The sequence below is a fragment of the Tissierella pigra genome (assembly GCF_018917845.1).
Lineage (GTDB): Bacteria > Bacillota > Clostridia > Tissierellales > Tissierellaceae > Tissierella > Tissierella pigra.
In genome coordinates this window covers 1-47770 of record NZ_JAHLPJ010000002.1, presented here as the reverse complement: position 1 = coordinate 47770, position 47770 = coordinate 1, and the positions used below count along the sequence as shown (strand labels likewise).

Annotated in this window: 50 protein-coding genes; 19 read left to right on the top strand and 31 right to left on the bottom strand. The window is 27.7% G+C overall.

All coding sequences use genetic code 11. The annotated features are described in order from the left end of the window. The 3 genes from KQI41_RS18805 to KQI41_RS18795 all read left to right on the top strand — a co-directional run. Positions 1–524: hypothetical protein (locus KQI41_RS18805; protein WP_216586046.1), on the top strand; the 524-nt coding region annotated here is incomplete at its 5' end. Positions 525–647: 123 nt separating this feature from the next. Then, a complete protein-coding gene (locus KQI41_RS18800) occupies positions 648–1220 on the top strand; it encodes a hypothetical protein (RefSeq protein ID WP_154440815.1) in 573 nt (190 codons plus the stop codon). A 78-nt stretch (positions 1221–1298) separates the two neighbouring features. Next, a complete protein-coding gene (locus KQI41_RS18795) occupies positions 1299–1517 on the top strand; it encodes a transposon-transfer assisting family protein (RefSeq protein WP_154440816.1) in 219 nt (72 codons plus the stop codon). 108 nt (positions 1518–1625) lie between these two features. Here KQI41_RS18795 and KQI41_RS18790 read toward each other — a convergent pair whose 3' ends face one another. The 5 genes from KQI41_RS18790 to KQI41_RS18770 form a co-directional block, all read right to left on the bottom strand. Next, positions 1626–2546, bottom strand: coding sequence for a hypothetical protein (locus tag KQI41_RS18790; protein ID WP_216586045.1), 921 nt, complete (start codon positions 2544–2546; stop codon positions 1626–1628). A gap of 404 nt (positions 2547–2950) precedes the next feature. After that, positions 2951–3844, bottom strand: a complete 894-nt coding sequence (locus KQI41_RS18785; RefSeq protein ID WP_154440761.1) for a nucleotidyl transferase AbiEii/AbiGii toxin family protein — start codon at positions 3842–3844, stop codon at positions 2951–2953. Next, positions 3844–4452 carry a type IV toxin-antitoxin system AbiEi family antitoxin domain-containing protein gene (locus tag KQI41_RS18780; RefSeq protein WP_154440762.1) on the bottom strand — a complete coding sequence of 203 codons (609 nt, stop codon included), beginning with the start codon at positions 4450–4452 and terminating at the stop codon, positions 3844–3846. Before KQI41_RS18780 ends, KQI41_RS18785 begins: the two co-directional genes overlap by 1 nt. A 245-nt stretch (positions 4453–4697) precedes the next feature. Further along, positions 4698–5453 carry a YecA family protein gene (locus tag KQI41_RS19015; protein ID WP_154440763.1) on the bottom strand — a complete coding sequence of 252 codons (756 nt, stop codon included), beginning with the start codon at positions 5451–5453 and terminating at the stop codon, positions 4698–4700. Between the two features lie 148 nt (positions 5454–5601). Then, positions 5602–6195 (bottom strand): type IV toxin-antitoxin system AbiEi family antitoxin domain-containing protein, encoded by a 594-nt coding sequence (locus KQI41_RS18770; RefSeq protein ID WP_216586044.1) that lies wholly within the window; start codon positions 6193–6195, stop codon positions 5602–5604. A gap of 236 nt (positions 6196–6431) precedes the next feature. Here KQI41_RS18770 and KQI41_RS18765 point away from each other — a divergent pair, with 236 nt between their 5' ends. Continuing rightward, a complete protein-coding gene (locus tag KQI41_RS18765; RefSeq protein WP_216586043.1) occupies positions 6432–7052 on the top strand; it encodes a recombinase family protein in 621 nt (206 codons plus the stop codon). A gap of 62 nt (positions 7053–7114) precedes the next feature. On the opposite strand, the gene KQI41_RS18760 is transcribed toward KQI41_RS18765, so the two are convergent. The 9 genes from KQI41_RS18760 to KQI41_RS18720 all read right to left on the bottom strand — a co-directional run bounded on the left by KQI41_RS18760 (position 7115) and on the right by KQI41_RS18720 (position 18435). After that, positions 7115–7762, bottom strand: coding sequence for a DUF2290 domain-containing protein (locus tag KQI41_RS18760; protein WP_216586042.1), 648 nt, complete (start codon positions 7760–7762; stop codon positions 7115–7117). After that, positions 7759–9789: a DEAD/DEAH box helicase gene (locus KQI41_RS18755; protein ID WP_216586041.1), complete on the bottom strand. Its 2031-nt coding sequence runs from the start codon at positions 9787–9789 to the stop codon at positions 7759–7761. The genes KQI41_RS18760 and KQI41_RS18755 overlap by 4 nt, the downstream gene beginning before the upstream one ends. Positions 9790–9970: 181 nt before the next feature. Further along, a complete protein-coding gene (locus tag KQI41_RS18750; protein ID WP_216586040.1) occupies positions 9971–11323 on the bottom strand; it encodes a hypothetical protein in 1353 nt (450 codons plus the stop codon). A gap of 54 nt (positions 11324–11377) precedes the next feature. Continuing rightward, a complete protein-coding gene (locus KQI41_RS18745) occupies positions 11378–12550 on the bottom strand; it encodes a restriction endonuclease subunit S (RefSeq protein WP_216586039.1) in 1173 nt (390 codons plus the stop codon). A gap of 12 nt (positions 12551–12562) precedes the next feature. Then, entirely contained in the window at positions 12563–12745 is a 183-nt protein-coding gene (locus KQI41_RS18740) for a hypothetical protein (RefSeq protein ID WP_216586038.1), read from the bottom strand. 11 nt (positions 12746–12756) lie between these two features. Further along, complete coding sequence (locus KQI41_RS18735; RefSeq protein ID WP_216586037.1) at positions 12757–14310, bottom strand: type I restriction-modification system subunit M; 1554 nt, start codon at positions 14308–14310, stop codon at positions 12757–12759. Further along, positions 14300–14854 carry a restriction endonuclease subunit S gene (locus KQI41_RS18730; protein WP_216586036.1) on the bottom strand — a complete coding sequence of 185 codons (555 nt, stop codon included), beginning with the start codon at positions 14852–14854 and terminating at the stop codon, positions 14300–14302. The genes KQI41_RS18735 and KQI41_RS18730 overlap by 11 nt, the downstream gene beginning before the upstream one ends. Before the next feature lie 98 nt (positions 14855–14952). Further along, a complete protein-coding gene (locus KQI41_RS18725) occupies positions 14953–17703 on the bottom strand; it encodes a type I restriction endonuclease subunit R (RefSeq protein WP_216586035.1) in 2751 nt (916 codons plus the stop codon). A gap of 126 nt (positions 17704–17829) precedes the next feature. Further along, positions 17830–18435, bottom strand: a complete 606-nt coding sequence (locus tag KQI41_RS18720) for a hypothetical protein (RefSeq protein WP_216586034.1) — start codon at positions 18433–18435, stop codon at positions 17830–17832. 150 nt (positions 18436–18585) lie between these two features. On the opposite strand from KQI41_RS18720, the gene KQI41_RS18715 reads away from it, so the two are divergent. Both KQI41_RS18715 and KQI41_RS18710 read left to right on the top strand, forming a co-directional pair. Beyond that, a complete protein-coding gene (locus KQI41_RS18715) occupies positions 18586–18744 on the top strand; it encodes a hypothetical protein (RefSeq protein WP_216586033.1) in 159 nt (52 codons plus the stop codon). Then, entirely contained in the window at positions 18735–19652 is a 918-nt protein-coding gene (locus KQI41_RS18710; protein ID WP_216586032.1) for a PBECR4 domain-containing protein, read from the top strand. Before KQI41_RS18715 ends, KQI41_RS18710 begins: the two co-directional genes overlap by 10 nt. A 97-nt stretch (positions 19653–19749) precedes the next feature. Here KQI41_RS18710 and KQI41_RS18705 read toward each other — a convergent pair whose 3' ends face one another. The 17 genes from KQI41_RS18705 to KQI41_RS18625 form a co-directional block, all read right to left on the bottom strand. Beyond that, positions 19750–21174, bottom strand: a complete 1425-nt coding sequence (locus tag KQI41_RS18705) for a relaxase/mobilization nuclease domain-containing protein (protein ID WP_216586031.1) — start codon at positions 21172–21174, stop codon at positions 19750–19752. Between the two features lie 163 nt (positions 21175–21337). Then, on the bottom strand, positions 21338–21919 hold the full coding sequence (locus tag KQI41_RS18700; RefSeq protein ID WP_216586030.1) for a GNAT family N-acetyltransferase: 582 nt from the start codon (positions 21917–21919) through the stop codon (positions 21338–21340). Between the two features lie 126 nt (positions 21920–22045). Next, positions 22046–22384, bottom strand: coding sequence for a plasmid mobilization protein (locus tag KQI41_RS18695; RefSeq protein ID WP_216586029.1), 339 nt, complete (start codon positions 22382–22384; stop codon positions 22046–22048). Between the two features lie 364 nt (positions 22385–22748). Next, a complete protein-coding gene (locus KQI41_RS18690) occupies positions 22749–24467 on the bottom strand; it encodes an AIPR family protein (RefSeq protein WP_216586028.1) in 1719 nt (572 codons plus the stop codon). Positions 24468–24821: 354 nt separating this feature from the next. Beyond that, entirely contained in the window at positions 24822–25535 is a 714-nt protein-coding gene (locus KQI41_RS18685; protein WP_216586027.1) for a hypothetical protein, read from the bottom strand. A 66-nt stretch (positions 25536–25601) separates the two neighbouring features. Then, complete coding sequence (locus KQI41_RS18680) at positions 25602–26342, bottom strand: JAB domain-containing protein (protein ID WP_216586026.1); 741 nt, start codon at positions 26340–26342, stop codon at positions 25602–25604. Next, on the bottom strand, positions 26335–26577 hold the full coding sequence (locus tag KQI41_RS18675) for a hypothetical protein (protein ID WP_216586025.1): 243 nt from the start codon (positions 26575–26577) through the stop codon (positions 26335–26337). The genes KQI41_RS18680 and KQI41_RS18675 overlap by 8 nt, the downstream gene beginning before the upstream one ends. Positions 26578–26633: 56 nt before the next feature. Further along, on the bottom strand, positions 26634–26873 hold the full coding sequence (locus KQI41_RS18670; protein ID WP_154440796.1) for a hypothetical protein: 240 nt from the start codon (positions 26871–26873) through the stop codon (positions 26634–26636). 15 nt (positions 26874–26888) lie between these two features. Further along, a complete protein-coding gene (locus KQI41_RS18665; protein WP_216586024.1) occupies positions 26889–27671 on the bottom strand; it encodes a ParA family protein in 783 nt (260 codons plus the stop codon). 135 nt (positions 27672–27806) lie between these two features. After that, positions 27807–28232, bottom strand: a complete 426-nt coding sequence (locus tag KQI41_RS18660) for a hypothetical protein (protein WP_216586023.1) — start codon at positions 28230–28232, stop codon at positions 27807–27809. Positions 28233–28364: 132 nt separating this feature from the next. After that, positions 28365–29246, bottom strand: a complete 882-nt coding sequence (locus tag KQI41_RS18655; protein ID WP_216586022.1) for a hypothetical protein — start codon at positions 29244–29246, stop codon at positions 28365–28367. Between the two features lie 105 nt (positions 29247–29351). Continuing rightward, positions 29352–29768 carry a hypothetical protein gene (locus KQI41_RS18650; RefSeq protein ID WP_216586021.1) on the bottom strand — a complete coding sequence of 139 codons (417 nt, stop codon included), beginning with the start codon at positions 29766–29768 and terminating at the stop codon, positions 29352–29354. An 18-nt stretch (positions 29769–29786) separates the two neighbouring features. Further along, positions 29787–30242: a hypothetical protein gene (locus KQI41_RS18645; protein WP_216586020.1), complete on the bottom strand. Its 456-nt coding sequence runs from the start codon at positions 30240–30242 to the stop codon at positions 29787–29789. 97 nt (positions 30243–30339) lie between these two features. Next, positions 30340–30714 carry a hypothetical protein gene (locus KQI41_RS18640; RefSeq protein WP_216586019.1) on the bottom strand — a complete coding sequence of 125 codons (375 nt, stop codon included), beginning with the start codon at positions 30712–30714 and terminating at the stop codon, positions 30340–30342. Between the two features lie 45 nt (positions 30715–30759). Beyond that, positions 30760–31779: an HRDC domain-containing protein gene (locus tag KQI41_RS18635; RefSeq protein ID WP_216586018.1), complete on the bottom strand. Its 1020-nt coding sequence runs from the start codon at positions 31777–31779 to the stop codon at positions 30760–30762. A 334-nt stretch (positions 31780–32113) separates the two neighbouring features. After that, the gene (locus tag KQI41_RS18630) at positions 32114–32488 is read right to left on the bottom strand and encodes a hypothetical protein (RefSeq protein WP_216586017.1); all 375 of its coding nucleotides are present in this window, start codon (positions 32486–32488) and stop codon (positions 32114–32116) included. Positions 32489–32594: 106 nt separating this feature from the next. Further along, positions 32595–34064, bottom strand: a complete 1470-nt coding sequence (locus tag KQI41_RS18625; RefSeq protein WP_216586016.1) for a helix-turn-helix domain-containing protein — start codon at positions 34062–34064, stop codon at positions 32595–32597. Between the two features lie 722 nt (positions 34065–34786). On the opposite strand from KQI41_RS18625, the gene KQI41_RS18620 reads away from it, so the two are divergent. The 13 genes from KQI41_RS18620 (at position 34787) to KQI41_RS18560 (ending at position 47616) form a co-directional block, all read left to right on the top strand. Next, positions 34787–35251 (top strand): PcfB family protein, encoded by a 465-nt coding sequence (locus KQI41_RS18620; protein ID WP_216586015.1) that lies wholly within the window; start codon positions 34787–34789, stop codon positions 35249–35251. 3 nt (positions 35252–35254) lie between these two features. After that, positions 35255–37012, top strand: coding sequence for a VirD4-like conjugal transfer protein, CD1115 family (locus KQI41_RS18615; RefSeq protein WP_216586014.1), 1758 nt, complete (start codon positions 35255–35257; stop codon positions 37010–37012). Positions 37013–37036: 24 nt separating this feature from the next. Beyond that, complete coding sequence (locus tag KQI41_RS18610) at positions 37037–37243, top strand: hypothetical protein (RefSeq protein ID WP_154440804.1); 207 nt, start codon at positions 37037–37039, stop codon at positions 37241–37243. Positions 37244–37269: 26 nt separating this feature from the next. After that, positions 37270–38103, top strand: a complete 834-nt coding sequence (locus KQI41_RS18605; RefSeq protein WP_216586013.1) for a VirB6/TrbL-like conjugal transfer protein, CD1112 family — start codon at positions 37270–37272, stop codon at positions 38101–38103. A gap of 3 nt (positions 38104–38106) precedes the next feature. Further along, positions 38107–38646, top strand: a complete 540-nt coding sequence (locus KQI41_RS18600) for a PrgI family protein (RefSeq protein ID WP_216586012.1) — start codon at positions 38107–38109, stop codon at positions 38644–38646. Further along, positions 38597–40960, top strand: a complete 2364-nt coding sequence (locus KQI41_RS18595) for a VirB4-like conjugal transfer ATPase, CD1110 family (protein ID WP_229768578.1) — start codon at positions 38597–38599, stop codon at positions 40958–40960. Before KQI41_RS18600 ends, KQI41_RS18595 begins: the two co-directional genes overlap by 50 nt. Further along, positions 40944–43445 (top strand): M23 family metallopeptidase, encoded by a 2502-nt coding sequence (locus tag KQI41_RS18590; protein ID WP_216586011.1) that lies wholly within the window; start codon positions 40944–40946, stop codon positions 43443–43445. Before KQI41_RS18595 ends, KQI41_RS18590 begins: the two co-directional genes overlap by 17 nt. 10 nt (positions 43446–43455) lie before the next feature. Then, the gene (locus KQI41_RS18585; protein WP_216586010.1) at positions 43456–43650 is read left to right on the top strand and encodes a hypothetical protein; all 195 of its coding nucleotides are present in this window, start codon (positions 43456–43458) and stop codon (positions 43648–43650) included. Between the two features lie 15 nt (positions 43651–43665). Continuing rightward, a complete protein-coding gene (locus tag KQI41_RS18580) occupies positions 43666–44004 on the top strand; it encodes a hypothetical protein (RefSeq protein WP_216586009.1) in 339 nt (112 codons plus the stop codon). 19 nt (positions 44005–44023) lie between these two features. Beyond that, a complete protein-coding gene (locus KQI41_RS18575; RefSeq protein WP_216586008.1) occupies positions 44024–44584 on the top strand; it encodes a recombinase family protein in 561 nt (186 codons plus the stop codon). Between the two features lie 25 nt (positions 44585–44609). Next, a complete protein-coding gene (locus tag KQI41_RS18570) occupies positions 44610–45662 on the top strand; it encodes an ArdC-like ssDNA-binding domain-containing protein (RefSeq protein WP_216586007.1) in 1053 nt (350 codons plus the stop codon). Positions 45663–45764: 102 nt separating this feature from the next. Then, the gene (locus KQI41_RS19235; RefSeq protein ID WP_154440812.1) at positions 45765–46100 is read left to right on the top strand and encodes an SdpI family protein; all 336 of its coding nucleotides are present in this window, start codon (positions 45765–45767) and stop codon (positions 46098–46100) included. Between the two features lie 94 nt (positions 46101–46194). Continuing rightward, positions 46195–47616, top strand: coding sequence for a hypothetical protein (locus KQI41_RS18560; protein WP_154440813.1), 1422 nt, complete (start codon positions 46195–46197; stop codon positions 47614–47616). Positions 47617–47770: the final 154 nt, after the last annotated feature.

Below are 47770 nucleotides of genomic sequence, written 5' to 3'. Positions count from 1 at the left end.
TTTCAGGGTGTAAATCAATTTTTCATGTTGAATTAGAAGACCATATTAATCCAAATGACAATGAAGTAACAAATAACGGCCTAAATATTGAGAATGTACCTACTGAACAATTTCCTATTGAATTGGACTTAGTTAGTGGAGAATACCGTGCAATTTGGAAGGAAGGTTATAAATATGACACTCCAATATTGCTAAATAACTTAAATGATTTAGAAGAGTTCCTTAGTAATCATCCTGCACAATCAGCAGATCAAGATATATTACAACAGAATTACGATGATGATTTTTTTAAGGAAAGTGTTGTATATGGTTATGTTAAAAGCGAAGGGAGTGGCTCAGTTAAGCTTATTGTGAATAGAGCCGAACTTAAAGAAGATATATTAAAACTCTTCATGGAACGCACAGTTCCTGAAGAGGGTACTGACGATATGGCAACTCGAATATGTCTATTTGGAATTAATAGGGGTGATATTAAAAACGTAAATGCGGTAGAAGGGATAATATTAGATGTGTCATCTAAATAGATGGAAATAGAATACTGCATATTCTTAATAAACTATGCAACTAAATAATACAATAATTTTATAATCTTAATGTTTTGTAATTATAAAATTAAAACTTATTATAATAGGAGGGTGATAAATTCAATGTTTAAGAAATTTAAAGCATCTACTTTATTATTGATAATTTTATTATTCTTATTAACTGCTTGTTCTGGTGGCAATGATAATATTAGTAATGAAAAAGAAGAAGATCAGAGTATTCCTTTATTAAAAGATACAGTCGTAGAAGCAGGTGATTTCTCTTTTAAAGTATTAGAATATTATTTAATCAAATCGGAAAATGATGCTATAAAAGATTCTGTAAATATATATGAAAAAATCAATAATACTACAGTTGACAGTACCCAATTGGGATTCGATATTGGATTTCAGGGATCAAAAGCTGAGGTTAGTAAAAGAGATAGTTATCTATTATTAACACTTGATTATAATCCTGATAAGAATGAAATATTACAGCGTGATTCAGTTATTCCTAAAATGAATATTAAGGCAGTAGATAATGAAGATGATAATGTAATTCTATTACATAACTCCATGGATAATAAATATATTCAGGTAGAAAACCCTATAGGTGTTCTTGTATTTAAAATATTTGGAGATGCAGAAGAAGTCAATTTTAAATTTAATGGTGAAAAATATTTACTTAAATTAAAATAAATTGATTAAATTACATTAATATCAATTATGATAATATCATAATTGATACCCCCTTGAAAATTGAAAGGAAGTGTGATTATGTTTACCGTTGAAGAAATAACTTTATTAGATTCTTATAGAAAAACAAGCCTAAAAGAAACTATTGAAGAAATTAAGTCTAATTATAAGTACCAGGATGATAAGGAAATTATAAATTTAATTGACGGTCTACTTTTAAAACTTAAAAGAATATCTGAAAATGACTATGAGAATATTGACTTTTCACTTTCCTTACTTGATGAGGTTGACTTTGAATAATTCTCAGTTTTTACGGAAAAAATGAGGCTCTATTTTGCCTTTTAACAGACTTTTGAAGGTATGGTAATGCTATTGTATCGGCATTATTTAAAGAAAAAGAAGATGAATTTACTCATCTTCTTTTTTTGCAGTGTTGCTTCTTACTATTTGTAATTCAACTTGTAATGTAGTAAGTTTTTCATTTAATTCTTGAATTTTGGTATTGTATTCATCTTTTATTATATCTATTTCTTTTCTATGTTCATTATTAAGAGAATCTAATTCCTTTTTATACTCATTATTAATAGCCTTTATTTCAAGTGCTTTTTCCTTCTCTTTTTCATTGATTATATCTTGAATCTTAGAATTTAATTCTTTTATTTCAAGTGACTTTTCTGAACTTTCCTTTTCCAATCTATCATTAATGATTTCTCTATGCTTTAATTCGTTTTCTATATTTATCTTCTCATTAATAACTTCGTTGTTCTTGGCTATTAGTTCCTTATTTTCTCTAGCAAGTTCTCTATTCTCTATTCTTATTTCTTCCAGTTCTTTTATTTTATCTTCCAGGCTTTTAATAGTTCTTTCCTTATCTAAAAAGCTATTTTCTATCATTCTGGCTCTTTCGGATATTTCTTCATTCTCTTTTATCAAGTTCTCTTTTTCAATATTAATAATATCTATTTCTGTTTTAAAGCTTTCTGTTTCTACCTTAAGGGTAGTTTTTAATTCTAAGATATTAGCTTCTAGATCCTTTATTTTTTTAGTGGCCATGGCCTGATGATCTTCGGACCTTTTAAATATAGATAGGTAAATATCCTTTAGTCTTTGAGTATGTTGGTCTATAAGTTTAAGTTCTTCCCTTGTAGCTAATTTTATATTGTCCTCTGTAACAAGTACCTTTTCAGCTGCATCTATAACTGTTGCTAAGATGTCTCCCCTTGTTAAGGTGTTATCCGTTTCCCTTATTCTAGCTTCTAATTTATCAAATGCGTTAGATACTTCTTCGTTTGTCTTAAAAGATAGAGTTTTTGCTTGATTTTCAAACATTTTTAGCCCTCCTTTTTTAAGGTTTACTATATTAGTAATAGTTTACTATAGTATATTATAGTTTACATTGATATTACAACGGTTTACTATTGTATACATATATTATAATCTATTATATTAGCATAAGCAATAGAAATTTGAAAAATTTATTGATTTTTCAAGAAGGAATTCTAATAAAATAGTCTTTCTTTCTTTAAAAACGGCAAAAAAATAGCACTAAGGTTTTATCCTTAATGCTATCCCAATGATTTATTTCAGATATAAATATTCTATCCAAATTGTGGTTTTCATTTAAATCCATCGTAAACTACATAGAATACTGTTATTTGAAACAGCAATATATTTCTACGCTTAATAGACACACAATGGTTGCCTATTATCTTTTATTATGCAAATAATAAAATTTAAATGTACCTTAATTCCTTAAAGTCCCAAGTTTTATTATATTGTTCTTTATCTTCTATTGACCTGCAAATTGGAAGTGTAAGCTCAAGTATAATATCTATTACCTTATTAAATTCTATAGATATTTTTATTTCTTTTTCTATAAATCTATTCCACATATTATTTAGATTTTCACGTTCCTTAAACTTATTTACTTCATGGATGTTTTTTATAAAATCTAAGTGTCTTCTGTTTTTAAAAGTATTATGTATGGCTTCTCTTAAGATATTACCATCAAAATTTTTAGAAATAGCCAAATAATATATATCATAATAGTCCTTCATTCTACTTGATGCTTCCATCAAATATAGTATTGCATCTAACTTTTCTGCTACTATTGTTTCCATAGAATAAGCTCTTATTTCTGGTTCTTCAAAACCTTCTATAATAGTTTCTAATTTAATAATTTTTGACCCTGGAATTATTACATCCCCTACACCTAAATCTACAAAAATCGGAGTTTTGGAGCGTCCTATTGACCCAATTAATTTTATTCTTAATCCATGATAATCATTTTGTTCTGTAATCCTTTCCATACCCATAAATTCAAATATAATAGAATTATTATTATCTATTTCTAGAATTTCTTTAATTGTATTTTTGACACTTTCTTCTTCGTTGGATAGATGTTTCATTAAATAATCAGAATCCATTGTAGCTCTTGTATCTCCTGCCCCTAAAGAAAATAATAGAAATCCACCTTTTAATATAAACTTGTCCCTATATTCTGATTTACCAAGTCTCCTGGAAAATTCTTCTTGCAGGAAAAGGGTAATCATTTGTTGACTTGGTATATCTCTTTTTATCGATTCATTTTTTAACTTTGCCAGTATACTTGCTGGATTATTATTCACTAAAACCACACTCCTATATAAGTCTCCACTAACCCTAATACATTTAGTTCCCTAGCATATTTATATAGATTATTAAGATTTTTATCATTATCTTGAATGTATTTTCTTATAGCAGAATTAAATACTTCTTTATCTATTTTATTCCTATGTTTTATAATATCACATATAGTTTTATCTTTATCATATATTTTAGTAATCACCTTATTTTTATGGTTTTCTTCATCTAGATAAGTCTCTATTTCCATAACTCCTATATCTAAAATGCTCTCATCTATAAAATGTGCCTTTATCTTAGGATATTCAAGATTATATTTATTTCTATTCATATTTCTACCAACAGCTATCTTCCATTCATTAGGGATTCTTTCAGTATATTCATGAAGTAACAGTGCACTTTCTAAATATATAATAGCTTCAGGAAAAGATGATGATATTATTTCATAATCATATATATGGATCTCATTATAAATATAATTTCCTCTACTTACCCTGCTTATTTTATTTTCTGAAAGAAGTCTATCAATCATATAATTGGAAATGCCATATTCATTTAATTTAGCAGTTGTCAAAACTACACTATTATTAAATATATCTTTTAATATATCCATGATTCATCATCTCCTTTTTTAATTAACGGTACACACATAGTTGTGTTTGTGTACCATTAATTAAAATTAGTATACCATAATTCTTATTATTTTAATAGCTAATTTTACTATTCTCATTTTTAGAAAGTATATTCATTAATATCTAAATTGGGTAAAAAATAGCACTAAGGTTTTTATCCCTAATGCTATTTAATCACTTATTTTTAGATAAATTTATAAGCGAGCCCTCTTATGATTATAATCAATTATAATTGATTATAGTCTTTCCCTAAACAGCACTTCTTATATTTTTTACCGCTACCACAAGGGCAAGGGTCGTTCCTACCAATTTTCTGCCTGGTATTTATATCTCTAGCATTGCTAGTATTAAAATCAAATGGCTTATCTGGAAGTGGTCTTAAGTGAATTTTCTCAAACCTTTCAAATATTTCATGAGGTGTGAATCCATTATTTTCCCATATCCTAATGTTATTGGAGAGATCTATTATAAGTTGCGTAACTTCATTAACCTGTTCTAAATCACAGAAACTAATACCTCTATCATTGAAGGTTTCTAAAATAGTCTGTATGCCTGCTCCAAATTGACATCTACCCTGAATGTCCTCACATAGCCATTCAGCCTTCTCATCATCATTTCTAAAAAAGTTTTTCTTTACATAATTTAAAAGAGCGGTGTATTCATTAGTTCTTTCAAAATAAGCTTCATCAAGATAATTTAGAAGTTCATTTTTATTTGGAACATAATATGGTTTATCACCTTTTTTAATCAACAACAAATCAAAGTCATCACTTTCTAGAATCGTTTCATGTACAAAATAGTCTTGATGAGGGTAAATAAATGCAGTTTCTAACTCTTCTGGTGGGCTGGTTAAAAGTTCCTCTATATCAGATAGATTAACTTGGACCTTATTCTGGCTATTATAAACTTCTAAAACCTTATCCTTATAGACCATTCCATAAAGGTTTGATAAGGCGATTATATACTGTGTTAATTGGCTCATTTCATCACTCCGTTCATTTATTTCCCTAAACTAAAATATTCCAATGATTTCATTATAAAACTTCTCCTGCATCTCATATAAAATATGTAATGTTTTATTTTTTAAATTTTTCATTCCAAATAATTTATTTTCCTTTTTGTAACTACACTCATAGTAGAACCTCCGTATAAGTCTGAATAATATTTTCGATTTTTAATTCTTTGGCATATTTCATTAGTTTATTCAAATCTTTATCTTTTCTGGAAAAATACCTTTTAAGTGAATCACTTATAATAGTTGTATCTATTTTATTTCTAGCCCTTAGAATATCACAAATTGTTCTTTCCATGTCATAGGTCCTAACTTCATTTCCAAATACAGTTTCTTTAGTAATTATACCTAAGCCAAACCATTCTTTTTTTATACTATAAACCCTAAAACCTTCTTCTTTTAGTTTAGATGAATTATATCCTTGAGGAACTGTAACAACATAATGTAGAGGGTCTCTATCTGTTAAATCATGAAGATATAGGGCTGTTTCATGGGAATAAATCATTTTTTCTCTTTTTAGTTGATTAATATAGAGCATATCTTCCCATGCATCAGGGCTTATATATACACCATGGCTAACTCTTTCTATTTCTCCTGTCTTAACCAGGCTGTTTAGGTATTCACGATGAATACCCTTTTCTTCAACTAAATTTGTAGTTATAATGCCATCATATTTATTTATAATATCTTTTAATTTATTTTTAGGAAACATAATATCACCCCTTGACTTTCATACCTTAATTATACCTTAATATAGTATCAATGTCAAAACAAGATTTTTATTTAGCATATATTATTACTTCTATAATGTCTTTTTTGAGTGTACCCTATTGAGTACACTCATTTTTTATAAAAACATATGGTTTTCTATGCCTTTTTAAGTTATAATCTTATTAAAAGTGTACTCTAAATCTAATCCACCCAAAAAGGACACCAGGAGGTTTTAAGATGATATTTGGATATATAAGAGTTTCTTCCAAGGACCAAAATCCCCAAAGACAAATTGAAGCTTTAAAAGAATATGAAAAGAATTTAAAGGATGAAAATATCTTTATTGATAAGCAGTCTGGGAAAGACTTTAATAGGGATTATTATTTAGACCTTAAAAAAATTCTTCGTGAAGGAGATACTTTAATAATTAAAGAACTTGATCGACTTGGAAGAAATAAGGAAATGATAAAGGATGAACTAACCTGGATGAATGAAAAGGGGGTTAGGACTAAAATTCTAGATATTCCTACTACATTAATAGAACTCCCTGAAGATAATTCCTGGGTTATTAAGATGGTAAATAATATTCTTATTGAGGTCTTAGGATCTATTGCTGAAGAGGAAAGAATTAAAATAAGACAAAGGCAGAAGGAAGGAATAGCCATAGCTAAAAAAGAAGGGAAATACAAGGGAAGGAAACCTTCAGAGCTACCAAAAAACTTCCCCAGTCTTTATAATAGATGGAAGGAAGGATCTATTACAGCAGTGGAATTTACTAAATTATTGGGTTATAAAAGTAGAAATACTACCTATAAGAAGATAAGGCAGTATGAAGAAAATCAAAGCAAGTATCTATAGGTTCTAAACACTTATAGATACTTGCTTTTAATGGAATATTAATTTAATTCTATATATATTAACTAGCTATTAAAGGCTAGACAAAACAATCTTTGTTCATCCTCTTCCAGGAGCAAACGCCTTGTATTATCATGAAATAATTTATCTGTATATACTTTATCTGACTTGGAATGATAAACATACATGCAAATAATATATATAAAGTCAAAGGGATATATAATATGAGAAAGAGGAAATCGAATTTCATTTCTTGGATTATTATCGGAACGATTATTCAATCCAATATGCATATGGTTCTTTACATGAATTATTTTTTTATATCCCAAATCATCAAAATCAATTCTTAAATAATCCATATAACTATCTAATAATAACCCTCTTGTTTCTTCATCAAATTCATAATCATCTATATTTATGTCTATATCCACAGAGGGGATATAAGAAAGATTATATTTTTTAATTTCTCCATAATCATTAAACTCATAATAAAAGCAAATTATTGACTCATCTGCGAATAGGATATTATAATATTTTGAATTAATGATCTCTTTATATCTATCAATATAATTGCTCATAGTAAATTTACTAGTTTTTATTCCAATAATATTATTAGATATTGTTGGATAATTATAATAGTTGATCTCAGGCAAATAATTTGAAATTAAGCAAAAATCATCAAATTGTTTCATTATAACTTCTCTTTCGGTCAATATTTGCCACCCCTTTTTTGGCCTACCTTTTTCAATAATTCCTTTAATACATCATCTGGTAAGGTTTTAAGTAAGTCCGTAGCTATTGATATTGTCTTATCAATTCTTTCTTCATCATCACCTATCTTTTTAATATACTTCCTCTGTTCTTCATTTGGATAATTAAATTTTAACATATAATTATTTTTTTGCACTTGATCTAATTCATGCGAATATTCATCCATGTTTTTGCCATAAAGCCAAACTTGCCACTTTGCCCTAGTCATAGCAGTAAAAATTTTATTTCTAGCATTACTATTTCTAGATGATAGGGATATTGAATTGCAATTAAGAATAAATACTAAATTAGCTTCATTTCCCTTCGCCCTATAAATTGTAGTATATGGAATAGCATTATCGATGCTCACACGAACTGGGTTGTTTTTATCAACTAAATTTATCCTTATATCCTCTTTAATATCATCCCTTTGAAGTAGTTCATTACTAAAAATCGTAAAAAAGTTACTATGGTTTGTAGGTAAATATGATTCATCAAGGTCTATTATCATTATATCTTTAGGTAATATATCCTGATTTTTAATTAAATCCAAAATTCTCTTAGATACTGAAGTATATTGTTCTCTCTCATCTTCAAAAGATTCAGGTGGATTTATCGTAATATTACTTTTAGCTTCATTTCTTTTTAATATAACTTGTTTTCCGTCAATAAATTCTCCAGAAAGATTTTCATACCCTACATCTACCATTGTCTTTTCATCTACTAAATTGACTAATGGGTGATCTAAATCATCCTCTATTTGCCTATAAATTCCTAATCCTATAGCATGTGCAGATGTCAATATTTCAACAGGGGTCCTATAGCATTTCTTTAAGTTAATATCCATACATAAGTTAATATCTGAAAATATTTCTTGTTTAGAAGGAATTTTCGTAGTTTCTTTTAGGGATTGTAATTCATCATATGCATACACTAAAAAGCCTGTATTAATTTTATTTTTTGTTAAATCTGGTTCTTTAAGTAGTTTAAGACATAACTTAAAAAAGTTAATCCCAAAATCTTGTGCTTCATCAATAAAAATAAAATCATAATATCCCTCGTAGTTAATTTCATTTAAATGTGTTATAAGATCTGAACATACATATTCAAAAGGATCCTTTCCATTAGACAAAATAGTTGCTTGGTTATAATTTATAAAATCCCTATCAACTCTTTCACAAATATCAGAGTAAAAACCTCTACGTTGTTTTCCTCCCCAACTATGAAATATATTGACTTTACTCATATCAGGAGCATTGTAACGATCATAATCCTTGTAAAACTGTTTAAACTTTTCAGTTACATCTTGCTTTAATGATGTTGTATAAAACACAAAAGCTAGATTTAAATTTGGATGAGTGTAGTGGAGAAATGCTAATTTCTTTAACATTAAAATAGTCTTTCCACTTCCTGCTAATCCCCTAATCCTCTGATGTTGGTTAATGTTAGAATGAACCATATTAAATTGCGTACTATCATAATTACCAATAAATGTATTTCTTTCTTTTAAAATAGCACCTAGTGAATCTGTTGAATTCAATATTCTTTTATCTTCACTTGTTAGGTTAAACGCTTTTTGGATAGCCCTATTTATTTTTTTGATTTCTGTTTCTGTAAAAGCTTCTTCAAAATTTCGTATCTCCTCAGCTTTTTCTCTATCAAAATCTAATATTTTAATTTGGGAAACGTAATTATTATAATTAGAAAATATTCTAAATAATGAACTATCGCTTGCTAGATGTTCGAGTAATATTGAACCATAAATATTAATTTCTTGTTCATGTTCGTATAATAGTATTATTTTTCCTTTTGTAATGATTATTCCCTTAACATAATCTTTATTTTCCTTTTCATCTATAACAGGATAGCCATAATATATATAAAAATCAATATCTAATTCTTCCAAAACTTCTATTATATCTAATATCTTTTCAGACACAGGTTCACTTAAAAAATCTAAGCTTCCATATTTATTATTCATATTAAACATAAAATCACCCCTTATATTTTTATATACTTTTATATCTATTCCTAATACTTATATCTATGTTATTATTTCACTTTCCTTAAACCATTGCTATTTCTGTACACTGGTCACTACTTTCAGTTAAATGGTAGAATCTTAAAGGAATTATAAATGTTAATTTGCTATAATTTATAAATATAATGCTCTATCCAAAACTAACTCCTTTATCTCTTGTATCTATTATATAATCATAATCTTTCTTCGATATAGGATTCATGCATAAATCTAATACATAATTATAAAATTTATCTCTAGTTGATTCTGTGTTTATAAATAAATCCTGGGTAAACTCCTTAATTAATGAATTAATTTCTAGTTCATAATAAAATTTTGTTTCTTTATTATATACATAAAAACTATCATACTCGTGATAAATACCATCTTCTAGCTTAAACTCTGTATTCCTTATTAAATCAAATAATTCATATAGAGCATTCTCGATTGAATTTTCACCATAAATTTTACTAATATTTATTAACCCTACAAAATCAACACTATCACCTTCATCACCTGTAATAAAGTTATAGTAGTTAAAGCAAAACTCATTATGGTTACAAAATAACTTTATCCTATTTTTCTTCTTGTATGAGTATATATATCCTAGACCCTTATTAAATCCAACTCCATCTACAGAACAATTAAATCCTTTCAATTCCTTATTAATTGCACCTACTAAAGATTTACAGAGTTCCTCATCATTAATTCTAAATAATGTTCTATGCCTAATTAATCCGTCTTCCTCTAGCATTTCAATAAGTTCCCATTCCCTTGATGATTTTAATCTATTAATTAATGCTCTACTTGGAATTAATAAATTCCCCTTATTTTTTTCAATATAATCCTCTATCTTTTTAATTTCTACCTTTTTATTTTTAAGAATTGTGTCTAGGCTTTCAACTATCTTATTACGCCTTTTAACTGAAGTTTTAGTATCCAGATATTCTTCTAGAAGTTTTTTAGCTTTAGCACCCTCAGAAATATATTTCTTTGACACTTCTTTTTTAATAAGGATAGTTTGTTTTTCTAAGAAATAATCCCAGTCATTTATCTCTCTTTCTATTCCTGCATATATATCATTCAATGTTTCAAGTCTTTTAATCCTCTTGCTTTGTTCAAGTAATTTTTCAATCTCTACATCTTTTTTTATTCCAAAGTGCTTAACGCATTCTGTTCCTATCTTTAACTTTTTACCAGTAAAGTTATTTTCTATTATACATATATTTTTAATTGGTCTTTGACTACATAATTCGCATTGCATAGTATTTCCTTCAAAATACTCTACACTATTCATATCAACAGTCCACTCTTCAGTAGCTTGTTTAAGAACTTTTGGATAAATATTTTGAAAAAATAATATAGTTTCATTATCTAATTCATTTAATCTTCTGTCATCCCAATTTGGTGTTTTATCAATAAATTTTTTTAAAACAAGATAGTCTTCAATAATCTTACTTCCAGTCAATATATTCCTATCTCGTTTTGTTATTAATTTAGCCAATATATACACCCCTTATCTTTTATATATTATCACAAATAACTTTAAAGGTACTTCTTATATAAACATCTTCTGCATAAATCCTTTTTTAATTTCCTTCAATTCTTCTAACTTATGCTGATGAAGGGTGATAAGGTTGTCTAAGTTGTTAAAATACTCACCAATTTTAATCTGCTCCTCATTATTTGGAATCAAAATATAAGCTTCTTTGATGTCAGTTGAATTAATTGACTCAAATGTTGAACCTGTACTTAAATTTGTCCAATATCCATTTTCCTTCATTCTAGTTAGTAAATGAAAAATAAATTCATTACCTTTTATTCCAGCAACTCCACGCCCTAAAACTACGTTGTAATCTGTTTTTCCAACATCACCAACTGGTGCTCTGACACTCAAAATCAGGTCGTTTTTTTCAGCTCGTTTTGTAACCTGTGTGGTCCATACACGAGGTAAAACTCGTCCATTTTTCATATCTGCGTTACCTTGGACAAGAATATGATCATTAGGATTATCTGTATAGTTTTCGGATTTCGGAGATTGTCCCATTGTAATTTCTGCTACTTCTCCCAACTTACGCTGTTCCCAAGGGTCAGTGAATCCTTTAAATCTTAACTCAGGAATATTTTCCCCCTTTTTAGGGAAAAGTTTCTGCATCATACCTCTTTTATAATCTTCTATACTAGCTATTTTTTCTTCTTGTTTTTCTATTTTTTTATCTATTAAATTGAAAAAGTTGGCTAACTTTTTCTGCTCTTCTATCGAAGGGATCGAGACTTTGCATGAATAAAATAATTCTATATTTAGATTCCTCCTTACAACACTAGCTCCTTGCTCTGATGATTGTAAATATTGATACATCATATAAGGTGTTTTAATAATATGTTTAATAAAGTATGGATAATAATTTTTCTTTATATCGTATATTTTATATGATGGAGATACTATTCCAATATCAATACTATCATTAAAATTAATATTTCCCATCCATAAATTCTGTGGGCTAAAAACTATCTGTTCTTTTTCTAATATTTTATATCCACTTTTGTCATCACTAGCAATATTCCTATTAAAATAATCTTTTTGATAGTATAACCCATTAGTAGTCGATGAAATTACCTCATAGTCACCATCTTTACATTTTACATTTCTTTCAATTAATACATCCCCCAGGTTCTTATCTTCCCACTCCCCACTAAACTCTGGAAACCTTAATTCTGGTATTTTTTTCATCTATATCCCCCCTCATTCTATCATTCCTATTAAGTGATCGTACTGTGTAGGAGTTATTTCTTCATCTTCATATGCTTCATATATCCTACCTTCTATTTCCTCTATATCAACATTAGTTCCATCTTCTATATATAAATTAATAAGTGAAAGAAGTTCCTTGAACTTTTTATTATCAATACTTTGATATACACTCATTCAAATACCCCCTATATACCTAATTCCTTATAGTACCTCTTAAGTTCTTCATCTATCGCTTCTATTTCTTTATCAATCTCTATAAGTCTACTCTTTACTAATCCTATATCTATTGGCTCCTCTTCTTCAAAGGTATCTACATATCTTGGAATATTTAAGTTGTAGCCATTTTCCTTTATCTCTTCTAATGTTGCATTATGTGAATATTTGTCTATTTCTTCTCTTTTATTATAGGTATCTATTATCTTTTCTACATCTTCATCCCTTAGCCTGTTTTGATTTCTATCTTTTTCAAATTCCTGGGATGCATCTATAAATAACACTGATTCATCTTCTCTTCTACATTTTTTAAATACTAATATACAAGTAGGTATACTTGTACCAAAGAATATATTAGCAGGTAGCCCTATTACTGCATCTAAATAGTTCTTCTCTTCTATTAAATACTTTCTTATAACTTCTTCTGCTGCTCCCCTAAATAATACTCCATGTGGAAGTACTACTGCCATAGTACCACTATCAGAAAGATGATGAATCATATGTTGCACAAAGGCATAATCAGCTTTTGACTTTGGTGCAAGTCTTCCATAGGCACTAAACCTTTCATCTTGTAAGAAACTATTATCCGAACTCCACTGAGCACTATAGGGTGGGTTTGCGACTACTGCATCAAATTCCATACCCATATGTTCTGGCTCTTCTAATGTATCTCCATTTCTAATTTCAAAATTAGTGTAAGGAACATCATGTAATAACATATTCATTCGAGCCAAATTGTAAGTTGTTGCATTAAGTTCTTGTCCATAGAATTTACCTACTTTAGCTTCTTTTGATACTCTTAATAAAAGTGAACCTGAACCACAAGTAGGGTCATATACATTTTTAAGTTCTTTTTTATCTGATGCTACTATTTTAGCAAGTATTGTACTTACTTGTTGTGGTGTATAAAATTCTCCAGCCTTTTTACCTGCTGTTGCTGCAAATTGACCTATTAAATATTCGTAGGCATCTCCTAGTAGATCTATTTCCACATCATCTAGTAGAAAAGGAATTTCACTTACACTTGCTAATATTTTAGCCATAAGCTTTGATCTTGTCTTTACATCTCTACCTAATTTTGATGAAGAAAGGTCCATATCATCAAATAAATGTTCAAATTCCTCTTGGGATTCCTGTCCTAATGTAGATTCTGTTACTTCTTGGATAGCTTTTGTAAGTAATTCTGTATCAAATTTACCATTTTCACCTTTTTTAATTTCCTTTATCATATTTGAAAATAGGTATTCTGGTTTTATTAAATATCCTCTTTGCTTTATAATTTCTTCTTTAAGGGCTTCCTTATACTCTTCATCTTTCCATGCTTCTTCATAGGATATATTATCTTCTTCTAATAAACTTTCTACCCTTTGCTCTACTTTCTCTGATAAATATCTATAAAATATAATTCCAAGAATATAGTTCTTAAATTCATTGGCATCCATCTGACCCCTTAAGGTATTGGCCATATCCCATAATTTTTTATGAAGTTCTTCCTGTTGTATCCTATGTTTCTCGTTATTTGTCATATCTTATTCCCTCCTGGTTTATATATATTAACATATCTTTTAATAACTTTTCCTTTTCTTCAAAAAGGTTTCTGCTCTGTTTAATCATTTTACTTACATTCCCTATCTTTTCTTGTACTTTTATTGGTGGAAGATTTATTTTTATTTCTCTAAATGATTGAATAGGAATAGTTTGGATTATGCTTCCTTGCTTTATAATCTGTAAGTTTTTATAAAAATCCCTATCATCATTTAAATACCATTCTAAATAATATGGGTTTATATATCTTTGTGGTTCCAGTACTATAAATGTTGAAGGAATAACCATACCTTCTTCACCATCTTGTATAATTGATGCCCTATGGGAGGTTAAATTTAAAAGAACAATATCCCCTTTTGTAAAGGGTATTTCTGCTCTTAGATTTTCATCCTTTGGTATATCTATATAATTCTCTTCGCTATCTACAAAAGAATATATCAAACATTTTTCTGTTTCTCCCTTATGGTTTTTAATTCTGGATAGAGTGATTCCTTGATATATATTAGCTATATCTGCTATCTTCATGCTAGACCTCCTTTGCTATTATTTATAATAACAAACTCATTATAGCAAAATAATAACAGGTCGTCAATGGATTTCCTGTTATTATTTATAATAACATATTAAGAGTATTTGTTTGAGTTTTCTAAAATAAAGTTTTCTATTTCTTTCGTTAGCCGTCTTTTTTCCATGAACTTATATCCTTTTAGTGATTCTGAAATCTTTTCAACTTCTACTATTCCACTAAATTCATAGTTCTCTATAAACTCTCTAACTTGTATATCTGAAAGGTTTAAGGTATTTGCAAATTCTTTTATTTCCTCCGCTCTTTCCTTTTGTTCAAATTCGTTGAAAGAATTATCTATTGAATCTTCTGAGGATAATGTTGGTATTACTTTAGCCAAGAACTTTTTAAGTAAATCTACTTTGTATCTTAGCTCTTTATTATCTGCCCTATCTAATTCAACAATTATTTCCTTAATATCCTTTTCTCTTTGATCTTCATTATCTAAATCAATATTTCTAATTAAGTTCATAATATAATCTACATTGATTCTATCTGTATGCATTAATTCTAAGGCAAAGTCTATATCATCTAATATGGATTCTTTTTCTGAGCTGGTCCTATGATTATCACTTATCATAAGGTATTTACTCTTGTAGTCTTGATATTCTTGCTCAGATATACCTAGTATTTCTTTTTCAAACTTAAATTCATCAAAGGTTTCTAGTTTTACAAGGCATTTAGTCATATCTCTAAATATAATTATAAATTTCATCTGAGCTTCTTCGCTATAAAGTCCATCTACATTTTCAGGTTTAGGTGCTATTTCTATTAATTTTTTTACATATGCTTTAAATAAAGCTAAATATTCCTCAAAGGTTCCTGCTAATACAGTATCAACATTATCTGTTTTGGAAAATATTTTTATGGATTCATCTGTGTTATCTTTTAAATTTCTAAAACAAACTATATTACCATATGGTTTAGTAATTTTTTCTACCCTATTGGTTCTTGAATAAGCCTGAAGCAAATCATGATGTTTTAAAAACTTATCTACATATAGGGTGTTAAGTTTTTTAGAGTCAAATCCTGTTAAAAACATTCTTACTACCAGTAGTATGTCTATTTGAGCTGTTCTTACCTTTTTATCTACATCTGACCTAAAGGATTCATATTTATCAGTTGAATAGTTTGTATGGAACATTTCATTATAATCTTTTATAATCCTTTCTAAACTATCCCTTGAATGTTCTCCTTTTTCTTCTAAATCTTCATTGGCTCCATAAGTAAATATTCCTGTAATATTTAAATCGTGGTCTATAGATTTAAAGACATCATAGTATTTTATTAATGCAGGAATACTATCTACTGCAAACAAAGCATTATATCCTTTAGATTTAGATTTTCTATTGTGATTTTCTATTATATGATTAGCTACGAGTCTTAACCTTTCTTCATCATTCCATACTTCATCTGTATCTATTCCTTCCACCTTAGTTAAATCCTCTTCATCTATTCCTACATTAAATGTTTTTATATAATCCACTGAAAACCCCAATACATTTCCATCATGTATGGCATCTTTTATCAAATAATGATGTAAGCATTTTTCAAATATATCTGCTGTAGTTCTTCCATCAGATGATTTATTTTCAATTAATCTTGGTGTTCCTGTAAAACCAAAATATTGAGAATTTTGAAAATGTCTATTTATATCCCTATGCATCTTACCAAATTGAGTTCTATGACATTCATCTATTATAAATATAACTCTTTTATCTTTATATGGTTCCATAGTCTTTTCGTATCTTGGATTCTTTACTGCATTGGCCATCTTTTGTATGGTGGTTACAATTAAGGGCCTATTTAAATCTTTTATTTGCCTAATTAAGCTATTTGTATTATCTGTTGTATCTACTGACCCTGGTTCAAATTTATTAAATTCCTTTTCGGTTTGATTATCTAAATCCCTTCTATCTACTAAGAAAAATACCTTTTCTATTCCAGGTTCATTGGCTAATATCTGACTTGCTTTAAATGATGTTAAAGTCTTTCCTGATCCTGTAGTATGCCATATATAACCATTATTTTTTGTTTCTAAAGCCCTTTTAACTAATTCCTCCACTGCATATACCTGATATGGTCTCATCACCATTAAAGCCTTATCTGTCTCATTTAATACCATGTATCTTGATATCATCTTAGATATATGGCATTTTTCCAGAAAGGTTTTACCAAATTCACAAAGTGTTGTTATTCTATTGTTTTCCTTATCACCCCAGAAAAAAGTATGACTAAACATAATATCTCCATCAGAATTAGCGAAGTATTTTGTATCAACACCATTACTAACTACAAATATTTGTATATATCTATAAAGACTTTTATATGAATGTTTTCTATATCTCTGGATCTGATTGAAGGCTTCTTTAAAGTCTAATCCCCTTCTTTTAAGTTCTATTTGAACTACCGGTAGTCCATTTATAAAAAGAGTTATATCATATCTGTTAGTGTATTTACCTTCCATGGTAGTCTGATTAGAAACTTGAAAGTTATTTTTGCACCATTCTCTAGTATTCATTAATTCTAGGAATACTTTTTTACCATCATCTCTAGTTAATTCTTGTTTCATCCTTAATATTTTAGCAGATTCAAATATACCTTTTCCGTTAATCTGAGTTAAAAATCTTTCAAATTCTAAATCAGTTAATGGATTATTATCTAAGTTTTTCATATTAAACAGATTAAGTTGATCTCTAAAATTATTAATTAAATCATCTTCATCTTTTATGTATATTCTTTTGTATCCACCATCTACTAATAAGTTTATTAACTTGTTTTCTAGTTGTGCTTCTGATTGGTAAGTCATTGCTATTCCCCTTTCGTACAGTAACTATATTAATATAAATTAAGTTTATACTATATGGATATATATTCTTATAATATAATCTTATCAGATGTCTTAGGAAACTCAATGAATATAAAAAATATCCCTTTATTTCAATAAAGAGATCATATCAATTTCGAAATCTCTATAAGTCTTCCATCCTAATAAATCAATAATTTCTTTGGCCAAGTTAATATCATTGATTCTTGAATATCCTAATTTATTAAAACAAGATATTGTGCTACTATTTTTTATTTTTTCTTCATAATGCATAGCTTGATTTCTTCCATGCCATATTATTTCTTTTAAAGCTACTCCATTTTTTATAGTTCTTCCATCTGGACAATTTTCTAACCCTTTGTATACAATGCTAATCCCCTGTTTTGCAATCTGTAGCACTGCACCAGCAATAAAATCAATGGAATGTTTTTTATTATTTAATGAACTTTCAAGAGATGCTGTTTTAACTCTAAGTGGTTCAATTACTTCTTCCTTAAATTTAGCTTGTCTATAGAAAGAGGATATATATTGCCCTTCTGTAAAATTCTCATCTAAATCTAGCTCTTTTCTCATAAAATCATCATAGAATATTTCATATGTTTTCTTTTGCGATTCAAGGTTAACTCTTAGATTTATTATCTGATTTTCTTCCTCTCTAATTAGCCTTATTAATTCTTCTACAGCATATTTTGTATCTATTAGATATTCATTCATTGTTTTCCTCCTTTGAATTTTAAATTTTTATTTTTTAAAAATGTTGTATTTTTCTTTGTATTTGTATATAATAATATTGTAACTAGTAATTAATTTAAAACTGTATTCTTCGGAATTAGTTTTAATCTTTGGCTGTTGAAGCTTATGTGAGTGATACCAAGTATAAGTGGAGGTCTTCGTGTTGGTTTAGATGTTGAACCTACAGTATCTACTTCTTTTGAAGGAAAAACTAAAAATATCTTAGAATATCCTTTTGGTGTAATGCCAAGAGGATATTTTATTATATGGGGGAAATGTAATTGTCATTAAACATCCAATCTATAATAGATGAATATTGTAAAATAATTAATACAAAATATCTTATACCATTGAGTAATGCTGATATAATAGAATTTACCTTTAAGGGCTCAAATTTGCCACATTTATTAGGTTTACAATATTTTGTAGACATACCTATATTTGAAAAATATAGCAATGGCACTGTAAATGCATCACAAATTTTTAAATCCTTAAGGGACAAGACCATTGATATTAATAAAATATATTCAAGTAAGTATTTTGACCAAGTATATCAAGACAAAATCAAACATTTTAATGTTAATAAATTATTATGCCCAATTCAAATTATAGAGTTTAATTCTACATTAATTAAAGATTATGAATCTAAGCTAGAAAAAGTAGAATATATCTTTTGGAATTATATTAGTTCTGACAATGGATATGGTCATTTAGGCATTGGTTTTACTACTGATAATGGCATTAACTTTCCTAACACATTCTTTTTCAGACAAGATAATCAATATATTGTAAATCAAAAAGAAGTATATCCATTATCTCATCTTATTAAAAAACCCAATAAAACAATTGAATTCAAAATTTATTGGAGAAATGTGCGTGAAAGTATGGTTAAGACATCTCACTATAAATATCTGAAGAAATATGAAACAGAGTATAATTATAGAGTAAATGATTTAACAAATGAATCCATCTCAAGAACTGACAATCACGAACTAATAAAACATTATGAATTACTACGATTAGATGAGGTTAAAAAAGTATATGAACCATATTTGGATGAAGCCGCAAAATGGCCAAATAATATAAAACGTTATTTAATATCTATAATTGATAAAAGTTCTGTTGATTTAAAACCAAATGAAATTAAGTCAAAAATAAATGAAATGCCACAAAATTATTTATATTCTCACTGCCATTGATTAATATTTTGTATTCAATGGCTATCAACTATAATATCCATTATATTAGATTCTAAAAAAAGGGAGTATACAAAATTATTTATGCATCCTCTCTTTGCTATCTTTCCATATCTTTATTAATAGTTTTCTCCTTAATTTTATCCCTATTTCCTAGTATATCATCTATCTTCTTCTCTGCCTTTCTTATTTTATTTACTCTATCTTGAAGATTTTTAAAGTCTTTGTTTATATTTTCTATTTCATTATTAAAATCCTTTGAAGTTGATAATACCTTTTCTATATCAGTATTTAAATCTATATTTAATTTTTCTAGCTGAGATTTTGCATGTTCAAAGGAAAGAATTTCTCCTTCATTTTTTCTATAGAAGTTCTTTTTATTAAATACTGTAGCTTCATATTTTTGATATAAATCTTTATATTTATTATAGGTGCTTAGATATTTGGCAATTTCATTAAAGGATCTGGACTTATCTTCTAGTTCCTTTATATCCTTATTAATCTTACTAGCCATAATATTTAATTCTTTAATCCTTAAATCAATATCACTTCTTTTATCTATCTTTTCATTTCTAAGAAGTAGGATTGTTTCAGCTAAATCTTTTACTTCCCTATACTTTTCATTCCTTGCTTTAAAGTATAATTGTTGTTCTAATGTGTAAACTTTCTTATTTATACCTGATAAGTTTCCTTTGATTTTCTGTGGAATTATGCTTGTCCTTCTAAATCTGGATTTGCTTTTATTTCTTTCTTCTATCCTAAGCTTAAGTTGTTCTTCAGTATAATCAGATCCTAAAGTCTTGCCCCTTGTAAATCTTTGTTGGCCTAAGTTTTCTAATTTAAAAGCTATATGTTTTCCTGTCTTTACTTCTATTCCTTTAGATTTAATTATCATTAAAAATTCATCATAATCCTTAGATTTTTCTATTGCTTCATCCAGTATATCTTTTATCTGCTGTTTCCAACTTTTACCCTTTTGATTTTCTTCCCATTCTTTGTAGTGTTGTCCTCTTTCATTTTTAGGTTCTACTACTGATAGATCATTTTCTAAACATAATCTATCGCTTATTTTTCTTACATCCTTTGCAGATCTCCATTCATCTTTAAACTTGCCCTCTGAATTTAAATTAGTAGAATTAAAAATTATATGATTATGTATATGGGCTTTATCTACATGGGTGGCTATTACAAATTGATGGTTATCTTTTGTAAATTCTTTGGCAAGTTTTATTCCTATTTGGTGGGCCAATTCTGGTTCTACTTCACCTGGTTTAAATGCCTGTCTTAAATGATAAGCTAGAACATCCCCATTTCTTTTGATTTCATTTCCTGTTATATTTTCATAAAGATTTTTATTTAAGGCAAATTCTAAATATGCAGTGTCTACTTCACATTCAAAAGCTGAAACAAGTTCTTCATTATTTGTTTTATCCTTATTAATAATATAATCTAGTCTACCTTTTAAAGTATTATTAGTTGAACTTGAAGTGCTTGATTTTATCTTAGATAATCTTGTTACTGCCACTTATCTCAGCTCCTTTCAATGTCAGAAATTATAAATATTGTGTCATAGATAAAAATAATTTTATGCTTATTTTAAACCCGATAAATTGGCATTTGTTTGGTTAAATATACTGCTAATGTTTCCATACAAATATCTAGTCCCATATTTTATCAAAACTATCTATTCATAATATTTTACGCATTATTACTTGTTTATCTTGCCTTTTCACTTCAGTAAATCCTACTTTTTCATATAGTCTGATTGGACCATTATAATCGTAGTACACATGGTCGTTGTACAACTTTGCATATCCCTCAACTGCTGCATATCCTCGTGCTTTTGCATCAATGCAAATACGTTCAAGAAATGCAGTTGCAATACCTTTACCACGATATTCTGGAGCTATTTCGAAACATACAACAGAATATGTTTTTCCGCATTTATTTTGGCGAGCAAAATCTGGTACAAATGCCGAATAGCTGTCCATATCCGCAGCATTGCACCAACCAATAGAAACATCTTCGTCAAAAGCTAGATAGCCATGAATTCTGCCTTCGTTTAACATTTCTACAGCATATCTGCGAATGGTTCCTTTGATATCATTCCCGAACTCACTCACCATTTTTCTTTCAGTCGCCTTATCCATATTTGGTGATGTGCAATAACACGGTCCATTGGGATTGCCGTCAGAAAATGCTCGATTATCAAAAAAATCTAGGTAATCTTTTGTTAATTCCGGACTCAATTCCTTTATGTCGTAAGTCATAATCTATCTCCTTTTCAAAATATTAATTTACTTTACTATACCTTCAATTTATTATGTTTATCCCTGAAAATTCCTATTTATCTGATTGAATTCATGTTACACACAAAACTACATATATTCATCTAATTATATTAACCGTTGAAAATTCATCAATATTTCTCTTTGCATCTTTTTTATTTCTTTAGTCATTTCTTCTATTCTTCTTACATCTTCTGGGGAAATATAATTAAGTCCATTTAGTTGTTTTGTTATCTGGTTTAAGTTGTTTCCAATTTTACTAATTTGACTATTATGATTTTTAATTATTGATAAGTCTACATTTATTATTAGGCCATCACAAAGCATTTTTCTTACATATGCACTCTTGTTTTTTATTCCTGCTTCTTCAATTTTCTTATTTATTATCTCCTGCTCTTCATCTGAAAGATAGACTTTTAATTCATTTTTTCTTGCTCTATTAGCCATAATCTTTCACTCCTTGTCTTTAGATAACTTTAAATAATAGAAAAATTGAGTAACTTTTTTTCTATCTTTAAGGTTATTTTAAAATCATAATAACTTTATCAAATACGGTTTTGATTTGATTGTGATATTGTGTTCCTTAATTTTCTTTAGGGGTTTGGGGAATATCCCCAATCGGGTTTGGGTGAAGCCCAACAAGCTAAATTTTATAAATTACCTTGAGGTGATTTATAAAATTGTATGTGTTGAGGGAACACATACCCTGCTTGCTATTCTGTAATATCTTACTTAAATTATACCCTAGGGGATTAGCTTAAACAATCTTTGTTTTATAAAGATGAAGCCTTTTTGGGAAAAGGCTAACAAATTATTTTTCACTATTAAAGCATTTATTTAACGCTTCTTGTATAGTTGTTGACAATTCTGAACCCTTGGCAACCTTACTATTCCCACCCAATTCCTGGTACATTCTATATACTTCAATTACATTCTCTTGAATTAACTCGTCATTAATTTTTTCTAAATCTATATTACCTAAGTCATTTGGTTTTATTATTGTCTTTCTCACTATACTAGATGTTACACTATAAATCACATAGAATAAAATATCTCCTTTTTCTACCCTAGAATATTCGGCAAGATTTTTAATATACTTTTCAACCTTTTTACCAATAAATGCAGCATTATAAAAAGATTTTAGATTTTCATTTTCTATATATAACTTATTATAAGAATCATCATTAGTTAATAATGTTGATGGTCTAGCTCTAGCATAATCTGGTTTTTGTAATAATATTGACATTAAGCATTGTGATAAAAAAGAGACACTTACTATATCAACTGCCTTTTTCCCATGATTTTTATAATAATTTTTTCTTCTATCGTAATATAGCCCTCTTGTTTTTAAAAAGATTTCAATTTGCCTGTGAATTGGGTCTGTTGCTCTTAAAGATGATTTTGGAATAGTTGTTTGACTATTTGTCGCCAAAATAATTCGATCTCTTGATTCTTCGTTTTCTGGAACAATGACTCTTATTAATACACTCCTATTTTCTATCTCTACTTTTTCTGGTAATTTTGAAAAGTAATTAAATATCTCTGTTGAAGTCTGTAAGCCGTTAACAATTTCAGGATCTGATATAATTAATTCCTTACCAGTAGCCAATATTGCCTCTGATGCTAATACTGTAATACCATTATTTAACCACCAAAAATCTTCAATAGATGTATTTTGTAATGTATCTTGTATTTCAGTATTTACTATCGTATTCCCTTGATAATCTCTGACATTCGATTCAAAAATATGCTTTATTAATTCATTATTTTCATTAGTAATAAATCTAAAGTATTCCCCCAAGTTTACAAGTGCAACATAGTCCTTTCTTGCATCTATTGTAATAGGTGGCTCCATTAGTTTTAAATTAAAACTTCTATTATTTGAAATACTTGTTAACTCCATCAGTCTATCTGCTCCAATAAAATCAACTGATACTGTTACATTTGGATTTGGAAAAAGACTTTTTACTTTATTTTTTAATTCATTTGCTTGTTCTTTTACATTTGGATGAATTTCAGTGCCTTTAGAAATATATGCATAGTTAATAGAAAGTTTTATTTTATTCCGAATAAGTTTTATAAATAAATCTTGAAATAATTGAAATGAATTTAAAACATCTTCATTATATCGTCCCTTATATTCTGAAATATTATTAGACATTTGCAATAAATTATCTGATATAGTTTTCCATTTCATAATAACATCTTCATTAAAAGAAGTTGTATTTTTAGCCTGTATAATAAAAAAATCTAATTTTATATCTTTAGGAAACTTATAATCATCTATTATATCTTCATTAATTAACATACCATTTAAAAATAAATATATTCCATCACAACCTCCATCTAATCCATTACCTTTTATGCCTTGTTCAAGTTCTTCATAACTTAGATCATAATCTTTTAAATATTGTTCTGCTACGAACAACTCAAAAAAATCATCTATTTCTGTATAATTCTTATTCTCATCAAATTCTTGCCTTATTAATTCATTTAATAGTATTTGATTATTTGTTAAGTTTTTAGACATAACTTATCCCCTTTCGTCATAATCATATACGTCTTAATACTTGATAATTGACTTTATTTGTATTTATATCTTCTATTCTTTTAAATAACTTTAGAAAATACTCTTTCTATTTTCTAAGGCTATTTTTTCTTTGTATAAATAGCTCTATCAAATGGTTTTTATTTGATTGTGCTATTTATATGCCTTTGCATTAAGGATTGTAGTGAAAATCCTTTTTAATAGTGCCTTTCTATTAAAAAGATTGAAACGGAAAGCCTGACCCCTATTTTTTTACGGGGAATGCCATAATAATTATTTAACAAGTTTAACTATATATTATTATCATGACCTCGCTTCTATTAGTTTGAAATTTGCTTATTTTAAGTTTCTTGTTTTCACATTTGTCGCAACACTTAATCCACCAAATTCCATAATTCCGCCACCTATTCTGTTACATACAAATTCATTTGAAAAACAATTTATAAATTCATCTTCTTTACTATATATATCATCCGTAGGATAAACAAGTATCCTCGTTGTATCCAATGCTCTAAAGCTATCTATAGATAGCTTCGACTTAGTAATTGGTCCACATATTAACCTGTCAAACCCCATCTTAGCACCACCCCAATGCTGTCTAATTCTTTTCTTAATGTCTTTCGATGTCCCAATATAAAGTTGACAATATTTATCAAGAATCATTACATAATATCCTGGGCAGGAATACTCTCTTAAGTCTTCAATTTCAAAAAACTTAGTTTGATATAAAAATTTTACTATTTCATCCTGAAACTTAACATGGTCTAATCTCTTGAAAAAATTCATATTGAGGTCAAAGTTTTGTATAACTTCAACTAAGCGTCTTTCACACCAATCATCTCTATAAATCAACCCTTCTTGATCAACATAAATTTCAGAATAAGATTTAATAAGTTTTTCATCATTATTCTCCAATGCCTTCTTATAAATCATATTTTTCCCAAATGTACTCTTGTTTGAAATAATAGCATAATTATCACGAGTCAATTTATAACCACGTTTTCTTAATGTCATAGTTATTCCAAAATGAGTAACTGCTTTATCAATCATTATTCACCTCAAAATTAATTAATTATTAAATTATATAACATCAAAGTTATTTAATTATAAAATTTACTAATTTCTCTCAGCCTCTAATTTTATTTCTTGTTTTTTATCTTTATTTACTTCTTTAGACTTTTCCTTAGCCCTATCTATCTTCTCTGACAAGCTTGTCTTCTCTTTAACCACACTTCCATATGATGTTTCAAATTCACTTACCAATGAAGATTCATTATGTTCCTTAAAAGAATAATAATTATTCCTTCCTGTTATTATATGGTCCAGAACCTTAATCCCTAATGCACTCCCTGCTTCAACTAATCTAGATGTAATACTTCTATCTTCAACTGATGGATAAGAATTCCCTGATGGGTGATTGTGAGATATTATTATACTATTACTATCTAGCATTAAGGCTTCTTTCATAATATCCCTTGGATGGACTAATGAAGCAGCTAATGTTCCTGTAAATATTATCTTTGCCTCAATAATTTGATTTTTAGTGTCTAAAAAGGCAACTGATAAATATTCTCTATCCATAATATTATTAAATCTATTTTGAAAATAACTGCCTATATCCTGTGGACTTGTTATTTTATAAATGTCTTTATGCTGTGAAAGGTTATTATATAAATTATTCATTTCATTTATAGATTTAATCTTATTTAACTGACTTTCATTTGTAGTAAGGGATGTTGGATGTTCAAATATAGAGTTAATACTATATTCATTTAAATAATTTGTAAGTTTAGTCTTAGATACTCCTGTTAATTTACTAAATAATTCTATGAATCTATTTTCATCTTGCTTATACATGATAAATATCCTCCATAATATTTAGTAATTCTTTTAAATCTTTTATTTTATTAACTATATCTTCATTATCAATAAAATCTCCAGGAGAATTCATAAATCTTACAAAGTCATTATCATTTTTAAATTCAATATTAAAATCTTCACCTATTATGTCTTTTATAAGGGTCATGGCATTTATAAAATTTCTTTCATCAATAACAAAATTCGTTTTATTTAAATCTTCTTCGTATTTCATTTCACCACTCCTTTAGACTTTAAATACTTAAGGTTAACTTAATCCATATACATTAACTATTTATATTTCTCCATTTTTTCACCAAAATAAGCATCTAAGGCTTCTCTTACTATTTCTGAAAGATCTTTTCCTGTTTCAGCTTTTTCAAATGCAAGGGCTTTTACATGGTCTGTTCCTATATAAAATGTTCTTGGAATTATATCTTTTTTATCTTCTTTCTTTTCCTCTGCCTGGACACTTACTATATCACTTACAACACTTTTTCTTTTGTTTTCTCTATCTGCTAACTTACTCATTAAATTTCACTCCTTCTAATAATTTTCTATATAATTAAATACTTTTTCATATTCTTCTTTTATCTCTTTTGCTATTTCATTTTTAGGACTTACTACTAAAGGTAGTCCTGCATATATTCCATCCTTAATAGATACACTCTTCTTAACAATTCCAAGTACATCATACTTGCTTTGTAAATGTTCTAAAACTTCATTAGCATCCTTAAGTCTTGATTCATATTTTGTAATTATTACTCCTAGAAACTCTAACTTACTATTTATAAGTTCCTTAATATCATCTACTACAGATAAGAGATCCCCTAATCCTCTGTAAGATAAGTAATCTGCTTCCGTTGGTATAATAAGATAATCTGATGCAGATAAGGCATTTATAGTTAAATTACCTAGCGATGGAGAACAATCTATAAATATATAGTCATAATCATCTACTACCTTTTCTAATATCCTCTTTAAGGTTAATTCTTTAGCTGTAACTGTATTTAAAAGTGCTTCTTTAGTTGCTAAATCTATTATTGAAGGTATAAGGTAAAGATTTTCAATTCCTTCTACTGGATAAATAGCACTTCTTACATCCATGTTTTTACTTTTCTTATTTATCATTTCTTCAAATAAAGTAGCTATATTTATTTCAAAATCAAGTGGCTCTGCACCTGTGGAAATAGTTAAACTGCCCTGGCTATCTAAATCAATCATTAGTGTTTTATAACCTTTCATAGCACTTAAAGTAGCAATATTATAGGTGGTTGTTGTCTTTGCTACTCCACCCTTCTGGTTACATATTGCAATTATTTTACTCATATTATCCCCCTCCTTATTTAATTTATTGATTTTTATATTTCAATATTATTTAATTATTGGATTATAAAAAAATAATATTTATTAATTTATTATAATTATATCATTAAAGTTACTTAATTTAAAGTAATGGATATTTTATATAAATTTATGTTTTTTCATTTCATCTTGAACTCTTTTTACTTTATCATTTATATCCCTAATTTGCCTATCACTTGTCCTTAATTGCGTCAAAGGTTTTTTATCTTTAATATATTCTAATTCTATTTTTTTATAGCTACCTTTACCTAAAACACTCTTTTTATTATCTATTTTTTCTAGCATACTAAATCTCAAAGATAAATTATTATTAATTAAATCATCTTCTGTCAATCCTAAATAATTTGGATCATTAAAAAATTTATATAGATGCGTACCGCATCTTTCAATAACCCATACTGATTCCCCAATATATAAAGATATTGCTTGTCCTGTATTATTATTTAATAATTCTATATGATAAATTCCACCTTTAGCAGCCCTCTTATCTAATCCTTCACTTGTTTCGAAAAAAATAATTTTCATTTTAACATCACCTTTGGTTTTTTATAATTAACATTACTTAAAATTTAAATTATAAATAATTAATATTTATAATAATATTAATAGATATACTTATTTAAAACTAATCAAAATTTGTATTTTATATAAGCTGACTTAATCTTCATCATCTATATCTAAAGATTTTTTAAATAAAGTTATTAAGGGTTCCTTATATTTTTCAATATCCCCTGGTTTTAGATTAATTCTGTAGGTTCTATTTCTTGGAAAATAGTCTAATAAGTCAATACCACTAGATTCAATAAATTCTTCTATGTCCTGACTTTTATGTAGTCTTATTTCCATTCTTGTAATCTTTTTCTGTGGCCTAAATATTACAAAGTTATCTGCAATTCCTTGTCTAGCTAAACCTATATAAAACTTATTATATTTTAGTTCGTAATTTGGATTGATTTCCTGTATTAATTTCAGCCCTTCATCTGCTATGGATACGGTCTTATTGGTTCCTCTTTCAATCCAATAATTTCTATCTGTAACTTCTTTTACTTCTTCATCCTCTTCTACTAATCCAAACTGAACTTCATCTAATATTTTGTTAAATGTAACAAAATATTTTCCTTCGTATTCATAGGCTGTTACTTTTAATGCTATTAGTGGAATACTACCATTAAATAGACTAATCACATTTAAAAACCTTGATGTTATATCTTCTGCTACTATAACAGCACAATGCTCATACTGAGGGTATCTTTTTCTTTCAATATCCCAGTATTCAATAGTCCTTATAATATGTGATTCATCTGTCTTACCTAGTTGTATTTCCATTTCATATCTTTTCAAAGAATCTACATCTTGAAGCAATAAATCTAATCTACCACCAGAGGGTTGAATTCTTTCTTTATCTTTTACAATAAGATCTCCTAATCCAAGGATTTCTGGTCTATTTGCTATTACTTCCTGTAACCAGGCCTCATTTAATTCTGGATGGTCCTTTAAAGAAATTTCTCTAGGCTGTATTACATTAAACTTTTCAAGCATAAATAATTCCTCCCCCAATTAAAATATTTATTAATTACAATATTTTAAAATTATAATATTTGTTAATTTCCCATAATTATATAATTAAAATTTTATTGCTAAATTTTAATGGTCTTCCATAGTAATAATAGTTGGTAATATCCCTTTATATCCAGTGTTTATAATTTTACACAAATTAGAATAATAATAACCATTAATCTTATCAGTGTTTTCAATTGGCTTCATCTCATATATTAAAGTACTTTCAACATCCGTTATTATGCCATCATTACAGCATTTTGGAGATATTATTTCACCTAGCCTAATAAAAACTTTCCCCCTATATTGATCTATCCAATATTTATGACAAGATAACCTATTATAAAAACTACTGCTTGTCTTTCCTATGTATAACAAGGTTTCGTTGTTACCAAATTTTCTAGATATATAATATATTCCTTTACCATATATTCCATCTGAATAGAATATATTTTGGTATATTATAGGGTAAGACCAATGAATCTTTATTGTCTTTACACTCATATTCTCACCTTCTAAATTTTATCTTTGGGTAGAAAAGCCTTCATATATTGGCTCGTATTTATAATGAAGAGCTGCTTCTATTAGTTCCAGGGTAAATACACCTAAATCTGAATCAATTAAAATATCAATTCTATGGCAATTATTTTTTATCCAGTCCCCAACATTATTTTCAGTTATACCTATATCCTGCATATTTTCATCCATAAGAATTGAAGCTGCTAATGTACTTCTAGCTGATTTAGGATTGTAATGTTGACTTAAAAATCTTGCATTACTATTTGGTCCAGCTTTTCCTATCTTTAAAAATCTACCTTCATACCAAAATGTATATACAGCCATTTTTTTATTAGGTAGGCTTTTAGCTTGATGGGGTCTTCCCCTATCTATTATTTCATATTTGTCTTTATCAATAGGTTTTCCTAATACATTGGATACTTCAAGGATTACTTTATTAAATTCATTTATAAAATCCATATTATCTTTCACCAACTTGTAATTGTTTGCCCTTTTAATTATACAATTACTTAATTTATTGTAATTATATAATTAAAGTTATAATGTTTTTAGTAATTTAGATTTTTATATATTTATATACTGATGCTATAATTACAAACCCTATTAAACTAGCAATCATGTCCAATATATCAAAACTACTGTTTAGAAACCTATCATGTACTATTTCTGATGATAAAATTAATATATAGCTCCCCACAAGCATTAAAATAAATTCTTTAAATAGAATTTCCCTTTTAAAAATAATTGGATAGCAGATAATTATTAAAGCAGGTATTAATAATCCTACTGCAAAATTAGGGGCTATTCCTAATAAGAATTTTATGAAACCATTATTTATAATGCCAACATCTCTTAATAATATGGTTAATGCCCAAATCAAAGCTCCTATTATCCCTAATATTCTTATTAAAGTAATCTTATCCTTCCCCAATGTCTATTACCCTCTCCCTAGTTTAATATTATTTGACTTAAAAATTTATTGATTATTAATAATACTTATAATTATATCACCATACTTCTCAACTTTAACTTCCCCAAAACCTGATATAGCTTTTAACTCTTCTTTGGACTTTGGAAGCTTATCTATTAAATCTTTTAATTGAGCATCAGTAAATATATAATATGCTTTTATGCTTTCTTCACGACTTTTTTCTAAACGGAAAGCTTTTAATCTTTCATATAAATCATCACTTTTGATGTTTATATCTTCTACTACCCTTTCCACATCAGTACTAGTATCTATATTATTCAGAAGACCTTCATATTTCTTTGTATAGTCAGATTTATTGGGAGTATGAAAGCTTAATATTCTTGAAGCAATCCTCTCCATATCTGAATCACTAGATGATGGATTAGTTGATTTTTCATTTATATCTTTAATGTATTTATTTAGTTGATCAGCCCTGATTATCATATCCCTTATATCTTTATTTGCATACCTATCGTTTAATATAGTTTTAGGGTTAGCTAATACAACTACTGACTTGTAGTTTTCATCAAAATACTTATCAAATATTAGTTTAAGTAAGATATTTGATTTAACTGATTTAGTTATCTGTTTTAATACTTCTAGATGTCTTAAGTTCTGAGTTATTGGAGAGTAAATACCTTCCCTAATCTTTCTATAACCTAGCTGATAATCTCTAATAAAATTACCATCTCTATCCACCGTAATATTACCAATTAAATTTTTACACTCAATAACAATAACCACTTTTCTAGTTACAATAATATAGTCAATCTGGGCAGATAAATTTTCTATTTCTAGGTGTATATCATGCAAAATATACATAGGTAATCCGCTATTTTTTAACTCAAAAGCAATATTTTCTTCTCCAACTTGTCCTATCGTTGCTAGTTTAATTTCTAAGTCTATTTTTTCCTTTAGATTACCTGTGGCTTTCTCCTGCAATCCCCTTAACCTTGATATATATTCTTCTGTATCACTGTCTTCTTTCAAAAAAATAGGTTTATTAAGTTTATTAAATAGCTGCATTAAATCACCATCCCTTAGTTATTTAATGTTTTAATTTTAATATTTTTATTAATTAAATAATTAACTATATCTTCAATGTTATTTAGTCCCTCACTAGGAATAATACAATTCATACTTTTAAGGACATCAATTATAGTAATCTTTACTAATCTTTTTTCTAGCTTATAAATTTCACTTAATAAATTGATTTTCTAAGCAAAAGTAGTATATAATATTATTAGCAGATTGACCTTGTGTCCCGTGTGAGCCAAGGCTTTTATTTTCTAATAAATTATTGCATTTTATAACTATAGAAGTTTAATTAACTAATATTTTAAATTTAACCTTGAAATTCTTATTTACCGGAACAATCATAGTCATTAACTTGATTTTTCTGGATAGTGTGAATACAGCTTATATTATTCATTGGTACAAATATATTTCCATCCCCAACATCTTTTGAGGCTATATAAAAGGATATTCCATATTTATTGATATAATTTATATCGATAATGTTTTCATTCTTAAAGAACTCTCTATATTCTAATGTTTTTAAAATAAAGGGTTTTTCTTTGAATTCAATAATAAATATATCATCTAATCTTAAATAATTGACATCATCTTCTCTATATTTATCTCGATCTAATCCTATATTTTGTAAATATCTTATTGTTTCTTCTGCTCTAGTTTCATCTACAAAAGACAATCTACCTTCAATACTTTCATTCATATATAACATCTCCTCAAACAAAGTTCTAAAAACTTAATTACTTATAATTTTGATTATTTAATTTTACATTTTTAGAATTATTTATTTTTAAAAATATAAAACTTTTTTAAATATCTTTTATTATCCTATTTAGATTTACTGCAAACTCAATTTTATAGTCTTTAAAATACTGAATCATACAGGACTTTAAATGACTTTCATAAGATGAAATTTCATACCCTTCTGATATCTGAATATATTTTTCGACAAAAGATTCCATAAAATAAGTTAAAGAAAGTATATTTTCTGGCTCTATTATATTATTAAGCATATCAAGAATCTTTGAATAGCTTAATTTACTACCTTTGTAATATGTATAATCCCTATTTGTAAGCATATCAACTAGACACTCAATAGATGTATTATAAATATTTTTTAGAGTATCTTCTTGATAAATGTCTTCATGGTATTCATATTGAGTTAAATGTCTTAATGTTTTTCTCATAAGATTTTCATCTTTAGCATATTTATAGGGTATACCATTACTTTCTTTAATATCTTTTTCAATTTCTTCTGTAGTTATTTCTATTTCATTCTTTCCTTCATTTTCTTCATACTTGTTTTTATTGAAGGAAGGAATGATTATATTAAAACTGTTACTATTAAAACTGTTACTATTAGAGTCCGTATTCTCCATGTCCTTATTCTCCGTGTCTTCTTCATCCATGTCACAGAATTTAGGGTTCGGTATTTTTATTTCTATATTTTTATCCATGTCGCAATTTTTAGGGTTCGACAACAAGTCAGTATTTGCAACAATTTCATCCATGTCCTTATTTTTAGGGTTCGGTGTTTCTAAGTTATGATTACTGTTTTCTTTTATATTTTCATCTTTAACTGTTTCTTTATTTTTCTTATCCTCTACAAGTAATTCATCTGGGTTATCTACTAAAAAGTAATCATTTACAGAAAAGCTTCCATTAACTTTTCTTTGTTTTGTTGTTAAATAATTACAGTCAATTAATTGTCTATAGTGAACATAATAAGTACTTTCATTTATTCCTAAATGAAATAATATATTTTGTTTCTTTGGAAATGATGAATTACCACTTCCTGTATAAGATGCAAAATAAGCATATATACCTTTTGCCTTAACACTAAGTCTTTGATCCATAAGCACAGCTTTTGGAATCATCCCATAGCCCAGTGATTTAATTCCTGAAAATCGTACTCTTTCATTAGTTATATTAAAATTATCAATAACATCACTAATATTAGGTGGATTTGAAACTAAAATATAAACATTTTTAGCAAAGTATCCATCTTCTGTTTTATTTTTTTCCACTTTAATATATCCATGCTCTAATAACTGATTGTAATGAACATAATAGGCGTTTTTTGAGATTTTTAAGCTTTCAAGGATATAATCCCTGCCTGGAAAAGAACTTGTCCCATTTCCGGCATGAGAGGCGAAGAAAGCATATATTGCTTTTGCCTCTAGAGAAATATTTCTATCAAACATTATCAGTTTTGGTATAATTCCAAAACCTTTAAAATTTACTCCTTCAACTTTTAATAAATTTACGAATTTTTCCATTACTAAGATCACTCCTTTTCCTTTGTCTTAGCCTATATACAAAAATAGCCTATTTAAGTATATAAAGATACTTAAATAGGCTTGAAATTTTATCTTAATATGATATTATAGTTATATAACTAAATAAAACTATAATAAAAGATAAGTTCTCACTTATTTAGGTATCGGGGCTAAGGGTTACCTTTATAAGAATTTAAAAATACGCCAATATTTTTAAATCCTCGGGGGACATTTTTTATTAAATAAAGTGTATCACTAATGCACTTTATAAGCAATATGCTAATTTGAGAGTAGTCTTCCTTTTTGGAAGGCTATTCTTTTTTTAATTTTTGCCTAATAATTGTAATTACTTAATTTATTATAATTGATATTATTTAATTTATATATTATATACTTTATTAATTTATTGATTGCAAGTAATTGGTAATAAGTGTTGAAAATTGGTGATTTAAAAATATAATTTCAAGACACTAAAATTACTTAATTATAAGATTATTTAATTTATTGATTATAAGTATATAATATTTTTTAATTATGTCAATAAATTTTATATTAATGGGTATATTTATGTAAATAAAATAAATAAAAATATTTTTAAAAAAAATAAATTATTGCTAATTTCATCAAAAGTTGATGCCTAAAAATCATTTAGATAAATTTTAAATTGAAGTATTATCTTACAAATATATAAATTGTAGGTTAAATACAAGGAGGGATCTATTATGTTTTCTGATGAATTCAGCAAAAAATCTATTTACATATCTGTTACTGGAGTCCAGGGAACTTTAAATATTATTGAAGCTGCTATGAAATATTATTTAAATTCTACCAGTAATTCCTTAAAGGGAAGAATGAGTTTAAGAGAATTAAATAAACAAAATCTACAGCTTAAGGATATTCCTTTATATTCTAAAGATCTTAAGGGAATGGAGAAGGAATTAAAAAGATATGGGGTAGATTATGCTATAAAACAAGACTTATCACAAAAAGACACTTATAAGGTTTTTTTCAAAGCCAAAGACATTTCATCTATAGAACTTGCCCTAAAGAATTACACATCAAAAGAATTTTCGCAAAACAAAAAAATGAATATTAAAGACATAATATTAAAATATAAGGAAAAATCAAAAGAGATAAATAAGGATATTAAAGAAAAAAGTCTAACTCGTGATATTGAAGGGAGATAGATTATGAAAAGTAATAGGAGTAAACTTATTTTTAGTTTAATTATATCTTTTTTCGCCTTTTATATTTTCAATAGATCAGCAGGTCTTTATCAGAGTTTTTCAAACCTTGACGAAAATTTTCTATCAAAAACACTTCTAACAATAGACAAATTACCTAATGAAATTAAAACTAACTTTTTTAAAATTTATTTAGATAAGTATTCTATTATTTCAGGGATTATAGGAATTATGATAATATCTTTAATTTATCTTTATAATACCTTTGGAAGGAATAATTATTTAGTTGGAACGGAACATGGTTCAGCTAAGTGGGGAACAGAAAAGGATATAAAACCTTTTATTGATAAAATAGAAGAGAAAAATATCATCCTTACAAAGACTGAAGGCCTATCTTTAGATACTAGGAATACCTTAAGAAATAATAATGTATTGGTTATTGGAGGGTCTGGTTCTGGGAAAACAAGGTTTTTTGTTAAACCTAATTTAATGCAAAAACATACTTCTTATGTAATTACGGATCCTAAAGGTTCACTGATTAAAGAAACAGGAAAAATGCTAGAGGATGCAGGGTATAAGATAAAGATTTTCAATTTAATAGATATGGATAAAAGTGATAAATATAATTTCTTTTCATACTTAAGGGATGAAAAGGATGTTTTAAAATTAGTAAATAACCTTATTACTAATACAAATTCACCATATTCAAAGACATCTGGGGACTTCTGGGAGAAAGCGGAAACAGCACTTCTACAAGCCCTTTTTTCATATATTCTTTTTGAAACTAGAGAAGAGGACAAGCATATTGGTTCAGTAATGGAACTCTTAAGACTGGCAGAAGTAAGGGAAGATAATGAGGATTTTAAATCTCCCCTTGATTTATTATTTGAAGATCTAAAAGAAGAAAATCCAAATAACTTTGCTTCTAAACAATACGATTTATTTAAGTTAGGGGCAGGAAAAACATCAAAGAGTATTTTAGTATCAGTAGGAGTTAGGCTATCAGCTTTTAATATTCCAGCAGTTACAGAACTTTTATCAGAAGATACCTTAGAAATGGATACTTTAGGAGATGAGAAAACAGCTTTATTTGTAATTCTTCCAGATACAGATAAAACCTTTAATTTTATATCAGCAATAATGTATCAGCAATTATTTGATACCTTATTTTTAAAAGCAGAGAAGGAATACGGTGGAAGATTACCTTTTCATGTAAGATTTTTACTAGATGAATTTGCAAATATAGGGCAGATTCCTAATTTTGAAACCTATATAGCTACCATGAGAAGTAGAGAAGTATCTGTAAGTGTAATTTTGCAAAATGTTGCTCAGCTTAAATCTTTATATAAGGACACCTGGGAAACCATAACTGGTAACTGTGATACTTTGTTATTTTTAGGTGGAAAAGAGCAATCAACCTTGGAATATATATCTAAGATGATTGGTAAGACTACCATAGATTTAAGGACAACCAATCAAAGTAAAGGTCAAACGGGAAGTTTTTCTATTAATGAACAGGTACTTGGAAGGGAGTTGATAACATCATCAGAGGTAGGTTTGTTAAAAACAGATGAATGCATTTTAAGTATAAGGGGGGTAGAGCCATTCTTATCAAAAAAATACGATATAACAAAACACAAAAACTATAAAGAATTATCAGATTATGATGAAAAAAATATTTATAGAATTAAGGATCCATTAATGAGAAAATCTGAAAACTTTTTTAGAGATGTAAAAGAAGTAGAAATAATAGGAGAAATCTAAATTAAAAAAGAAAGGGGAATATTCATGGATTTATTAAATCAAGTTTTAACTTTAATAACTAGATTTGCTATTATTGGTGGTGGCCTATGGCTAGTTTGGGGAGCTGTTGTTTTAGCAGGAGGATTAAAGGATAAAAATGGACCTGCCTTACAATCTGGTATATGGCAAATAGTAGGTGGGGGATTAATAATTGCAGCAGCTGCATTATTCAGTAGTGTAGTTGCTCCATAATTATCCATTTACTATGTAGGAAAGAGGTGATTATTATTACTGATTTTATAATGGATATGATAGAAAGTATATTATCAGGTGTAGGATCTACCGGTATAAATAAGATGGATTTATTAGCAACTCCTGAAACATATAATTCAGCTCTATATAATGGAGTAATGTCCATTATGGATAATGCTGTAATGCCTATTGCCTATATTCTTTTAGGTTTGTTATTTATGCTTGAAATTTATAATATTACCATTAGAACAGAGGGAATGAACCATTTTGGATTTGAAATAGTATTTAGAACTATGTTTAAAATTGTGTTGATAAAATTGGTAATAGATTCGACTCCTCTAATAATGAGTGCAATATATGCTATCTCCACAGAAATAATAGGCAGTATTAGCAGTATTTTTAGTGGAAGTGGTTCATTAGGTTCACCAGATTTTCAAACAATAAGAAATGAGATAGATGAGTTAAAAATCCTTCAACAAACCTTAGTAGCTGCACAGGTATTAATAATATGGATAATATATAAATTTTCCATAATTATTGTTCAAGTGATTATGATAGGTAGAATGTTTGAAATATATATTCACTTGGCCATAGCTCCTTTACCTTTGGCTACATTACCAAATACTGAGCTATCAGGAGTAGCAAAAAACTTTTTAAAATCCTTTGCAGCTGTATCAATTCAAGGTGTAATAATATTTATAGTATTAGGAATGTACAATGTTATTATAACCAATGCTGTTTCAGTAGGAGGAACAGAATTAACACCACTTTTATTAGAAGCTATGCTCTATTCTTTAGTTTTAGTTGCATCTTTATTTATGACAGGCAGATGGTCTAAATCAATTACCAATGCTATGTAGGAGGTGATTAAAATTTCCCTTGAAGTTAGAGTGCCTAAAGAAATAACGGAATATAAGGAAAAGATACTTTTTGGTTTATCTATAAGGCAACTATTTTCATTTATATTTGCAATACTAATAGGTTTTTTATCCTATTATTTGTCCTTTAAGTTTTTTGGAAAAGATGTTGCCAGCTATGTGGTGATTTTAATTACTATGCCTGTTTTTGCCTTTGGATTCTTTAAAAAGGATGGTTTTACTTTTGAAAAATATATAGTAATAATCTTAAGACAAAAGCTTGGAAATAATAAGAGAATTTATAAAACAGGGTTAAGTATATTAAAAATAGAAGGAAAGGAAGGTGAAATAATTGGTGCTAAAAAAACTTGGAAAAGGAAAAGAAGAAAAGGAAAGACAAGAGAAGCTAAAGTCTTTGAAATCAGAAAAAAAGACACAAAAAGAAAGGGCAAAGAAATCAAGCGAAAGATTAAGACAGCTAGAAAACAATACAAAGTTGCAAAACAAAGAATTAAAAAAGAAGCTAAAGAAAAGAAAGTCTCCTAAATCTGTTCAGGATAGTATTAGATTTGAGAGAATGTTTGAAGATGGTATTTGTGAAGTTGTAGAAGGATATTATACTAAGACAATTAAATTTTCAGATATAAACTATCAAATTGCAAGAAGAGATGAAAAAGAGAATATTTTTTCTAAGTATTGTCAGTTCCTTAATTATTTTGATGCTAGTATTCCTTTCCAGATTACTATAAATAATAGGGTTATAAACAGAGATGATTTTAGGGATCAGATGCTACTTAAAAATAAGGAAGATAATTTAAAGGATTTTCGAGATGAGTATAATGTAATGCTTTATGAAAAAAGTAGGGAAGGCCACAATAGTGTAATTAGGGAAAAATATATAACATTTGGTACTATGGCAAAAGATTATGAAGCCTCTAAACCTTTGCTAAGTAGACTTTCAATGGATATATTAAATAATTTTAAATCTCTTGGATGTGATACAGAAGAATTATCAGGGATTCAAAGACTTGAAATACTCCATGGGATTTTAAATAAAGATACGGATAAATTAAATTTTGAATATGATTATCTTGTAAGATCAGATTTAAAAACTAAGGACTTTATAGCACCAGATAGTTTTGATTTTAGGAATAAATCTACCTTTGAATTTGGGGAAAAAATAGGAAGAGTTATGTATTTAAAGGATTTACCTCCTGAATTATCAGACAAGCTACTTTCTGAACTATCAGATATTCCTGTAAATATGACTATAACCCTTCATATTAATAGTGTGGAACAGGACAAGGCCTTTGATCTGGTTAAGCAAAAGATTTCTTTTATGGAACAACAAAAAATAGATGAACAAAAGAAAGCTCAAAAATCAGGTTATGATTCTGATATGATTCCCTATGAATTAAAATATTCCCTTGCAGAAGCAGAGGAACTTTTGGATGATTTACAAAATAAAAATCAAAGGATGTTTAAGGCAACTATTTTAATATTTACTTCGGCTAATTCAGATGAAGAATTAGATGAAAATGTATATCAAATTCTTTCTACTGCAAGGAAGAATAATTGTAAAATAGGTTATCTTGATTATTTACAGGAAGAAGGATTAAACTCAACTCTTCTTTTAGGCCATAATTTTGTAGAAATTCAAAGGACATTAACAACTGCAAGTACAGCTATATTCATTCCTTTTACTACCCAGGAATTATTTCAAAAAGGTGGAATGTACTATGGACTTAATGCTTTATCAAGAAATTTAATCTTCTTTGATAGAAAGACTTTAAAAAATGCCAATGGATTCATTTTAGGAACCCCAGGAAGTGGTAAGTCTTTTACTGCGAAAAGAGAAATGGTAAATGTTTTACTTAATACGGATGATGAAGTTATGATTATAGATCCAGAATCTGAATATTCCTATCTGGTAGAAGGTTTTGGTGGAGAAGTAATAAATGTATCTTCGGCAAGTAATGTAAATATCAATCCTTTGGATATAACAATGAATTATGCTGATGATGAAGACCCCTTATCTCTTAAGGCTGAGTTTATCCTATCTCTTTGTGAATTATTAATAGGTGGGAGAAATGGAATTACTGCATCTGAAAAAACCATAATAGATAGAGCTGTAAGATTAACGTATGCACCACATTTTTCAAATCCTAAGAAATATCCAGTACCAACTTTGGTGGATTTTTACGAGGTATTAAAAAAACAACCTGAACAGGAAGCAGAAGCCATAGCCTTATCTCTAGAATTATATGTAAAGGGAAGCCTGGGTGTCTTTGCTAAGCCGACAAATATCGACATAAACAATAGGTTAGTATGCTTTGATATAAGAGACCTTGGAAAACAACTAAGAACCATGGGAATGTTAATTGTTTTGGACCAGATTTGGAATAGGATAACTCAAAATAGAGCCATAGGTAAAAGAACTTGGATTTATATGGATGAGATTTATCTATTATTTCAAAATGAATATTCAGCGAATTTTTTATTTGAGCTATATAAAAGGGCAAGAAAATGGGGTGCAATACCAACAGGAATTACCCAAAATGTTGAGGATCTTCTTATTTCAGATTTAGCAAGAAGAATGCTATCTAACTCAGATTTTATAATAATGATGAATCAAGCAACTACTGATAGATTAGAATTAGCACAACTCTTAAACATATCAAATGAACAGCTAGGATATGTTACCAATGCAAATGAAGGGCAGGGACTATTATTTAGTGGGAATTCTATTATACCTTTTATAGACAAGTTCCCAACTAATACGAACCTTTATAGGATGATGACTACGAAACCTGATGAAATAAGATTAGATAAGGATGAGAGTTATGAAAAAGCCCTATAATTCTTCTAAGGATAATATAATTAAAAATAGTACCACTAATTATGGTGGTAATATTGATAGTGTCATAAAAGAAGATAAAAAGGGTATTGAGAAAACCTATATTAAAGAAGGATATGATTATAGAAAAGAAGTTACTATAAAAACACCTGAAAATATTAGTAGAGAATTAAAAAGTAATAACTATAAAAGTAGAGAAATTCATAGTGGAAAATATGATGAAATAAAATACAATAAAAACGAAGAAATTTCTTATAGAAATAATTATAAGGAAAAGAAAAGCCAAAAACCAGACTATAATAAAGAAGAAATAGATAGGGTTAAGTCTTATGGAGAATCAGATACCAAAAAATATACATTGAATGAAGAAATAAGACTAAATATTTCTGAAGATAAAAGTAATACAGAAAATATAAGATATAGAGAAAGTAGATATAGCAATAAAAATACTACTGATTCCTCTGAAAGTATTAATTTTACTGAGCAAAAAATCAAATCATTATTAAATAATGAAAAATCAAATATAGATAGGGTAACTTCCTATAGAAATAAAGATAGTAAAATTCCCTCTTATAAAATACATGAAGAAAATACACAACCAACTCCTGAAAATATAGCAAATTATGGGAAAAATCACGGAAAACATGACACAGATTTTATATCTACAGGAAAGGCCGGTTCCTTTATATTAAGAAAATTAAAGTCAAAGGATATGATTTATTATGAGAATAGACATGAAGATAACAATATATCCAAACTTATTGATAGAGATGGTACTAATCTTCTAAAGGATAGAGGAAAGAAAGAAAAAAGAAGAGGTAATTTTGAAGGAAGGAATGAAGAAAGAACCATAAGACCTGATGGAATTATTGAAAAAAATCTTACTACAAGAACCCTAGAAAATAGATATATAAGAAGTAGATTTGCTGAAAACATGGGTGATGGTGATGAAAACTTTTCAATTAATTTATCAAAGTCAGGAATTATATCTGGTGAAAAAACTTTAAAACTAGGTGCAAATTTAGGAAGATATACAAGTGTAAAAGCTATTAATCTTTTAAAAAAAGAAAAAATAGATAATATTAATTTAAAATCTACACTAACTAGGTCAACTAAAGATGCCATTATTAATTTTAAAGGTGGAAATAGTGATGATTTTGGTATTCAAACTGTAGTAAATACCAAGGATAAAGCTATTCAAGCAGGAAGAGTATTAATAGATAGAAAAGGCTTTATAAAAACCAGTGTGACTAATTTTGAATTACAAGGAAATCAAGATTTAGGAATAAGAGCTGCTATTCAAACTAAGGATGCTACAGTTCTAGGAACTAGAGTTGTAAAAGGTGTTTATGGTACTACAAAGGCTACTGCAAAAACAGCTAAAAGAACTTATCAAATAGGAAAAAAGGCTACACAAAAGGTAGCTTATGAATTTAATAAGTTTTTTAAAATTCTATCTAATCCAATGGTATTAAAGGGAATTATCAGCATAATGATTCCTTTGGCCTTAATATTAATAATTGTATCTACTGTGACTGCAATTTTTCCAACTTCAACAGCAATAGCCTCATATCCCATAGCAGAAGTGGAATTTATAGAAGAACTTCAAAATAATATTAATACCTGGAATGAAGAAATAAACTCTACTATTCAAGGATATTACAGTTATTATGATGATGTATTAATTTTAAATGATGATATGGTACTTGTTCAGCTAAGGGATGTGTTAGCAATAGTAGCTGTGGAAACTCAACAGGATATTGGATTTAAGGATATGCCCCTTGCAAAAGATATATATGAAATGTTTTATTCTTTAGATACAGAAGTTCAAATTTATGAAGAAGTTGAATCTTACTATGATTCAGAACTTGAAGAGTATGTAGATTTTGTAGTAGAAAAAAAGAGAATAATAGTAGATTTAATAAATTTTTCTATTGAAGATGTTGTTGATACTTTAAACTATGATGAAACCAATAAGGAGTGGGCTATAACATTATCTTTGGCTGACTTAACAGAAATGTATCCTGATTTAATAGTAACAAATGAACTTTATTATCCTAGTATGCCTAGCTTAACACCAGAAGAAATAGAAGAATATGGTGGTAAATTTATACATCCTACAAATGGAGTGGGATATATTAGTTCATATTTTGGCTATCGGACAGATCCTATAACTAAGGAAAGAAAGTTTCATAGTGGTTTAGATATAGCAGGAAATGATAGAAGTCCTATATATGCTGTTCAAGATGGAGTAGTTATTTTTGCAGGTGTAAATGGTGGCTATGGAAATTGTATCATTATAGATCATGGTGGTGGAATGATTACTCTATACGCACATTGTAGCTCTCTTGAAGTTACAAAGGGGCAACCTATATTAGGCGGAGATTATATAGGAAGGGTAGGTAATACTGGAAGATCAACAGGTCCCCATCTACACTTAGAAGTGAGAATAAACGGAAAGTTAATAAATCCAATAAATTTTTTATAGGAGGATAAAGATGGAGAAGAAGATATTAACAAAACAAGAACAGATAGAAAAATTAAGGACTCGAATTAAAAAAGATGAAGAGAAGATAAAAAAATTAGAGGAAGAAATTGAAGAAATCAAAGTTTTAGAAATTAAAGGTGTAATAAAGGAAATAGATATGCCTATATCAGAGGTATTGGCTTTATTAAGAGAAATGAAAAGTTAAATTGGGGGGAAAACCATGAAAAAGCTATTAATTTTTTTACTCATAACACTTCAGCTATTTACTGTAATGGCTTGTAGTAAAAAAGAAGATAATATACTTGTAGGAACTTGGATTGATAAAGATAGAGATACTCTTACCTTAAAAGAAAATGGAGAATATGAGTCTACTCACTATTATGATAAGGAAGGTACATGGAAAGTTGAAGAAGATGTTTTAATATTTAAGAGTGCTTTTAGAGAATTGAATAAAAAGTTTAAAATAGAAGAAGATGGAGGCAATATATATTTATCCTTTGATGAGACAGATATTTTTGGAAATAAAAAAGATAGACAGTTTGTAAAGGAAATAAAGTGAAATTAAAGGTGGTGCTATTTTGAAATTTGGATATGTAAGGGAAAGTATGGATGAAAATGACATGGATTTTCAAATAGATGCACTTGAAAGCTATGGTGTTGATGAAATCCATATAGAATACTCATATAATAAGAATCCTAAAAATACAAAATTAGATGAACTAATTGAAAAACTAAGAACAGGGGATACATTAGTAGTTTATGAGTTAGACAGGCTTGGAAAAACAATAAAGGGACTACAAGAACTGGCAGAATATTTTTCTCTTAAAAAAATAAATCTGATAGTTATAAAAGATAATATAGACACTACCACAAATATAGGCAGATATTTTCTTTATCTTATGTGTATTTTAGGTGATATGGAAAGAAGTGTATTACAGGAAATAACTAAGATAGGAATAGAAACTGCTAAATCAGAAGGTAGAGCAGGGGGAAGGCCTGGAAAGCCTGATAAAGAAGTTAAAGAAGTTTTAAGATTATATAAAAAAGGAAGATATTCTATTGGGGAAATAAGTGAAAAAACTGGATGGGCTACTTCAACTATTTATAAATACATAAGAGAAGATAAGAAGAAGCCATGATTTCTAATTAATAGAGGTGATTAGGATGAAAGAAGATAAGGTTCAAGAACTCACTAAACAATTAGAAGAAGGAATTAAAGACTTATATAATAGTGATAAATATAAAGACTATTTAGATGTTATGAGTAAATTTCATAATTATAGTTCTAATAATATAGGGCTGATTTTGTTACAAAAACCAGATGCTACAAAGGTGGCCGGATTTAATTCTTGGAAAAATAACTTTAAGAGATTTGTAAGTAAGGGGGAAAAAGGAATTGCTATTTTAGCTCCTGCTCCTTATAAAAAGATAGTAGAAGTTGATAAAATAGATTCTATAACTAAAAAACCTATATTAAATAATGATGGTACAAAGGAAAAAGAACAAAAGGAAATAACTCAAAATTATTTCAGAGTAGTTTATGTATTTGATATATCTCAAACCAATGGAGAGCCTTTACCAGAATTAGCAACAAAACTTACTGAGGAAGTTAAAGGTTTTGATGATTTATTTTTAGTTCTCAAAAATGTATCTGAATTTCCTATTGAATATGAGGATATAAAATCTAGTGCCAATGGATATTGTGATCCAGTCAATAAAAGAATAGCTATTAAAGAAGGTTTAGGGGAAGCACAAATAATTAAAACTACAATACATGAAATAGCCCATTCAATTCTTCATTCTGATATTAAAAACAAAGAAAAGGATAGTTCTACTAGGGAAGTAGAAGCTGAAAGTATAGCCTATGTTGTATCTAATGTTTTAGGAATAGATACATCAAGCTATAGCTTTGGATATGTTGGAGGTTGGAGCAAGGATAAAGAATTAACTCAGCTTAAATCATCCTTAGATACTATACAAAAGACAGCCCATGATTTAATATCAAATGTAGAGAAGGAATTATTACTACTACAAAGAAATAGGGAAAACAACTTAAAGATAAGTCTTTATGATGGAGAAGTTGATTTAGATAGAATTAAGGAAGAAAATATAGAAAAACTTCCATTAAGTAAAAAAATTAAAGAGGCCAAAGAAAAGGCTGATAAGGTGAATAAAGATATTAAGCCTGAAATAAATGTAGAGATTGAGAGAAATTAAGTAATTATATAATTAAAAAGGCAACGAATCAAGAATTTAACCTAATAGCTATACAAATAGATATAAAATATAAACCTAGGTTTATAAAAGGGGAGAAACAAGATGAATGATTTATATTGGTTATTTGATATTATAATACCATTAATGATGATAATTTTAGGATATTTGTTTTATAGACATCCACCAAAGACTATTAATTATATATTAGGATATAGAACTAGAAGATCAATGTCATCACAAGAAAAATGGAATTTTGCAAATAAAAGAATGGGTCAACTTTGGTTTAAATGGGGCTGGGTATTATTAATCTTAGTATTATTAACTAGGCTATTATTGCCTATAGAGAGTGAAACTTTTGTTCAGATTAATATGTATATAGGGTTAATATTTATGCTGGCACCAATTATAATAGTCGAAAAGGAATTAAAGAAAATGTAGTTAATCGAACAATAAGAATTAAATAATTTTAAAACTAAATAATTAAGATTACTTATAATTAATAAATTATAATTTTACAAAGGTGGTGAACTATTTGAAGGCCCTAATAAATGTAGATTTATTGGAAGCATTAAGGTCTATTGTTAAACTAAAGGTAGACCATTATCAATCAGATATTACTTATGATATTTTAGATTTGGCTAGTTCCAAAGAAAATGATTATTTTTGTTTTATGGCCAGAGAAGCGGGTACCTGGTTATTTGAACAGAAACAAGTCTATATTAAAGATACCCAGGCTAATATTACATGGAAGTCCTATGAAAATAGTGATGTATCCACCTATGCAGTAGAAATAACTCATAAAGAAGAAGGAAAGATATTAGGAAATATTTATGAAATAGATTATCAAAAAACCCTGGAAGATATTAAGGTTAACGAAAAGGAAATAGAAAAAATAGAAGTAACTTTTGTTAATGATAATAAGATTATTTTTGATGTAGAAAGTTTTAAAAATAATAAAAATGATATTATTAGAGATTATGGAGAAATAAAGGACACAAAGGATCTTATAAAGGATTATTTTGATTTTACAATTCACCAAAATAAATTAAATGCTGAAAGATTAAAAGTAAAAAGCATAATAAAACTTGATGATTATCTATATGGATTAAATAAAGAAAGGTTAAATGATATTGGTTATAAGAAAAATGATATTTTTTATATAAGTAAAGATGATGCAGATAAGATGCTTAATCAGACTAATATTAATGTCTATATGATAAAGGGAAATGAAAAAGTAAAAATAGATACTTTAGCAAATACTTATGAAAAAATTACTTATGGTATCTGGATTGAGGATAAGAAAAGATTTGATAATTTTGATAGAAATGAATTAAATAAAATAATCAGAGAAAAAATAAATGGAAATAGGAAAAAAGAAAAATTAATAGATTTTGGATATAGGGGAAATGATCTTTATTTATTAGATAGCCATCAGGAAATAAAAAATGCATTTATTCAAGATATAAGGATATATGGAGTAGATAAGGATTTAAATAAAATAGTATTAAAAAATATGAAGGAAGTTTCAGATCAACTAAAGCAGAAAAATATTATCGCAGTAGATATTAATGATAAAGAAAAAATAGGGGAATTATTATATAAAAATAATCAATCCAATTATATTGATATATTGGATGATAAGGAAATAAGGACAATAATAAATATGCAGATTAAAGAGGCTACTTATTTTGATAAAATTGAAGAAAGTGACGGAGAGTATCTAGCTAAAAATATTGAAGCTATTGCTGAAAAGCTTATTAAAGAATATGATAAGGATATAAAGATAGCAGAAAAAATAGAAGATATTATTAAAGAAACATTAAAAGAAAAGGTAATGGAAGGAAGGAATACAGAGAAATCTCTAAGAGGAAAAATTGAAGCTGCTAAGAGTAAGGCTGATAAAAGTAATCAAGGTAAGGATTTAAGAACAAGTAAGGATATGGAAAGAAATTAATAAATATTATAATTGAATAATATTATAATTATAGTTTGTTATTTAATGTACATCAGTATATTAATGCGAAATAGCAAATCACTTCAAATTTTATGGAGGGAATACATGAAACAGGCAACTTTAATTTTAATTATTATGTTAATCCTATTTTCTA

Coding starts and splice junctions, on each gene's coding strand:
- KQI41_RS18790 (WP_216586045.1), bottom strand. CDS start 2,546: ATGTTTGAAAATCAAGCAAAAACTCTATCTTTTAAGACAAACGAAGAA.
- KQI41_RS18590 (WP_216586011.1), top strand. CDS start 40,944: ATGAAAAAGCCCTATAATTCTTCTAAGGATAATATAATTAAAAATAGT.
- KQI41_RS18695 (WP_216586029.1), bottom strand. CDS start 22,384: ATGGCTAATAGAGCAAGAAAAAATGAATTAAAAGTCTATCTTTCAGAT.
- KQI41_RS18685 (WP_216586027.1), bottom strand. CDS start 25,535: ATGATTGATAAAGCAGTTACTCATTTTGGAATAACTATGACATTAAGA.
- KQI41_RS18670 (WP_154440796.1), bottom strand. CDS start 26,873: ATGAGTAAGTTAGCAGATAGAGAAAACAAAAGAAAAAGTGTTGTAAGT.
- KQI41_RS18610 (WP_154440804.1), top strand. CDS start 37,037: ATGGATTTATTAAATCAAGTTTTAACTTTAATAACTAGATTTGCTATT.
- KQI41_RS18635 (WP_216586018.1), bottom strand. CDS start 31,779: ATGCAGCTATTTAATAAACTTAATAAACCTATTTTTTTGAAAGAAGAC.
- KQI41_RS18665 (WP_216586024.1), bottom strand. CDS start 27,671: ATGAGTAAAATAATTGCAATATGTAACCAGAAGGGTGGAGTAGCAAAG.
- KQI41_RS19015 (WP_154440763.1), bottom strand. CDS start 5,453: ATGAGCCAATTAACACAGTATATAATCGCCTTATCAAACCTTTATGGA.
- KQI41_RS18650 (WP_216586021.1), bottom strand. CDS start 29,768: ATGAGTGTAAAGACAATAAAGATTCATTGGTCTTACCCTATAATATAC.
- KQI41_RS18585 (WP_216586010.1), top strand. CDS start 43,456: ATGGAGAAGAAGATATTAACAAAACAAGAACAGATAGAAAAATTAAGG.
- KQI41_RS18795 (WP_154440816.1), top strand. CDS start 1,299: ATGTTTACCGTTGAAGAAATAACTTTATTAGATTCTTATAGAAAAACA.
- KQI41_RS18645 (WP_216586020.1), bottom strand. CDS start 30,242: ATGGATTTTATAAATGAATTTAATAAAGTAATCCTTGAAGTATCCAAT.
- KQI41_RS18630 (WP_216586017.1), bottom strand. CDS start 32,488: ATGAATGAAAGTATTGAAGGTAGATTGTCTTTTGTAGATGAAACTAGA.
- KQI41_RS18720 (WP_216586034.1), bottom strand. CDS start 18,435: ATGAATGAATATCTAATAGATACAAAATATGCTGTAGAAGAATTAATA.
- KQI41_RS18675 (WP_216586025.1), bottom strand. CDS start 26,577: ATGAAATACGAAGAAGATTTAAATAAAACGAATTTTGTTATTGATGAA.
- KQI41_RS18625 (WP_216586016.1), bottom strand. CDS start 34,064: ATGGAAAAATTCGTAAATTTATTAAAAGTTGAAGGAGTAAATTTTAAA.
- KQI41_RS18735 (WP_216586037.1), bottom strand. CDS start 14,310: ATGACAAATAACGAGAAACATAGGATACAACAGGAAGAACTTCATAAA.
- KQI41_RS18755 (WP_216586041.1), bottom strand. CDS start 9,789: ATGTTTAATATGAATAATAAATATGGAAGCTTAGATTTTTTAAGTGAA.
- KQI41_RS18655 (WP_216586022.1), bottom strand. CDS start 29,246: ATGCTTGAAAAGTTTAATGTAATACAGCCTAGAGAAATTTCTTTAAAG.
- KQI41_RS18730 (WP_216586036.1), bottom strand. CDS start 14,854: ATGAAGATAGCAGATATAGCTAATATATATCAAGGAATCACTCTATCC.
- KQI41_RS18800 (WP_154440815.1), top strand. CDS start 648: ATGTTTAAGAAATTTAAAGCATCTACTTTATTATTGATAATTTTATTA.
- KQI41_RS18620 (WP_216586015.1), top strand. CDS start 34,787: ATGTTTTCTGATGAATTCAGCAAAAAATCTATTTACATATCTGTTACT.
- KQI41_RS18570 (WP_216586007.1), top strand. CDS start 44,610: ATGAAAGAAGATAAGGTTCAAGAACTCACTAAACAATTAGAAGAAGGA.
- KQI41_RS18690 (WP_216586028.1), bottom strand. CDS start 24,467: ATGTCTAAAAACTTAACAAATAATCAAATACTATTAAATGAATTAATA.
- KQI41_RS18740 (WP_216586038.1), bottom strand. CDS start 12,745: ATGAGTGTATATCAAAGTATTGATAATAAAAAGTTCAAGGAACTTCTT.
- KQI41_RS18765 (WP_216586043.1), top strand. CDS start 6,432: ATGATATTTGGATATATAAGAGTTTCTTCCAAGGACCAAAATCCCCAA.
- KQI41_RS18680 (WP_216586026.1), bottom strand. CDS start 26,342: ATGTATAAGCAAGATGAAAATAGATTCATAGAATTATTTAGTAAATTA.
- KQI41_RS19235 (WP_154440812.1), top strand. CDS start 45,765: ATGAATGATTTATATTGGTTATTTGATATTATAATACCATTAATGATG.
- KQI41_RS18770 (WP_216586044.1), bottom strand. CDS start 6,195: ATGTTTCCTAAAAATAAATTAAAAGATATTATAAATAAATATGATGGC.
- KQI41_RS18660 (WP_216586023.1), bottom strand. CDS start 28,232: ATGAAAATTATTTTTTTCGAAACAAGTGAAGGATTAGATAAGAGGGCT.
- KQI41_RS18780 (WP_154440762.1), bottom strand. CDS start 4,452: ATGGATATATTAAAAGATATATTTAATAATAGTGTAGTTTTGACAACT.
- KQI41_RS18615 (WP_216586014.1), top strand. CDS start 35,255: ATGAAAAGTAATAGGAGTAAACTTATTTTTAGTTTAATTATATCTTTT.
- KQI41_RS18580 (WP_216586009.1), top strand. CDS start 43,666: ATGAAAAAGCTATTAATTTTTTTACTCATAACACTTCAGCTATTTACT.
- KQI41_RS18725 (WP_216586035.1), bottom strand. CDS start 17,703: ATGACTTACCAATCAGAAGCACAACTAGAAAACAAGTTAATAAACTTA.
- KQI41_RS18700 (WP_216586030.1), bottom strand. CDS start 21,919: ATGACTTACGACATAAAGGAATTGAGTCCGGAATTAACAAAAGATTAC.
- KQI41_RS18745 (WP_216586039.1), bottom strand. CDS start 12,550: ATGAAAAAAATACCAGAATTAAGGTTTCCAGAGTTTAGTGGGGAGTGG.